Below are 56,212 nucleotides of genomic sequence, written 5' to 3'. Positions count from 1 at the left end.
GTCCCGGCAAGTGCGTCCGGCAGGTCCGTCTTGCGGCGCACTCAGCAGGCAGCAACTCAGTTTGATAAAATGCGACTGTCCTTCACGGAATAGGATCTCCCGACTCAGCACCTGCTTAAAAGGGGCCTTCGATGTCGCGATCTGGGAACAATCACGTATGTCTGTAAATCAACTGAAGAAGTTATTCGGCCTGGTGGCCAGCCGATATCTGCCGGAGCGCCCATTTGCCGGATTACCCGAAGTGAATGTCGAGAGACGGATCACCAATGGTCGCAATCTGTTCGAAGGATACCAGAGAAGAACCGGACTTGAATTTGGCGATCTGGAACGGCAGGTCATGCGCGGTCCGATTTTTCGCCGCGTGCATAACGTCGCCAAATAGAATAAGACTTATGTCGCACGAAAAAAGCTGGTGAACCTTTAGCTCATCATTCGATACTTCATGCCCGAAGAATCCGGGAATATTATCGAATACGGCTCCTACAGCGGCGGCAGTGCAATCTTTATGGCACTGCTCCTCAAGGAATTCCATCCGGGCGCGCAGGTCTACGCGCTGGACACCTTCGGGAGCAGGCCGAAGACCGACAAGGCTGTCGACATGCACGAGAGCGGCAAATTCGGCGATGCGAATGTGGGCCGTATCCGCTCGGCAGCGGATTCGCTTGGGCTCGACAACCTGCACCTCGTGCAAGGCTTGGTCAAAGACACTGCGCAGAGCGGCTACGACGAGGCGGGAAGCTTCGGCCTCGCCCATCTCGATCTTGACATCTATCACCCGCTCAAGTTCGCGCATGAAACCGTTCGCCCCTAGATGGCGGGGGGCGGTTACGTGGTCTGCGACGATGCCACGATGTCCACCTGCCTTGGCGCGACACAAGTTGTGGAGGAAATGATCCGGGACTACGGCCTGCGTTGCGAGCAGATCTACCCGCACTTCGTTTTCCGCGCCGGTCTCCAGCAGGCGGTCTGCCATTCGGACATCGGGCGACGCGGTGGGTCTGAGCTCCTAGATTTCCTCCGATTCTAAGTAGGGTCCGGCCCTTGCGAAGTAGACGGATGAGATTTGGCGACCGCCCTGCCATACTGAAGAGCCAGGCGTCTCCAGCGGATTGCGCTCGAAATGCTGACATCAAAGTGGGCTGCCGCTGCTCGGCAACTCATGCGGCCGTCGATCCCATCGCCAACCCGGTCCCGAAGGTCCTGTGAAAGCGTTCGTGCCATCCATGCTGGACTCCTGACCCAGCAAGGAGCTTGAATCAGAACTGCGTCCGCAAAGGAATCCCCTCCGAGTCAGAACGTCGGGAAAACGCTCTAGCGCCCGGTGTCAGACGGCATACGGTGGCTCATCTCCCGGAGGAGTGCAAGGTGAGCCAGCGCCGTGCCTGCGCGGTGCTGGGCGTGGACTGGACCATGGTGCGCTATGCCAGTCGTCGGCCTGACGATGCGAAGGTGCGTGAGCGTATCCGGGAGTTGGCCAGCCAACGCCGCCGGTTCGGCTACCGGCAGCTCCACTGGCTGCTGTGGCGGTAAGGATGGACCATGAACCACAAGAAGTTCCGGCGGCTGTATCTTGAAGAGCGGCTGCAGGTTCGCCGTCGTGGCGGTCGCAAGTGGGCGCTGGCCGTGCGGGCACCGATGACGATCCCGCAGGGGCCGAACCAGCGCTGGAGCCTTGACTTCGTATCCGATGCCTTCGCCTGCGGTAGGCGCTTCCGCATCTTCGCCGTGGTCGATGACTACAGCCGGGAATGGGTGCGCCTGATCGCCGATACGTCGACCTCAGGCGCGCGCGTCGGCCGAAAACTCGATGCAGCGGCCTTCGAGCGGATGGCGCGGCTCCACACGATCGTCAGCGAAAATCGGAAATCCGGGGGATCGGGCCGGTCGGCTTCCCGAAATCTTTGCCCCAGCACTAATAGCCGCCGAGCCAGTCCCTGCGCTGTTCCCACACCGCCTTCCACATCGGAGCCTGCGGAGCCTCTCGCCTGCGGATGCGGCTGACGAGCCGATGTCCCAAGTGGCGATTCAGGGCAGTAATCCAGAGCAGCGCGATGCCAAGAGGCCGTGCGAGAACGCTGAAGTGATCGCGAATGATCGTAACCTTGCCACGGTAGCTCTGGACCTGTTTTTGGCCGCTAGACACGGCGGAAGCGCCCCCATGATGGATGATGGTCGCATCTGGTGTCACCATCGGACGATAACCGAGCTTTGCCGCTCTTAGGCAAAGGTCGCTTTCCTCTGAATACATGAAATATCGCAGGTCAAACCCGCCAAGTTTACGCCATAGGGCGGTACGCAGGAGGAAGAAGCAGCCAGTTATAATATCGACCTTCTGCACCCGGTCCATCCTCCGCGACACGCTGCGTTCCGGGTTGAACACAGGACTATGCGGAAACAATCGGGACAGCATCGTTGCGGAGCACAGCAAACTCCAAAGTGTCACCCGGTTAAAGCAGGATGTGGCATTAAGCGAGCCGTCCGCGAAGATCGTCCGCCCGCCGACAATACCTGCCTCGGCATTGGCTTCGGCGAAAGCGAGCAGATTCTGAATTGAGCCAGGAAGCGTCTCCGTATCGGAATTGAGCAAAAGGATCCATTCAGCGGTCGCGAACTCCGCCGCGCGGTTATTTGCGGCTGCGAAACCGATATTGTCCGGAGAGCGATGGAGTTCCACCTGAGGGAAGAACACTTCAATTGCGTCCGGCGACCCATCATGCGAGGCGTTGTCCCAGACAATAACCTGCAGCGCGATGTCGGAAGCATTCTCATAGAGGGTTTCTATGGCCTTAAGAGTCATCTCGCGAGTATTGAAGCTTACGATTATCACGGAAATTTCAGCTTGCGGAATCGCCATGAGCCATCATCCTTTCGCAAATTTGCAGTGCTTGAGGATCTCCGTAGTCAGTAGCGGGATCCAAAATCTCGCGCTGTCCCGCTGTTGGGGTAGCCGCACGTGAACTGTTCTGAAGCCATCGGACCTGCTAGTGATTGCTGGTCTGAGGCCCTCGTTCAATGCTTCAGGAAGTAGGTGTTGACGTTGGCATCTCGACGAAAAAACGGAAAGAAGCGCGCCATGGTCTGGACACCCAACCTCATAATCGCCGGGGTCGCGAAATGCGGAACCACCTCCATCCACGACGTTCTGGCGGAACATCCCCGCGTGATTGGCGGAATCGAGAAGGAACCATGGTTTCTGAATGACACACATGACAATTTATGCCCCTCGGTCAATGTTCACACGCATGGACTCGAAGCGTGGGCCCGGCAGTTTCACGATGAGGGTCAAGGCAATTTCGATATATGGATGGATGCCTCCGCGACCTACCAGTATCAGCAAACCGCCAAAGAGGTGATCGCCGATCTCGATCCGCAGCCCAAGGTCATGTTCGTTGTGCGCGACCCTGCACGCCGATTATTCTCCCTTTATCAATACGCGCGATATCACCACCGAGCGATACCCCATATTCATTCCTTTTCGCAGTTCATCGAAAGTGTCCGGGAGCCGGTGGACAGCCGGCTGCTGGATCAGAACCTGATGGTGCATGCGTGGAGCACGTCCCGGTATGACTTGATGCTCGAAGAATGGAGTCAGATCGTGCCGCGCGAACGCCTCTTCGTAACCTCCATAGAAGAGTTCTCGGCTGACCGGAATAGAGTTTTGACACGTCTCTCCCAATGGCTCGGAATTGATCCCGAGGGGTTTAAGGATGCAACCGTTAACCGTTCGAACCCAACGGTTGTGACCCGAAGCAAATTCGTTCGGCAACTCGGCAAGAAGCTGGCGCACGCGCTCCCAGACACTCGCGCTATAAGAAGCCTTAAGACAGCGGTGCGAGAGTTAAATTCGGCACCTGTCGATAAAAGCGAGTTTGAGGAGAATGCCGAACTGATCGCGCAGTTATCGGTCGAGTTTGCCCCCACATGGAACGCTTCCAAGAGATGCGAACTAGTTTGGCTTGGTAAAGCATGGTCGGTGTCGCGCAGTCCGACCAAATTCACGGGTGACCACGAGCGAGAAACGTGCTTGCTAGGCCAAGGCATCAAGATCTCCTTGCCAAGCCCAGTCGCCGTGAACGCAAGCCCCTGGTCCAGAACGATTCTACCTCCCCAATTGGCGCGATCTCAGCTGCAACGGTTTTGGCCTCGCGACGAGGGGCGCATGCCGGGGCGAAGACACTCCAATTGAAACCCCGATGGCGATCAGCATATACATCCATGTCTGAGCCCCGCCAAAAAAAGCAACGACGCTGCCTGCAATGATCATCGCGGCCAAGGCGATAGCCACCGCGACATGCAAGCGCCTGTCAATTTCGTCCGTCAACATGCTGGATCGAGAAACGAGAAGTACTGCGCCTATAGATACCACCAAGAACGCCACTGCCGGAACCAGACCGTGCCTTATCGCGAGATTGAGCCAGTTGTTGTCAACGCTCTCCACCATCCAAGGCAATCGTTCGTAACCGTCATACCCTATTCCGAACCATGGATGCTTTGCCACCGATTCCGAACCATATTTCCAGATCAGGGTCCGATAACGAGCCGTCTGCGGGTCGAGGGAGTAGCGGGAGAGGACATTCACTATGCCCTTGGACGCTATGACGTCTAGCACAAAGAACAACGCGATGCCCACCGGCAGCGCCATGCGCCAGCTTAAGAATGCAATGCTTTTCTGGATCCGGTCGAAAGCCAAGGCACCAAACGAGATGATCAGTATAACCAACGCCGTAGAACTGACGGTCAGGATCGCAGCGAAACTACCGATGACGCCCACAAATCTCGGCCAACCCCGGATGCCCGACGAGAAATAAAGAGGGAAGAAGACAGATAGAAAAAGTCCTGCAAGAATGGGATGGGGAAAAGGCCCAACTGCCCGGATTATACCAATTCTGCTGATCGCGACGTATTCTCGCTCGCCTACTGCAACACCGCTTTCAAATTGCTGGCGGGCACCGAAGACGGATGCAGCGGCACGCCGAACCAGCACGTCCCCGGCCAAGACTTCCAAAACAAGGGTCATCGCAGCTAGGCCGACCCCTGGAGCGACAAGGATGAGAAAGCGCCGTAGGTCCGTCGAGTCACGAATACAGATCCGTCCGACGAGGTAAGGGAGTATCACGTCCAAAGCGCGAGATATGCCGCTAGCAGCGCCATCGGCAGGGCCGTAATACATGATGAAGGCGAAAACCATCCAAGCGCTTCCAGACGCGAACACGTAGTCCAGCAAAACCCAGCGCAGCGGCTCGCGAACCAGGTTAAGCGCGAGGAATGGAAGGACCCCGAAGGCTACAATTCGGTAGGCGTAGAGGGTCTGGCCCGCGATATCGAGCCGCATCTCGTAAGGAGCCATCGCAGCATAGAAAAGAGCGACCGCGGGAAACAGCGCCAGCAGGGTATTGGTCCTACCCGACCCCGTGACGGGGCGCCTACGGGAATTTGCCAACCCTGATTGGGCGGAGATGTCATGCGCCATGGGATGAGGGCTATAATGCGCTTTCAACATGCTGGAAAGGCCAAAGCATTTCCTTCTGTTTGTCTTCTGCAGTTCGAACAAAAGAAACCATTTTCCTACTGGCCTGCCGATGGCTAGATGAGGGTTCCTGTCTTGTTCTAATTCAAGGAGGCCCCATCATGACAGATGTCTTCGACAACGTTGTAGGCACGCTCTCGTCCCCCGCTGGAGATTGCTTCGAGCTTTCCACCTCTGACACCTCGGATCTGCCCCGTGCCACGAAAGCCATCTATATCGGAATCAGCGGAGACATAGTCCTACGGCCAGTTCACGGAGCGACCGACGTCGCCTTCCTCAATGTCCAGGCCGGCACGATTATCCCCATTCGCGTGAACGCCGTGCGGACGACCGGTACGACGGCATCGGCGCTGGTGGGGCTGATCTGATGATCGAACTAGGTAGCAATATTACCGCGCTCTGGAGCCGACCCACTCGCATGCCGGGCTCCATTGTCGAAGATCTGGGGCCATCAACTTTCTGGACCGGATTACCGGCCAGCGGCTTCACCATCACCCCGACGGACCCGGCACGCACGACTGCGAAGCCTGCCTGCCGTCTCGTCGAGGTCCCGAACCAGCGCTTCACGGACGCGCTCGTCGTCAGCGCCATGGCGTTCGCCAATGATAACGGCACGCTCATCGGCGGGGTCGATCGAGTGCGGTTTCATTTCGAAGGCAACGCGATAGATGTCGTCGCTCCCGCGCTGCGCAGTTTCACGCGACGCGATGGCAGCACTTATGTCCTGCCCTGCTATTCTGCCCGGCTGACGAAACCGTCCGGCACGACCGGCGAGGCTCATCTCTACATCGAGGCGATCCCTGCCGATGCGACGATGCAGAGCCGTGTCATCGGCCCCTTCTCCTATTTCATGGAGGATACCGAGCACGACATAGAACTGGAAATTGCCGCATCCGAAGCGGAGGTGGCGGGCGAAAGATACCAAACCCTGCGCGATGCCCTCCTTTACACCAAGGCGCAAAACTCGGTCGCGCCGAAATACACTTTCACCGAGGACGCGACCATCGGCGTGGCCGACCTTGGGGACGTGAACGACATCCAGGCGACCGGTCCGTTTGCCACGATCACTCACGCGCCTGGCGTCACCGTGACGTTCGGAAACACGAGCCTCGACACGAATAACGCCCAATATCGCCCGAAATACAAGAAGCTGCATTTCCGAGGCGGCGGGATCGTGTTCGACTTCCGCAACGTAACCCGCTGGCGGGTCGAGAACGACCAGTTTTACTGGCTGGAAGGTGTGACGATCACCAACAGCGACCCGGCCGGTCCGAACGCGCTGTTTGCCAAGGGGAAGCGCCCAACTGCCGAACTTTTCGAGCGGGGGAACTATTACACCGACGTTCACTGCGAGTGGGCGGACAATGCCTTCGGGGGTGCGCCCAAACTGATTCGCGGGGCCTATGTCGAGGAAGCCCTCAACGACTTCGGCAACAATGCCGAGTGCAGCGTCGGCAACAAGGTGCTGAACGGTGACAACACGGTATGGTGGAACAACCCGTCAGGCCCCGCGATCTCGATCATCTATGACAGTGTTGCTGGCAGCGGTGCGGCGGCGACCGTTGAGAAATCCGGCGGCGGGAATAGCGATGGGGTCTACACCTTCAAGGTGGACGGTTCGACAGTTGGCACGTTCACGGCACTGAACAGCTGGACCGCATTCGAAGGCGACCAGTATTCGGTTTCCAGCCTCGTTGATTACATCAACGGCGACGGGGCCTATGCGGGGACCGGGCTGGCCGACAGCGATCCCGGCTTTTCCGCAACCCTGCTGGACGACTCGCGACAGGCCGCACAGCTTTCCCTGACGGGTGGCAACGGCAAGGCGGTTCCCGCGCAGGACATCACCGACACCGCGCTGGAGCTGTTCGCCGAGTTCGACCTGCATTCGGACTTCCTGCAATGCGGCGACAATGCTGATCTCGAAAACCACATCATCGCTTTCAACGACGTGCGCAACTGGGGCGGCCAGATCATCCATATCGGCGGATTTACCGACCGTTACATGTATGACTCGTTCGTCATAAACAACCTGCTCGACGGAGTGGAGCAGGGCTATATTTCCAATCCGCGCGACCGGATCATGGCGCATTTCGTGTTCGCCCATAACACCTTCAACGATCAGGTGTTCACTCTCGGTGACGGGATATGGGACGGCTACTCGATGATCGCCAACAATTTCGCGGCGGGTCTGGCAGGGGATGCGACCGGAACCGACCTCATCGTCAAGAACAACCATGTCGCCGAGGCGCTGCCCGACAACGGGCGGCCGAACAGCGGCAGCACGATCACCGGGGGAACCGGCGACACGGTTGGCGGGACGAAGGCTGACCTCTTCGTAGACGAGGCCAATCACGACTTTACCCCGGCAGGCGTGCTGGTGACGAACCTGAAAGCGCCTGTGGTAGAGAATGATCGGACTGGAAAAACGCGAGCCCTGAACGCGCCAGTCGGAGCCCTCTGCTGATCACAGGACCTTTCCCGGCCAGTATGGGCGGTCACGGCCTGCGAAGGTGCAGCATCAATGATGAATGTTGCACTGATACCCGGCAAGTTGTGCTAACCGTATCGTGTAAGACGTTGCTTTGCCAGGGTACTGGACGTGCGCGCGGAGGCGTCAATCAAACCGGTTTGCGACAAACATGAAGCAGCTCAAGCGGGTCTAGCATCCAGTCGGTTGCGCGCTGATCATCGAACTCAAATGGATCGAACAAGGTTACGTCAAGCCCAGCACTTCTGAGTACCGCGAGATACGCTTCTTCCGAGAAAAGTCGCAGGTGGTCGTCCTGGCCCAGAAGATCTATCCGTTGCTCAGCCGTAGAATCGAGCGGTAACTCAATCTTGTCCTTCATCTTCAGAGCGATGGGCACCTGAAGAATCGCACTGCCCCCGGGAGCCAGGACGCGAATGATCTCTGAAAGCGCGAGTTCGACATCGGGAACGTGCTCGAGAACATGATTGCAGACGAGAAGATCCACGCTGTCGCTCTCAATCTTCAATGCCGACAGGTCGATCTGCCGCACCCCGCTAAGGTGGCGATAGCGCGCCGGCTCGAAATCATAGGCTCGATAGCCGCCGGGAGCAGCCTGCTTCAGTCGATAGGTGAGCCCTTTCTCCGGAGCGAAATGGGCAATTCGAACTGAAGCGGGAAAGCGGAAGCGTCCCCCCCCGTTTGTGAGCCAAAACCAGATCAGCCGTTCACGACAGCTGGAATGACATATTGGGCATTGATCGGCCATTCGGCGCATCCCGCCCACAACCTGCAGCCGTTCGAGCACCTTGAAGCCGTAGCCGGTGTCGGTGAACCGGCGAATCGCAGCACCGCATACGACGCATCTACGCGGGCCCGCATTCAATACCTTGCGTCCGCCTTCGATGACCGGATACGGGATAAGTCGGCCGATCCGTTTCTTGTTCAGCATTCTACTCATGTCCTTCCTCGGCTCGACTTCTCGCTTTTCGGATTGCGAAAGGTTCAACTTCAGGCCCTGCAATGGCCAACCGGGCGCCGAGACGCGACGCATGAACAGGCGCGGTTCGCATTTGCGCAATAACCATATTCGGCGCCAAAAACAGTCTATGCTTATCGTCGTCCATCTCCACTATCGAGCGCCGGGTACAGCACTGCGATTGGGTGCGCCCTCTGGTGGGCCCGCAGGCTCAAGCCAGTACAAAAGGACCGTACCAAACGGGATCCGATAGAGCAGCGAACGGGTAAGCTCGGCCGGGAGGCTCTTCAGTTTGAGCGCGGGTTCTTCGATAAACGTCCATGTCAGCCAGGCGATCGTCAAAGTGACCGGCATGCAAACAGCAAAAAGAGCTATCGGATTCTCGAAACCATAAAGATTCATAAGCACGGTCAGCACCAATGCATGCGTCAGATAAACACCGTAGGACAGGTCGGCCCGCTGCAGAAATGCCGACCAAGGCATCCTGACAAGACCAAGTCCGATCACGAAATAGGTGATCAGCACCGGTGCAATCAGGTGGCTCCAATCGAGGTAAAAAGTGACGGTGATCGCCGCGAATGAAGCCCAGAGCAGAGCCGGCGACCATCGGACCTTTTCGGCGTAAAGGCTGAGAACCGCGCCCGCTCCGAAATAGCCGAAGAGATACATCAGGGTGCCAAGGCTTCCCTTTCCCTCCGCCTCATCGAAGCCGTATAGAAGCGGATAGGCGAGCAGGGCCGCTGCCCATGCGAGCACGAACAGGAGCCGGTGCCTCAGAATGAGCGCCATGCTCGCGAATGCAATCAGGATGTAACAAAGCCACTCGTATCGCAGCGTCCAAAGGGGGTTGTTGATCGAATTCGTCCCGATGTGGTTCGTCACACCGGGGAGCCGAAGCTGCAACGACGTAGTGACATTGCGCAGATAGGACCAAGTTTCTCCACTGGCGAAATACTCGCGCAGAGAAAGCGAACTGAGCAAGGGTCCGAGGATCAGGGCCGTAGCCAGCACCACGACGAAGAGCAGTGGCATAATGCGCATGAACCGTCGGCTCAGATATTCGAGGACGTTCCCGCTCTTGATGAGGCCTGGCGTCACGAGAAAACCGCTGATCGCAAAAAACACCGCCACCGCGAGCAGCCCCAGATGCGTGTAGCCGTGACTGAACTGGAACAGCAGATCATCCTTCACGGCGTCGATCTGAATGCCGAGCGAGTGATGCAGCGCCACAGCCGAAGCGGCCAACAACCGCACGGTATCGAAGCCGGGGCCGCGATTACCTTGAGAATCCAGAATGTGTCGAAAAGTCGGAGAGCTGGCGATCACAGTCTCTTGATCGACGCTTTCGCGCATCCAGCACGCTCCTTGAAAGCCACCCGCAAACCTAGGGGTACGGGCCGAGAACATGTCCTGCCACTGGCGATGTGCTTTGGCAATGCCGATTGCGTTCGCTGCAGATTTCCCATCCGCACTGCTGCAATGTGTTGCGCTAAAGCCCTTCCGCAACAATGAAGCGGCGCTGAAAATCCTGCCGTCAGCCCCTGTCGACCGAAAAGGGTTGCCCATGTCCGGGCGCACGCTAATTCTACACCTACTCCGCACACGCTAGCCAAACCCCTCATCCTGGAAAGATCGAATGCGCGCCGATCATCCGCAACGCCCAGAATTCGAGGTCTCCATCGCAGCGCACTATGTGCCCGTGCGGATACCCTATTTGGCCGACGTGCTGCGGGCGATTGCGCGTTGGGACCGACCGAAGGTGAAGGTGACCCTCGTTACCAACGATCTGGCGATCGCCGACGAACCGCTAGTGCGCGAATGCGGTGCATTGTTGAACAAGAAGGGGTTCGAACTGACCTTCGATGTTGCCCACGACATGGACCACCCGTGGCACCTTACATGGTGGCACAAACCAGCTCTAAGAAACTTCTTCGCTCGCGATGAGCGACACGAGCGCGATCTGTTCATGTATATCGAAGACGACATAGTCGTAACCCGCCAAAACCTCCACTATTTTGAACGCTTCCTGCCCCTTACCAAGCGGATCGGCTGCCTTCCCGGCTTCCTGCGTTTCGAGAAAGGTCCCGCGGGTGAGCGGATTTCGCCTGATTTCCGCGGGTATCAGTTTATCCCCGATGACCATGTGATCGAGATCGACGGACAAAAGTTCGTCGCACCGCGATTTCCTTACTGGGCCGGCTTCATATTGGACGCGGAATTGAACGCGGAGTATCAGGCCTCCCCCTGGTCCGATCTTGACGAAGCCGCAAGGCTGCCTGAGTCCCGAAATCATTCCTGCCGAGTGCAATCGGCCTGGGCACTGACTTACGATACTGTCCCGGACAAGTTACCTTCCCGCTGCATTGTGCCTGTCGATGATGATCTTACGCCGCTTGAATGTTGTCAGGTCTGGCATTCGGCGAACAATTACTCGGTTTCGAAACAATACAATTTCGGCACTGTCGCCATGGAGGACATCTTCCAGGGTTCTAAGCTCGCTGCTTCGGTAAGACAATCGATCTGGGATGCCTCGGCGCTTCGCCGCCGGGTAACCGACAAGGTTCGCAGGGAAACGCAGCGATTAGCCGGACAGCGTTAGCCAGACAAAAGGCAGTTCAAAGGGATTAGAGTATATGAGCCTAGCGATCATTTGCGGCTGCGGCCACAGTGGCACGACACTTCTTGCTAACATGATGGCCGCTCACCCTAAATGCTACGTACCGCTGCAGGAGACGCGTGTATTCTTTAGACGGACAGCCATTCCAAGACTTTGGTGGTTTCGGATGGTGAGCGTTTTCAAAGGAAAATCTTTCATCGTTGAAAAAACACCACGACATATCAAAGTCATAGATCGTGTAAAACGGATCGCCCCGCGGACCAAGATCATCTTCATGGTTCGTGATGGCCGGGACGTATCGGCGTCGCTTTTCAAGCGCTTTGAAAATGAGGCTGCTTCGGTCGATCGGTGGATCGAAGCAAACGAGGTCGTCTTCGCTTGGGAATCGGACCCCAACGCGATCATGGTCCGTTACGAGGACCTCATCACGCAGCCCGAGACCGAATTGCAGCGCCTCTGTGCTTTCCTTGGCGTAGACTATGCGCCGGAGATGTTGCAATATCACACGAAGAAGCGGTTGTGGTTTGGGACAAAGAAGTTCGAGAAGGGGTCAGATAAGGACGGAGAAGAGCACGACAAGTTGAGGACATGGCAGGTCAACCAGCCAATCTTCGACGGGAGGGGCAAGTGGAGATCGGTGTTCGATCAGGCTCCAAGGAAACTAACCACCGGCAGAGGCAGTGAGCTAATGACTCACTTTGGATACGCGATCGCCGACAATTGACTGGCTTGACTTCGCGCCAGCGGCGACCAAAGCTAGCGCCGAACTGACCTTATAAGTCGGCTTCGAATGCTCCTTACAAGATAACTGAGCTTCCAGCGCTCGGAAGCCTTGTTTGCGTGTACGAACTGACCGTCGGGAGCATCCTCGCGGCCCAAGAAAACGCGGAGCTTCTCCCAGCCATCGCCATTCTCAAGATTTAGTATTAGAAGATCGTCCGGCCGCTTAGAGAAATAGGCGCGGACTTCGGCGTTGTGAGCTAGATAAACTTCGCGATAACGCTGTTCATTTCCCTTGGGAAACGCAGCATCCTCGCCATAAATCAATTGGCGTCGAGCCGATGGTTTGTCACCGAAATGCTTAAGGACTGAAGCAAACCAGCGATCGACGTCGCGCTCCGTGAGAATGAACTTCGCACTTGGAAATGCCTGATCCAGCTCCTTGTAGAGTAGCGGCCACGGCATATCCTCGACGGCGTCGTGACGCCGCGCAAGCTCGAGCCCCATCGAAACGAAGCGGTCGCGCAATTGATGATACGAAAGGCCATCACCGTAATACGAAGCCACATTATAGCCGAGCTGCGTCAGCGCCTGGTTCATTGAGGACGTGCCGGTCTTCTGGAAGCCGATGCAAAAAATCTTTGGCATTTGATCCTCATTCAAGGGAGAGTGATGGAGAGTGTACCGCCTGCGTGACTATCCGCGCGCGGGTCTCCTTGTAAACCAATCGGCTTTCGCTTCCGGCGGCTCGACTGCGCCTACCGGACTAGTCATGGGCAGCTCGCACGAATCTGATCCGCTTCAGCGCGCCCATTATTTCCGCCTTGAGCGGATGTCCGATGAGCATCAATGTGATCAGCCAGGCGCTCCCGGCTACCGGAACGCACCATGCCAGATGCATTAAGCTCGACTGTTCGCTGACCGCGGGGATGGACAGTACAAAATAAGGTGCAGCCGAGCTTGTAACGGCGAGCAGGCTACTGCGCCAAAGAGTCTTCAGCAGATCCGAAGGTCCGATCCTGGCCTCTCGCCAAAGCAGGGTCTGATTGATAGCAAAGTGGATGAGCATGCTCGCAAAGAGTCCCCACAGCACCGTCGGCAGGTCATACTGCAATGTCGCAAGCAAGATAAGAAGCCTCGGCACGGCGCTCGCCAGATTACGCAGGAGTAAAGAATGGACCCGCCCCATGGATGCCAGCAGGGCGGGCGCCATCGCCGTTACGCCATGAATGATCGCGCCGGCGCTGAGAATCTGGGCGAGATAAATCGTTTCCTCCCAACGTTCACCATAGAAAGTCAGGATGATCGGTTTCGCCAGAACAATAAAGACCGCCAGGCCCGGCCAAGTGATACCGGTGAGCAGAGAAATGCCGGTCAGGTAATCCCGCCGGGCTAGGTCCACATTTTCCCTGTTGGACTTGGCGAAAGCGGCGAGCGCTACCGGCACGATGGCGCTTTCGATGCCGGAACGTAGCTTCCGCACGAGCACGGCCGAACGGTTGTAGAAACCGGCTGCAGCCAGACCCAGGAAGCTCCCGATGAGAATTTCGATCAATGCCATCGACGTGCGGTTGATGAGTTCGGCACCAGTGAACCGCGTGCAGAAGGCCCAGACTTCGGGTACCCTGCCCCGGCTCGGCCGGGCAAGAGCCAGGCGTGGATCGACTTTGGAAAGATAGGCAAGTTTAACCGCGATCTCCGCGACGACGCCGAAAGCGAGCGCCTCTGCCCGGAAACCGGCCAGCAGGGCGGAGATCGTCACGGCGGCTTTCGTCAATGCTCCGCTCACTTCGACCCCCGCAACCACGCCGAAACGCATTTGCCGATTAATTATGCCAAAAGCGGGCTGGATCAGCGTGCTGATGAAATAAGCCGGGATCATCAGCGCCAGCAGATATCCCACTTCGGGCTGGTCGAATGCAGTTACAAGTAGCGCTGCAACGCCCGCACTCATGACAAGAACCGTAAGTGCGATGGCCCAACCGACTAATTGTACCGAACGCATCAAGCTCTTATCGACATTCGGAGCCTGGATCACGAACGCCGGTATTTGAGCTAGACGTACCTGATCGAACAGTGTGAAAGTGGCGTAGGCAACTGCGAACGCCCCGATCTCGGTCGGGTACAACCATCGCGCAACAAACACGACGAGGGCGAGTGAGGTTGCGATCGAACCGAACCGGCTCACAGTGGATAAGGCTACCGATTTGCGAGTAGTGCTCATGGTCCGATCTCGCATGTGACCAATGCTGGCGTGGCTATCGGGATCTCGCCGCAGGACCCGTTCACAGGAGAGGCCGCCACCAATCTTCGTTATCGAGATACCACGCAAGAGTCTGGCGCAGCCCGCCGTCGAAGGAGCGCTGCGGCACATAGCCGAGTTCAGCGCGAGCGCAGGACTCGTCGATCGCGTAGCGGCGATCATGTCCGGCCCTGTCATCGACATAGGTTTTCAGGGAAGCACTCCTCTCACCCCGCGCGGGCGGTGCGTCGGGAAATCGGTCGGCCAGCTTGTCGATGCTTTGAAATGCTTGGTCCACCTCGGCGCAGATGGTGTCGATGACGGTGATATTCGGCAGCTCGGCTCCGCCTCCGATATTGTAGGTCTGCCCCGGCCTGCCGCGTGCGAGGCATGCCTCGATCCCGCGGCAATGGTCCTCGACGTGAAGCCAGTCGCGCACGTTCATTCCGTCGCCGTAGATCGGCAGGTCGCGCCCGTGCAGCGCGTTGAGGAGAAAGAGGGGGATGAGCTTTTCGGGATACTGGTACGGACCGTAATTGTTCGAACAGTTCGTCGTGGTCACTTCCAGGCCGAAGGTGTGGTGATAAGCCCGGACGAGGTGGTCGGAGCCTGCCTTGGACGCCGAATAGGGCGAATTGGGCGCGTAGGGCGTGGTTTCGCTGAAAGCCGGGTCTTCGGGACCGAGAGATCCGAACACCTCGTCGGTCGAGATATGGTGGAACCGATGCGCGCGACCGTCGCCCGCCAGCCAAACGCTGCGCGCCGCCTTGAGCAGCGCGTGGGTCCCCAGGATATTGGTGTCTATGAACGCATCTGGCCCGCTGATCGATCGGTCGACGTGACTTTCGGCGGCGAAATGCACGATCGTCGTGATCTCGCGCTTGCGCAGCAGACTCTCGACCAGTTCCTGATCGCGGATGTCGCCTTCGACCAGCTCCGCCTTCGGCGCACCGGCAAGGGTCGAGCGATTCCCGGCATAGGTCAGCGCATCGAGCACGACCACGAAATCCTCGGGATGATGCGCATTCCAGTAATGCACGAAATTGCCGCCGATAAATCCGGCCCCGCCGGTCACGAGCAGATTAGCCAAGGGATGCTTCCTCTTTGAGCATGGCGCGTAGCTGTTCACGCCAATGGACTGCGGGTGCGCCCAACAGGTCTCTGGTGGCGCGGCAATCGAGCAACGAAAAGGCCGGCCGGGCGGCCGGGGTGGGATAGTCGGTCGTGCTGATCGGTCGGATCGCCGGAACGCGCTCGATCAGCCCGGCAGCGAGCGCCTCCTCGCCGATTGCGACCGCGAAATCGTACCAGCTTGCAACACCCGTATCGCAGTGGTGGAAAGTACCGTTCGCACCCTTGGCCACAAGCCCCCAGATGGTCCGAGCAAGACCGGTCGCCCACGTCGGCGAACCAATCTGGTCGGCGACCACGGCAAGCTCGTCCCGCTCCTTCATGAGCCGGATCATCGTGCGCACGAAATTGGCTCCCCCGGCCTCGTAGACCCACGCCGTTCGCACCAGCAGGTCATCCTCCCGCAAGTGGCCCTCTCCCTCCGCCTTGGTCCGCCCGTAAGCCGATAGGGGTGCGCGCGGATCGTCCGGCAGATAGGCACGCGGCGATCGCCCATCGAAGACGAAATCGGTGGAGACATGGACGAGCCTGCCCCCACTCCGTTCCATCGCGCGCGCCATCACGCGCACCGCGTCGGCATTGATCGAGCGGGCAACTTCCTCCTCGTTCTCCGCCTTGTCGACGGCGGTATAGGCGGCCGCGTTGATGATCATTTCCGGGGCCTCGACCGCCAGGCGCGCTTCCAGCATCGGCTCGTCGGCAAGATCGACGTCGTCGACATCGATCGCGCACAGATCGAATTCAGCCGGGGCGGTGCGCTGCAACGCACCGCCAAGCTGCCCGTTGGCACCGGTGATGACAACCCTCATGCGCAGGCCCCGGGACGGTCAAACATAAGCTTCGCCTCCAAACATCAGCTGGCTTTTCGGAATGCCTAGGACCCTTTCCTCGATCAGCCTCCCGCCAGGGAATAGGTCAACGAGTTCGCGTCTTGCAAGAAGCCTCGTCTCGTCGAAATAGGTCGGGCCGTCGGCATTCGAGAGCAGGTGGAACGGGGACACCCGCACGACTTGTCGCCCGATCGAACGCGGCAGCCAGTGAATGAAAGGCAGCCCGAAATGAAGCTCTAGAGGGAAGGCGGGAGAGGGCGTTTGGACTACCCATGCCTTGCCCACGCGCATGACCTCTCGGGCGAGATTCGCCCGCTGGTCCTGCGGGACATGCTCGATCACCGAATTGCAGATCACCACGTCCGCCGACTGGTCTTCCTCGGGAATGCGCTTGCCGTCATAAAGCCGCGCGACGATCCGTGGGTCGTCTTCCTCGCGCCCCATCTTCATGCGGTTGTCGCTGATGTTGTAGCACAGGACCCTGGCGGGTTTCAGGATCTCGTCGACTTCATGCCAGAAGGCGAGCGAACCACCGATGTCGATCACTCTCGCGCCCTGAATTCCTGGGAGGAAGGCGCGGATCTTCTTGGCCCTCTGGCGGCGAAAGCGGCGCTGGGCCGGTCCTATAAGGCGGTTCCATGTCGAAGCCATCTGGAAAAGCTCCCGAACGTCGATCAATCAGTGCGTTCTGACGACGATTGCGCGCCGAGACGAACGAAAGAGGGAGAGGCTGCGCGCGATCCGTCCACGCCGAGCGATGGGCCTCTCACGCGAAGGCCTTTACGTCCGCGAGGCAAACACCCTGTCGATCCTTGCGCGAAAGGACGGGTTCGATGTCGCCCAATGGCCATTCGACCGCGACCTCGGGGTCGTCCCATGCCAATGTATGCTCGCTTTCGGGCGCGTAAGGCGCGGTGCATTTATAGAGAAAGTCGGTTTCGTCCTCGAGCGTGAGGAAGCCGTGGGCGAAGCCTTCCGGCACCCAGAACATTCTTTTGTTCACGCCCGACAGTTCAACGCCGACCCATTGCCCGAAATGCTTCGAAGATCGGCGCAGGTCGACCGCCACATCGAACACCGCGCCGCGCGAGACCCGCACGAGCTTGCCCTGCGCCCCCGGATTCTGGAAGTGCAGCCCGCGTAGGACACCTTTTTGTGAATGGCTGTGGTTGTCTTGCACGAAATCCAGATTAAGGCCCGCTTCGCGACAAACGGCCTCGTTCCACGTTTCCATGAAGAAGCCGCGAGCGTCGCCGAAGACTCGCGGCTCGACGACAAGCGGTCCGGGGATTGGGGTCGGGACGAACTTCATGCAAGCCGCGGCTCGTTCAGCAACTGCATCAGATATTCACCATATCCCGACTTGCGCAGCGGCTGTGCCAGCTCCTCCAGCCGGGCATCGTCGATGAACCCGCGTCGCCAAGCGATCTCCTCGGGGCAAGAGATCTTGAACCCCTGCCGCTCCTCGGTGATGCGGACGTAGGTCGCTGCATCGAGCAGGGAAGCATGCGTACCGGTATCAAGCCAAGCGAAACCGCGGCCCATCAGCTCGACCGACATCGCTCCTTCGTCCAAATAGAGGCGGTTTAGGTCGGTAATCTCAAGCTCGCCGCGCGCTGACGGCTCAAGATCGCGCGCACGATCGACGACAGTCTCGTCGTAAAAATAGAGCCCTGTGACAGCGTAGTTAGACTTGGGCTGCTCGGGCTTTTCCTCAATTGAGATCGCCTTGCCGGCCCGATCGAATTCGACCACTCCGAAGGCTTGCGGATTGGTGACGTGGTAAGCGAACACAGTGGCTCCGTGATTGCGGCTGTTGGCGCTGCCCAGAAGTTCGGGAAGACCGTGTCCGTAGAAGATGTTGTCGCCCAGGATCAGCGCGCTCGGGCCGCCAGCAACGAAATCCGCGCCGATCTGAAAAGCCTGCGCCAGGCCTTCGGGGCGTGGCTGTACCGCATAGCTAAGCGAAACGCCGAAATCAGATCCATCCCCAAGGACACGCTGGAACTGTTCGGCATCTTCCGGCGTCGTGATGATCAAGATGTCACGGATGCCCGCAAGCATAAGGGTGCTTAGCGGATAGTAGATCATGGGCTTGTCGAATACGGGCATAAGCTGCTTCGAAACGCCGCGCGTGAGCGGATAGAGGCGCGTCCCTGAGCCTCCCGCGAGGATGATTCCACGCCTTGTCTTGCTGTTGCGCGCAGCGCTCACTCAAGCAGCCCCCATATCATGCCTTTATGTCGCATACCGCATTGCAGCAAGGACGGTTGGGGTCAATCGCAAACAGCAAGAACACGACCACGAGCGCGCCGCCATCGTCGCGCACGCCCCATCACCCGCGATTCGACAACGAGTGGGCACAAGACGCAAAATTGCTCTGTGCCAAGACCGGGATGGATCGAAACTCGGCCCGGGGCGAATGCAATCACGAGTTGCGCAGGCATGAATTTCCGCCGGAGGACGCGACCCATACCCCGATAGTGCGGCCAGTCGATGAAGGTGGAATTCGTTTGATTAGTTGAACTTGCATAATTCGCGCAGCCTCAAGGGAATGCTCGAGACGCCGCGCCGAAGAGTTCGCGCGAAAGTTTAACGCGGCCTGAGCACACCTTTGGGTTGTCAAGCTTGCTGCATTGCACTAGTGGGAGGGTAGGTTGATGGAATAACACGAGGGCTTTCAGCATGAAAACGACTTCCCGCATTCTGCTTGTCGGCGCTGCCGCCGGTATGGCTCTTGCCCCGATCTCGGCGCATGCCAACACACGCGCTAGCGACAGCGGTGTCGTTTACAGCGCCCCGGTTTCGCAGCCAGGCGAAGGTCGCGCTGCTGAAGGCGAAAACGTCGGTCTTGGGGCTGGCTTCATCGCAGCTATCCTCGCTGCGATCGCGGCTGCGGGCGTCATCATCATCATCGACGACGACGACGACCAGTCGCCCGGCACCTGATCGAAGTCCTTGGGCGTTCCGGCCCGAGGTGGTAACATCAAACGCGCGGCACGAGTGCCGCGCGTTTTTCTGTGGGTCCCGCATGGCTGATCGATCGGAGACCCTCTCGCCGGTGTCGAAATCATCCTTGCCGGTATCGCCGCGCTATGATCCTCTCGCTATGGGCGCAATCGCCGCTATCCTGGTGTTCGCCTTCCTTTTCGGCGGCGGGGGCCTGCGCTACGGGCTCGCAAACCTTGTGGTGCAATTGGCGGCGTTTGCTGCCCTCGCATTGAACCGGACGTCGTTCCTTTCTTTCTGGCAGTCCGCTCCGCTCGCGGTCCGGCTTCTAGTCGGCTTATCGCTGCTTGCTCCTCTGCTGCAGCTCATACCGCTTCCCCCTCTCCTTTGGGGGGGGCTGCCGGGCCGCGATCTCGCCGCACAATCCTTGCAGGCGGCAGGGTATAGCGGATGGATGCCGATGAGCCTGGAGCCCCGACGCACTCTGCTTGCAGCGACGGCGCTCGTCACACCGCTTGCGGTCATCACCGTAGGCTGGCGCCTGCCGCGTCAATGGCTCCTCTCGCTGGGATGGCTGTTTGCGTCTGCCGGGCTCGTGACTTTTGCAGTTGGCGCTTTCCAGGTTTCTCCGCAGGGCAATGTCGGGGGCTTCTACGGTGATCGCTTTAGCCAGGATATTTTGCTCGGCACCTTCGCCAACAGGAACACCACTGGAATCCTGCTTGTCGGTGCGCTCGGTTTCGCAACCGTTCTTCCACCCCCGCGCCCAATCCCCGGATTGCTCGCGTGGCGTTTGGCGCTTTGCATCTTAATCGTTCTAGCGATAATCCTGACGCGCTCACGCAGTTCCCTCCTCCTCACCGCGTTGCCACTCGGTCTCGCTTCTTTGCGCACCCTCCGATTGCTCTTCGCCCGACGGTCCGCCAGCAAGGCTCCCCGCCGGACCAATCCGCTTCTTCTGGGAGCCGCGGGCCTTGGTCTCGCTGCCACTCTGCTGGGCGGGCTGATCGTCTATGCTCCGGGAAGAATCGGGGACACGCTTTCGCGGTTCGACGAAATCGAAAACAATCCTCGCTACTACATCTGGGAAGACAGCGTATACGCCGCGTGGCGTTACTGGCCTATCGGTGCCGGTACCGGCACGTTCGATGAAGTATTCCAGATCGACGAATCACTCGAGAACATGACCCAGCGGCGGGCCGGTCGCGCACATAATGATTATTTGGAGATCGCGGTCGAGTTCGGCTTGCCCGGCCTCATATTGGTCGCCGCCTGGATTGGATTGCTCGCATGGCTGAGCTGGCGCGCACGCACATCGAAATTGCGATGGGGCGCATGGGCCGGGTCATGCTTCCTGTTCGCCATAGCGCTCCAGTCGATCACCGATTACCCGCTTCGCAACCAGGCCATTCTTGCTTTCGCCGGCTTCGCGCTTCTGGTGCTTGTCCGGCTCGGGGCAAGCGAACCGGACGAGCGTCGACAATGATCGGGCGATTAGCATGGTTCACGATGCTTGCGGTATTCGCACTCGTGACGGTCGGCCTGCAAATGGACCGCCAGTCTGCATCCACTGCTCAACTCGCGGCACTGGTGCCTCAACCGTTTCGCCATACCGCGCAGGCGAGGATCGCGGCGGCGAGCATCCAGGGTGCAAGCCCCGAGCAGGCGCTCGAGGAGGCCCAGCGGCTCATTGTGCGTCGCCCCATGCCGGCGCAAAGCATCAGATTGCTCGCGCTGGCCCAGAACAAGGCCGGTGCGCCCGGCGAAGGCCTGATATCGATCCAGCTCGCAGCCAGGCGGGGCTGGCGCGACGTAGCGGCACAAGAGGCGATGGCGCGGCTGGCCCTTTCGGCAGGCGACGGACCGGAGGCGGCCCGCCGATACATGGCCCTGTTCGTGCGTCCGGAATCGAACGACGAAACAATGCGCCAATTGTCTGAGGCCCTGTTCGCACTGCCCGGAGAAGAGGCGCAGGATGCCCTTGCCGCGATCATCGCGGACAGTGAGCGCTGGAATGTATCCTTTCTACGCAGAGGCTTGCAGGTCATGTCGGCTCGCAGGTTCGCAGCCCTGATCGAAGAATCGGCGAGTCTGGGGGCACGCCATGAGTGCGCGGCGCTCATGAACGTAACGCAAAGAGTTGCGCGCGAAGACCCTGCCGCCGCCGAGAGGATTAGAAGGGTGCTCGACAGGCAGTGCCCGTAATTTCGCAGCGTGGTCTGCTCTGTACTGACTGATCGTCGTCAAACCAACGGGAACGCCGCGTCCCTCTTTCGACGCGAGCGTTAGCGATCATCCGCACGATGGAGTACGTTGCCGAATAAAGCGACTACGTGTTTCCGAGTTTCAACACGAAGAAGCCTCTGTGAGAAAACGCTATCAACGGTGCGCTCAAACGGCTCGGATACGAGGGAGTGATGACGGCACATGGCGTTCGGACATCTGCGCGTTGGACGCCCGCAAAAACCCCTCGCGTTGAGGCGCTGATTATGACTCAGCGGTATACGAGAGGAGATTGGTGATGCACCCACGCAGTCTGTTTTCGCTGGCGGAGGTACTGGAGCGGTTGAGCAAGGACGGTGACCCGCTGGAGGCTTTCGCTGAAACCGTCGAGTTTGAACGTTTCCGCCCCCTCCTGATCCGGGGCCTTGGCTACAGCGACGGCGCGAAGGGGTGGCCGGCCGCCGTTTTATGCGGTCGCGATGTTCAAGGTGCTGGTGGTTCAGGCGCAGCTTAACCTTTCGGATGCGCGCATGGATGTCATGATCAGAGATAGCCTGAGCTGGATGCGCTTCTTCGGCTTCGACCTTGGCGCTGCGATGCCGGGCGAGAATACCATCCGCCACTATCGCAACCGGCTCACAGAGAGCGGCACGCTCGAAACATTGATGCAAGCGTTCGAGCAGCAACTGCGCGAGGCGGGATACCTGGCTATGGGGAGCCACATCGTCGATGCCACGCTGGTTCCCGCGCCCAAGCAGTGCAATACCGAGGACGAGAAGGCCGCGATCAAGGCGGGCAAGTCGGTCAGGCAAATCTGGCGGGACAAGCCGAACAGCGCGCACGAGAAAGATGTCGACGTGCGCTGGACACTGAAGATCGGCGGCAAGGTCCACTACCGTCCAGACGGGATGCCGCAGTCGCAGATCGCAACACCCGTGTTCGGCTATGAAAGCCATATCAGTATCGGTCAGCGCTATGGGGCCAATCCGCAAGGCAGCGGTGACATCGGCAGCGGATAGTGACAGCCGCCAGTTGCGCCGGGTGGTGGATACCACCAACACCGCCGACGATGTCTGGACGGACAGCGCCTATCGCAGCAGCAAGAACGAAGCATGGCTGAAGAGCAACATGCTCAAAAGCCGCATCCATGGCCGCAAGACCAAGGGCAGGCCAATGCCCGAGAACATGGCGCGCGCCAACGCTGCAAAGTCCGTGATCCGAGCCCGCCTCGAGCATGTCTTTGCCCACCAGAAGAACCGCTATGGCCTCTTCATCCGGCCCATCGGTAGTGCCCGCGCGCAGGCCAAACTCACGCTGGCCAACCTCGCCTACGACTTCGACCGTCTGATCTTCCACCAGCGGTCCGCAGTTACGGGATCGGTCTGCGCGAAATCCACGGAAAGCACCCAAAAGCCGAGGATAAGGTCCGAAGAGCACCAGCCAGGTCGGCCAAAGCGTCATTGCGCGCGTGTCGGGCAGCAACGAGACAACCTGCGCCGGAAACATCAAGGTCGTTGCGAGCGTACAGATCTCTTCTCAATAAGAGCGGAGAATTTCACTCAGACGCAATCGAGCGAGCGCTCGCACACCAAAACAGCAATTCGATGAGGGCGGCATACAACCGCAACCAGTATTGGGAGGAGCGAGTTTGGATGATAAAGTGATAGTTCGACAAACCGAACATGCTGAAGCGGCGAAACCTTACGGACGTATAACCAACGCGCCTCCCAAAATTCCCCCAAGGGAGGGGACTTTTCGCTATCACTCGCGAACACGCACGAACAGGAATACAGGTTTAGCTACTGTTTTTTTAGAACACAGCAACCATCGGTGAAAGAATGAATGGTGCCCAGAAGAGGACTCGAACCTCCACGGGGTTGCCCCCGCCGCCACCTGAAGACGGTGCGTCTACCAATTCCGCCATCTGGGCACCCATTTCCGGCAGCGCGTGGTTGCTTCCGCCGTCGGTAGGAGCGCGCAGATAGCGAGCGCGCACCCCTTCTGTCAACGCCGAGCTTGTGCCCCGACGCGCGTGCCTGTCGAGCCTTGCTCCCGGGACCGGATTGACGCATGGCGCGTTGCCAGATCATCCCCCCTAAAAGCTTAGGCATCAACGCGATCATGACCATCACCTCCGCCCTATCAGATTCGCTCGTGACCGTCTTCGGCGGGAGCGGCTTCATCGGCAATTACGTCGCCCAGAGCCTGCTCGAGCGCGGCGCGCGGCTGCGCATCGCGAGCCGTCATCCCGAACACAGCCATTCGCTGAAACCGCTGGCCAATCTCGGCCAGCTGCAATTCGCGCGTTGCGACATCACGAACGAGGAATCACTCGCGGCCGCGCTCGAGGGGGCGAGCCACGTAGTCAACCTCGTCGGGGCGTTCGAAGGCGATCTCGAAAAGCTGATGGGCGAAGCGCCAGGCATCATGGCCCGGATCGCCAAGGAGCGCGGGGCGCGCGCTTTCGTCCACATGAGCGCGATCGGTCCGGATGCCAATTCCACCGCCACCTATGCGAGGGCCAAGGCGCTGGGCGAACAGCGTGTGGGCGAAGCCTTTCCCGAGGCGACGATCCTGCGCCCGTCGATCGTGTTCGGTAAGGACGACAATTTTCTCAACATGTTCGGCCAGCTCATCCAGCTGATGCCGATCCTGCCGGTGTTCGCTCCCAAAGCGAAGCTGCAGCTTGTCCATGTCGACGATGTCGCCGAGGCCATCGCCGTCGCGCTCGAACACCCCGAAACCCATGGCGGACACATCTATGAGTTGGGCGGCCCCGAACAGCTCTCCATGATGGAAATAAACCAGCGCATCGCCGCCGCGCAGGGGCGCAAGCGGCGCTTCATTGCGATGTCCGACAGCCTTTCGAGCCTGTTCGCAAGCCTTCCGGGCACGCCGATGAGCAAGGATCAGTGGACCCTGCTCCAGCCCGGCAGCACGGTCAGCGGCGAGCACCGGACCTTCGCCGATCTCGGGATCGAGCCCAAGCCGCTGGGCCTGTTCCTCGACAAGTGGATGGTGCGCTATCGCAAGCAGGGCCGCTTCGGGCTAGACAACGTGCGCAGCGACCAGCAGGCGACCTGATTCATTCTTCCGCCTGCGGGAACATGTCGCGCAGCGGCGGGCTGTAAAGCCGCTTGTTTCCTAGTCTTGCGGCACTCTTGAGCTTGTTGATGCTCTCGATCGAGCGGGCCGAGGGAGCGAGCAGCGCGAATTGGGCGCTGTATACATCCCGGTTCTCGCGCACCCGCCTTTCCATCGCATTCGTCACCTTGAAATCGAAGCGGAAGCAGTGCGCCGAGGCAGGGCACTCGCGCGCCGAAGCCTTGGCCCTGCCCTCGGTCCAGTCGATGACGGGCAGGAACAAAGCCATGTTCATCTGTCCCGAACCCGCCCCGACCAGCGCTTCGGCCCGGGAGAGGTCCATGCGAGCCTCGGTCGGGAAGGCGACGAATTCCATGAAAGGCCCGCCATTGCGCGGGAGGAGCAGCGCCTCGCGCGTGGCGAAGGTCTTGCGCTCCCAGCCCTCGCCCTCGCTTTCGTACAGGGGCACGCGCACGGGAGCGTCAAAGACGTAGTCCGGCACCTTGGCGCGCGTCTGCTTGTCCCATAGCACCCAGCCGTCCTGCGCCCCGTCCCAGCGCAGGTCATGGCCCTTGATGCCGAAAAAGCGCGCCGTCTCGAACTGGCGCAGCGACCAGAGCGCGTGGCCCGCCGCATCCTTGCCGTAAATATCGATAGTTCGCATCCGCCCGCCGACATAGCGTTCGAGCGTGCCCTCGGGCGCCTGGGCGAGCGAGCCCTGCACGGCCCGGACGAGCTGAGCGAAAAGGCGCTTTTCCTGCTCGTTCGCCATCTCGGCGAAGGCGTCCTTTGATATCTGCTGATGGGCGATCAGATCGGCGGCGAGAAACAGCTTGGTTTCGGCAAGCGCCTGGTCCGCCTTGGCGCAGGGAATGCCCGCGGCCATTTCGCGCATCGGCCCCGCGTGCTTCTCGATGATGGCGGACATGTTCGCATAATAGGCCTCGGTTCCCATGTCGGCCGAGGAAGTCCCGGCAATGCCGGGCAGGTCCATCATGTGCCCGATCATCGCGTTGTCGAGCAGGCGGCGATTGGCGAAGTCGAGCGCCATGCAGCGATCATCGATCGCTCGTGCGGCGCTCAGCGCTTTGTAATCGGCGATGATCGCCTTGCCGCGCGCATCGGGTTCGCCTTCGCCGGCCGCCATCGCCGCGCTCCCGGGGCCCGTCAATGCAAGGGCGAGCGCGAGGTGTAAGAATGCGCGGGCGATCCTGCCCATGTGAAAGTCCCTTCCAATCTGCATGGCATCGGAAGGCAGACTAAACGCCCCCGGGCCGCAAATCCTTGTAAGGACACGACAGCGGCGCGGTCAGATCGGGTCAGAGCGTCGCCTGGTAAAGCTTCAGCAAGTCGGCATAGGCCTTTTCCGCTGCGGGCTCGGCATAGGCCGGGCTGTCGGGCACGGTCCAGCCGTGGTCGCCTTCGTAGACTTCGATCTTGGCCGGGACCGCAGCGAGGCCGGCGGCCTTGGCGAAGAGCAGTTTCGCGCTGGGGTCCTTCTCGTGATCGTCCTCGGCAATCGCGATCAGCAGGCGCGCCTCGACGTCGTCCAGCATATTGTGCGGGCTCATCGGATCGTCACCGCGCACCAGCCCGCCACCATGGAAGCTTGCCGCCGCCTTGATCCGGTCCGGCACTGCCGCCGCGCTCCAGATCGTAAAGGGGCCACCCATGCAATAGCCCTGTGTGCCGATACCCTTGGCGGTATCGACCATCGTCTGCCTGTCGAGCCATCCGGCGGCAGCAAGTGCATCGCGCCCGATCGCCTCTGCGGTAAGCTTTTCGCGCCAGGGGCCGACTTTCCCGAAGCCGCTTTCGTCGATGAATTCGGCGAAATCGGCGAACTGCTCACCCGCCACGTCGCGGTAATAGGGATTGAGGACAAGCACAGAATAGCCTTCGCCTGCGAGGCGGCGGGCCATGGTCCGTTTCGCTTCGCGCAGGCCGGCAATATCGGGCCAGAAAATAACGCCGGGATGCTTGCCGCCGTCGGGGTGCACGAAGAACGCATCCATCGTGCCGTCTTCGGTTTCGAAAGTGACGCCGGTTTCCATCAGGCCCGGCCCGTCTCCGCCGTCTTCATTCGCCTCGCCAGGCGCACAGGCCGCCACTGCGGCAGCTCCGGCGAGAGCACCGAAACGCCGCCGGCTGATCGCCTGTTTCGCCCATTCGCCCAGTTTCGCTTCGTCGCACACGCTGGCTTCTCCTTGCTCCCACCACGGCAACCAGTGGCACGCATACGGACAATGGACAACCGTCCGTTCGCGCGGCAAGATGGACCTGAAATGGGAGAGTGATTTCAATGACGATGATGCGATGGGTCGCAGCGCCGGCGGCGCTGCTCGGCGCGTTGACGCTCGGCGGGTGCGACGGGCTTTTCACCGAGGCGAGCGCGGTAGAAAGCGGGATAACCTCTGCCATGCTTGTCGGCGCAAAGGATGATGCAGCGAATTGGATCACCCATGGCCGGACCTATTCGGAACAGCGATTCTCGACCCTCGACATGGTCAATGCAAACAATGTGGGCGATCTCGGTCTCGCCTGGTTCGCCGACATGGACACGGCGCGCGGACAGGAAGCGACTCCGCTGGTGATCGACGGCAAGCTTTATGTCACGAGCGCCTGGAGCAAGGTCTTCGCCTTCGACGCGGCGAGCGGAGAGCCGCTGTGGCAATATGACCCGCAAGTCCCGGGCGAAACGGCGGTCAAGGCCTGCTGCGACGTCGTCAACCGGGGCCTCGCGGCGTGGGGAGACACGCTCTACCTCGGCACGCTCGACGGACGCCTGGTCGCGCTCGACCGCGAGACCGGCGAGGTCGAATGGGAAAAAGTCACGGTCGACCAGTCGAAAAGCTACACCGTCACCGGCGCGCCGCGCGTGATCGACGGCAAGGTCATCATCGGCAATGGCGGTGCGGAATTCGGCGTGCGCGGCTATGTCGCGGCCTATGATGCGCGTGACGGCGAGGAGCTGTGGCGCTTCTACACCGTGCCGGGCCGCGAGGATGGCGAGGATGGCGAGGATGTCCCCGCGTACCTGCAAAAGGCAGCCGAAACTTGGAACATGGACGTGCTCGGCTCGTCCGATGCGATCGGCGGCGGGGGCACGGTGTGGGATTCCATGGCTTATGATCCCGAGCTCGACCTACTTTACATCGGCGTCGGCAATGGCTCGCCCTGGAACCGCGCCTATCGCTCGCCCGGCGAGGACGGGACCGGAGAGGGCGACAACCTCTACCTCTCCAGCATCGTCGCGATCCGACCCGACACCGGCGAATATGTCTGGCACTACCAGACAACGCCCGGAGAGACATGGGACTTCACCGCGACTCAGCACATTATCCTCGCCGACATGGAGATCGACGGCGAGATGCGGCAGGTGCTGATGCAGGCGCCCAAGAACGGTTTCTTCTACGTGATCGACCGTAAGACCGGCGAATTCATCAGCGCCGAGCCCTATGTCTCTCTCAACTGGGCCGAGGGAATCGATCCTGAAACCGGCCGCCCCATCGAAAACCCGGAAACGCGGATCGACAAGACCGGCGAGCCCGCGCTCGTCCTGCCGGGCGCGCTGGGCGGTCATAACTGGCACCCGATGGCCTATCACCCGACCGAAAATCTCGTCTATATCCCGGCGTTCGAGGCGGGGATGATGTATGCACCCGAAGCCGACTGGAAGCCGGACCGGGCGCGCGGTTTCAATGTCGGCTTCGATCTCGGCGCGGGCGACCTGCCTCCGGACATGGGAATCCGCCGACAGGTCGCGGGGACCCTCAAAGGCATGCTCGTCGCATGGGACCCCGTAAAACAGGAGCCGCGCTGGACAGTCGAACATCCGGGGCCCTGGAACGGCGGCCTGCTCGCGACTGCCGGTGGCCTCGTTTTCCAGGGGACGGCGGGCAGCGAATTCAACGCCTATGACGCATCCAACGGCGAGAAGCTGTGGAGCTTCGCTGCCCAGACAGGCGTTGTCGCGCCTCCCATCACCTATAGCCTCGACGGCGAGCAATACGTCGCCGTGCTCGCCGGCTGGGGCGGCGCCTATGCCCTCTCGGTCGACGGCGCGCTGATCGAGCAAAAGGCACCGGTACGCAACATATCGCGCCTGCTCGTGTTCAAGCTCGGCGCGGACGGCGAACTGCCGCCCGAACCCGAACTCGCCGAACTTCCACTGGACCCACCGCCCAGCCGCGCTTCGGCCGAGACCATCGCGCTGGGCGAAGCAAAATACGGCCGCTACTGCGCGGTCTGCCATGCACCCGCGGCGGTCGGATCGACCGTCCTCCCGGACTTGCGCCGCTCAGGCTCGCTCGGCGACCGTCGTGCGTGGAAGGCCGTGGTGCATGACGGCCTGCTCAAGGACAATGGCATGGTCGGCTTCGCGGCTTCGATGAGCGAGGAGGAGATCGAGGCGATCCGGGCCTATGTCATCCATCGGGCGAACGAGGACCGGGACATGGAGCGCGCTCGCGGCAAGCAGGTTGCCCGGCGTTAACCGAACATCAGGTTTCCCAGCAGGCGTCCGGGGATGAGCGTGAAAGACCCCGCGACACAAAGGCCGATATAGAGACCGGTCATGACGCCGCGGTGTCTGGCAACCTGTCCCTTGCGCGCAAGCCATACTCCGATGGGCACATTGACTAGAGTCCACACGGTAAAAATGTGGATGAAGCTGAACCCTGTGCCCGCGATCCCGGCTCCGGGCGAACGGATGAAGGCCGATGCGATCGCTGTTGCAAGCATTAGCACCACCCAGATGCGGCCCAGCAGCTTATGAATGCGATCGCCCTTGCGACGCAGCAGGACAACGGGCCCGAGCACCAGTGCCGGAAGCACGGTCGCCAGGTGAACGATGATCGGCAAGCTCAAGCCGTGCGCCTCGCTCGCCATGGCATCGCGTGATCCGAACCCGCCAGAAAGCGATGAGAGCACTGTCATCCCAACGGTAATCGCAATCGTGATCACCGCAGTGTTGGCGAGCGAGGACATGAAGCTGCGGCGTTCCGTATCGAGCTTGGCGGCGTTGGGCCCGGTCGCGTCCGTTTTAGTCGACGAGGTCATGCTTGTCTCCTCGATTGCTGGGCTAGTATTGGAGGGTCGATGTGTGATCTGGACCGTCTCCCGGAGGCAAAAAAGCGACGATGCGCGGTAAGTCGTGGCAATTCGCGGAACGTCCTGCGGCTGCGCGGATGGTCCGGATGACGCTGGGAAGGACGCAGCGCCTGCTCGCTGAGCTGGGCATCGTGCTGGCGATCGCGTGCCTCGTCGCGCTGATTGGGCCATTCGATCCCCCCGGCACTCCGCTTGGCACCAGGCTCGCTTTCGCGCTGGCTGGTTTCGTGGGAAGCTGGGTCCTAGTTCGCCTGGTTGCGATTGTGGGTGCATCGACTGCCCGCTTATTGGGGCTTGGCCCGGTCTGGGGCTATGCCTTCGCAGTCCCGATCGCCTCCGCCCTGATCGCGTGGGCGTTTCTATGGTCAAGCGGCGGAAGGGATGCTGCTCTCGGGGCGCAGTTCGCGAGCGTCTGGCCGCAGACGATCCTGATCGCAGCCGGGTTCTTCGCGCTATTTTTCGTGATCTACTGGCGAGCGCATGCTTCTGCGAGGGGCGAACAAGGGCAGGACTGCGAGGATAGAAGCAAGACTGCCGAACCTTCCACTGACGGCGCACGCGAGGTCGGCGTCGGGAAGAGCGCCTTGCATGAGCGCCTGCCCGCTCACTTTCCAGCCATTCTCGCGCTGTCGGTAGAGGATCACTACGTGCGCGTGCTGGCTGCGGATCGCAGTGAGATGCTGCTGATGCCGCTGGCGCAAGCAGCCGAGCTGATGCCACCGGGGGCGGGCCAACAGGTCCATCGCAGTTGGTGGGTGGCACGCAGCGCAGTCACCGGGCATCGGCGCGAAGGTCGGGACATTCGGCTCGAGCTCGAAGGCGGCCTCGTGGTCCCCGTCAGCCGCGCCATGGTCAAACCGCTGCGTAATGCTGGCTGGCTCTAGCGCGCAACGGCGAGGGTGCAGGCAGCGGAAACTGCCCTGCCCGGCAGGTCAACGGCCGCCGAGCGCGGCCTCGCATTCGTCCATAAGCTGCGCGATAATCTCGGCGACGGGCTCCTCGCTCTTCACCATGCCCACAGATTGACCCGCCATCAGCGAGCCATTCTCGACATCGCCGTCAATCACCGCGCGGCGCAGGGCGCCCGCCCAGTAATGTTCGACCTCCAATTGCGCTTCGGCCATGGCGATTTCCTCCCGGTCGAGCGTTGCCGCGATCTCTCGCTGCTTGACGGTGAATTCCTCGGTCCCCTTGTTCTTGAGCGCCCGCACCGGGATAACCGGCAGCCGCGGATCGACCTGCACGCTCGCCACTGCGTCGCGCGCCGATGCGCGGAAAAAGGCCTTCTTGAAATCCGGGTGCGCGATACTCTCTGCAGCGCAGGCGAAGCGCGTGCCGAGCTGGACCCCCGCCGCCCCCATTTCGAGATAGCCCGCGATCGCCTGCCCGCGCCCGATACCGCCGGCGACGAAGACGACATGTTCCTCGCCGAGTTCGGGCAGGATTTCCTGGGCCAGCACGCCGGTCGATACAGGGCCGATATGACCGCCCGCTTCCATACCCTCGATCACAAGCGCATCGGCGCCCGAGCGCAGCAGCTTCTTCGCCAAAGCGAGCGTCGGGGCGAAACAGATGACCTTGGCGGGGTTCGCGCCGCCCTTGATCGCCTCGACGCTGCCCTTGGGCGGAATGCCGCCTGCCAGCACCACATGAGTGACAGCATGCTTCTCGCATACCGCGATCAGGTCGAAGAGGTCGGGATGCATGGTGATGAGGTTCACACCGAAGGGCCTGTCCGTCTTTGCCTTCGTGGCGGCAATCTCGGCATCGAGCAGGTCGGGTGTCATCGCCCCGCAGGCGATCACGCCAAAACCTCCTGCATTGGAGATAGCCGAGACGAGATTACGCTCGGACACCCAGCTCATCGCACCGCACAGGATCGCGGTCTCGCAACCGAGGAATTCGGTTCCGCGCCGCATGAGCGCGTTGGTCTTGGGAAAGGTTGTCATGATGTATCCTTCAGCAAAGCGCGCTTAGGCAGGTCCGCCGCGATAAGCAATCCGCACGCGGGCCGCCGCTTTGCCCGCCAGCGAGCGAGCCATATCGGTATTCTCGCCACGGGCGAGCGCGACTCCCATCCTGCGAAAGGGCCGCGTCGCCGGCTTGCCGAAGATCCGCACATCGACACCGTCGTCCACCGCCAGCGCGTCCTCCAACCCCTCGAAGGCGAAATCCGTGCTGTCCCTATCTGCGAGGATAACCGCAGAGGCGGCAGGCCGGGCCGGGATGCTGTCGGGCACGGGCAGTCCAAGAATGGCGCGGGCGTGAAGATCGAATTCGGTCAGGTCCTGCGAAACCAGCGTGACCATGCCGGTATCATGCGGACGCGGCGACAATTCGGAGAAGATCACCTCTTCTCCCCTGACGAAGAACTCGACCCCGTAGAGCCCCCAGCCGCGCCCTTCGCCCTCGAGCGCCAGCACGACCTTCTTCGCCATCGCCTGGGCATCGGCGAGCGCCTTTTTGCTCATCGCAGCTGGCTGCCAGCTTTCGCGGTAGTCGCCGCGCTCCTGGCGGTGGCCAACGGGCGGGCAGAAACTGATCCCGTTCCTGTGCCGCACCGTCAGAAGGGTGATTTCGTAGTCGAAAGCGATGAATTCCTCGATGATCGCCCGGGCCCGATCGCCGCGCATATTGGCACAGGCATAATCCCATGCATCCTGAAGACCCGCCTTGCTCTCGATCCTGGTCTGTCCCTTGCCGGAAGAGGACATGACCGGCTTCATGACGCAGGGAAAGCCGGTATGCGCGGCCGCCGCCTCGACTTCCTCCAGCGTGGTCGCATAGCGATAGCGCGAGGTGGCAAGGCCGAGCTCGCCCGCGGCGAGGTCGCGGATCGCATCCCGGTTCATGGTCAGCTGGGCCGCGCGGGCGGAGGGGACGACGTTGAAGCCCTCACCTTCGAGCGCGGCCAGCATCTCGGTGCGGATCGCCTCGATTTCGGGGACGATGTAATCGGGCCGGTGCTTCTCCACCGCAGCGCGCAGCCTTGCCCCATCGAGCATCGGGAAAAACTCGCACGAGTCCGCCAATTGCATCGCGGGTGCGCCACCATAGGCATCGCAGGCAATCACCCTTGCCCCGAGACGCTTGGCGGAGATGGTGAATTCGCGGCCCAGTTCGCCCGAGCCGAGCAGCAGAATCGTCGCAATATGTGCCATGAAGAAGACGCTTAGCGCCCGCTCGCGGCAACTCCAAACGTATGGTCCGCGATCATCGTTACCGGTTCGCTCGAGCGCATCGGCGAATGGCGATGATCGAGCGCGCGACCGACCTGCATTCCGCCCGCAGCCCGCGCGATGACGAGACCCAGCTCGGCCTGGCGCAGGGTCCGGTCAACCGAATGCTCGACCCTCGCCAGCCCCGCGCTCGCCGCGACATGCGGCATGCGGGCCGACGACGGCAGGGCGAGCGCACCGAAGGTCCGGAGAAGATCCTCTGCCCATTCCTGCGCCTCGCGTAGCGAGGTCTCGGGCAGAATCACGCCGAAGCGTTCCGCATCGAGCTGTCCTAGGGAATCGCCGGGCCGCACCATCGTCTCGAGGAAGCGGGCGAATCCCCAGAGGAATTCGTCCAGAGTGTCTTGCCCGTATTGCATGAAGATCGCCCGCATCCGGTCGATCGCGAAAACGGCCAGCATTGCAGGCTTGCCGTCGCGCGCGTGCCCTGGACAGTCGATGGAACGGGCGAGAGTTGAGGCAAACGCATGGCGATTGGCGAGACCGGTCAGGGGATCGGTCGTCGCGCGCGTATGCAGTTCGCTCTCCAGAGCGCGCAGGTGCTGGACCGAGCGCATGAGCCCGATTGCCCCCCGAATCGCGCCGCTCTCATCATGGAGCGGGCGCAGCGTCAGCCGATACCAGCGCAGTTGGCCACCAAAGGCCCGTCGGTCGGCGGAGGGGCAATCGTCCGTTTCCCGGCAGAGGCCGACGGGAAATTCGAGCGAACTGCCGCCCGCCTGCCCGCCGAGAATGCGGGCCGAGAATTCGTCGAGCGACTGGACATGCTCCGGCCCTGCGAGTTCACAGATATGGGGCATCAACAAAAGCTCGGACGGATCGAATCCGAGATCGGCCGCATTGGCCGAAGCCAGAACGATGAAACCCTTGGAGTCGAGCTTGAGAACGATATCGCCTGCTGCTTCTTCGAGCAGGCCATGCAGACTCCGACCTTCCGCGTCGGTCCACTTTTCTATCATGCCGATTGCCCCCGGCTTGTTGCGACCCGCAACCGTCAGGTTGCGCAATGAATGACTAACGTTTTCAAGCGGGTTCATCCCACTAATCCCGCATTATCTTATTGCCAGTCACCCGCATGGGTGACAGGAGTTAACTAACTGAACTAAAAAACGAATCAGCAAGTGATTTCGTTTACCATAATTTCCCGGAGGGCATAGAAATCCAATAAGTAGGAAACGCTAGTCAGCGCCGTCGAGCTCGATCATGATGCGGATATTGCTCGGCAATGTTCCGAATGCCGCAGCAATGCGTAGGCGACATTCCTGAACCACAGCGGCGCCCGCATCGCGTGTTCCGTGATCGGCAAGCTCATCGCTGGCGACCCCCAGCGCTGCCGCGATCGCGTCGAGACGTTCGGGCAGCGGTTTGGCCTTGCCCTTTTCCCATGCCCATACGGTCGGCTTGCTCACGCCGAGCACTGCTGCGACCTCGGCGAGCGTCAGTCCGCGTTCCCGGCGCAGGCGATTGAGACGCATTCCGAACGGCTCGCCCTGCGCGAAAACATTAGAGCCAGGCATGCCCCTTTCCCGGTTGCGCATTACGTCCGGATCCGCACCACGCAATTGCGCCGCGGCCAGGGCTGCTCGCGGCAGCGCCTCCTCGAAGGCGCACCCGAACAGGCGATCGCTCTGCCATACGATCACGGCATTGACCGCTCCGCTCTCGGGCAATTCGATGGCAAGTGTATCGCCCTCCGCGAGATCGAGGTCCGTTTGCAGCAACAGTCCGGCCGCCGACAGGTTATGGATCGTTACGTTGGCCTCGAGACCGCCGGGCAGCACACCGCTCGTTTCGAGATGCAGCGCCCTGCGCGGCTGGCTTCGCTGTCCCCCGGAAGAGGAAGGATCGGAAGGCCTTGCGGCTTCTTCGAGATGGGCTTTCAGCGCCATGGGTTGCGACTCCTGTGCATGGAGCCACCGGAGTCCGGCGCGCGGGGTTAAGAAGGCGTTAGCGCGAATTCCTAACGCGGTTCGGCGGTGTCGCTCGCCCGACAGGCTGCAGGCGGCCGGGCCCGCCCGTCAGTCGGCATCGAGGCCATAGGCGGTGTGCAGAACGCGCACGGCGAGCTCTGTCTCGTCCTCGTCGATCATGACGCTCACCTTGATTTCGCTGGTCGAGATCGCCTGGATATTGATCCCCCGGTCCGACAGGGCGCGGAACATCGTGCTGGCGACGCCGGCATGGCTCTTCATGCCGACACCGACGACGCTGATCTTGGCGATCTTGCTGTCGGTTATGATGCGGTTGAAACCGATCTCGCCCCGGCGATCCTCGAGCAGCGCCTGCGCCCGGGCGAGGTCGGCCTGGGGCACGGTGAAGGTCACGTCGGTTTCGCCCTTGTCTCGGCCGACATTCTGGATGATCATGTCGACATTGATGCTCGCCTCGGCCAGCGGCTCGAAGATGTTGGCGACGGCTCCCGGCTCGTCCGGCACGCGGGTAAGGATGATCTTGGCCTCGTTCTTGTCATGCGCGATGCCGGTCACAAGCTGGCGTTCCATCAGGCCCTTCTCCACCAATTCGTCCATTTCCCCGTCCGAGACGATCAGCGTGCCCGGCAGGTCGTCCGCGGGCGGCGCGTCGTCTCCGATGAAGCTGGAGAGCACCTGGATGCGCACGCCTTCCTTCATCGCAAGTCCAACGGAGCGGGTCTGGAGCACCTTGGCTCCGACGCTCGCCAGTTCGAGCATTTCTTCGTAGGTCACTGCCTTGAGTTTGCGCGCCTTGGCAACGATGCGAGGATCAGTCGTGTAGACCCCGTCGACATCGGTGTAGATGTCGCAGCGATCAGCGCCCACCGCTGCTGCCACCGCGACCGCGGAGGTGTCCGACCCGCCCCGGCCCATTGTGGTGATCCGCCCTTCCCCGCTGACACCCTGAAAGCCGGGGATGACCGCGATCTCGCCGCTCTCAAGCGCCGCAAGCATTTCGGGGGCGTCCATCGTCTCGACCCGCGCCTTGGCATGCGCGCCGACGGTCTTCACGGGCAACTGCCAGCCGAGCCAGCTTCGCGCCTTGCAGCCCAGCGATTGCAGGGTGAGCGCAAGCAAGCCGCTCGTTACCTGCTCGCCGCTCGACACGACAACGTCATACTCGGCCGGGTCGAAGAGCGAATTGGCCTCGCGGCAGAAATTGACCAGCCGGTCGGTCTCGCCCGCCATCGCGCTCACCACCACCGCCACCGCGTTCGGCTCGCCGCCATGACCCGCCGCCTGCGCCCGCACAATACCAGCGACACGCCGGATACGTTCGGTTCCGGCCATCGACGTGCCGCCGAATTTCATCACCACTCGCGGGCGCTTGGTTGTCTCGGGCGCATCAGCCACGATATGCATGCTCCTGCTGGCAGGTTCGTCGGGGCGCTGTTAAGCAAGGGCCCAAGGAAAGGCAAACGACATGGCGACTAGCGGCGCAACCACCACCATCCGTCCCGAGGAAGCCGAACATTTCGCGCGGCTGGCGCGCGACTGGTGGGATGCGAAAGGCCCGATGGCCTCCCTGCACGAGGTCAATCCGGTTCGACTGCGCTTTATCCGGCAGGCGATCGATTGTCATTGGACGGGCGCGACAGGGAGCGCGAAGCCGCTGGCAGGCAAGGCGGCGCTCGATATCGGCTGCGGGGCGGGACTGGTCTGCGAACCGCTCGCCCGGCTCGGTGCGGATGTCACAGGGGTTGATGCGGCGGCAGAGAATGTCGCTGCGGCCTCGGCCCATGCCGAAGGAGCCGGGCTCGACATCCGATACATGACGGGCGAGATCGCCAGGCTCGACATCGGCAGTTTCGATCTCGTCACCTGCCTGGAAGTGATCGAGCATGTCGCGGACAAGCGCGCCTTCCTGTTCGATGTCACCGAAAGCCTCGCCCCCGGAGGCTTGCTGGTGCTTTCCACCCCTAATCGCACGGCAGCGAGTCGGGTCCTGCTGGTCGGCGCGGCGGAGGCAGTCGGATACGTCCCGCGGGGCACCCATCGCTGGAGCGATTTCGTGACGCCCGAAGAACTGGGCGAGCTGATGGGCGAGGTCGGGCTGGAAGCCACCGAGCGGCGCGGCATCGCCTGGAGCGCCGCGCAGGGCCTCCACCTCTCGGATAACGAGGCGCTCAACTACATTCTCGCCGCGCGGCGCGCGGCCTGAGGCCTTAGCCCGCGCAGGCGGCCGACCGGTCCCCGGCGGCGAGCGCGACGAGTTCGGCCGGGTTGTCGGTAAACACACCGTCAACGCCGGCCCTCACCAGCGCGTCCCAGACCGCATCGTAGCAGCCGATGGTTGCCTCCCCCCCTTCACGCCGTGCGGCAGGGGGCAGGAAAACATTCTCGCGCCGCAGCGTCCAGGGGTGGATTTCAAGACCTGCAGCATGGGCATCGGCGACCAAAGTGCTGGGCGATCCGTCGGCGTTCAGCACATGGCCCATGAAGGGTCCGATCCCGTCGGCATAGCCCGCGACTTCGGCGAGCCCGGACGGCGTCATGATCTCGTCCCAGCGCATGGTCGGCTCGTCATAAGGGCCACCCTGTGACGAGATCAGCAGGATCAGCGGGACATCGACACGTTTGTCGAGGCGTTGCAGTGGGCCGATTTCGAAAATCTGCACGAAGACCCTAGCATCGGCATCGTCGAGGTCGAACTGGCGCAGTTCGCGCACCAGCAGGTCGACGACATCGATGCCTTCCTGTTCGAGCAGCAGCGTCGGATGCTTGAGTTCGGGATAAAGGCCGATCGTCCGCCCTGTCTCGGCCTCCTTGGCGCGCACGAGCTGGACGATTTCGGCGAATGTCGGGATCTGGTAGAGCCCGTCGAAGGTGGTGTTCGCGGGCCGCACCGTCGGCATCCGCTCCTTGACTCTCAGCGTTCGCAGTTCGGCGAGCGTAAAATCCTCCGCGAACCAGCCGGTGACGCGCCGGCCCTCGATATCCTTGGTTCGCCTGCGATCCTCGAATTCGCGGCGGCTGGCGACGTCGGTGGTATCGGACAGTTCGGTCTCGTGCCGGGCGACGAGGACGAGATCCTTGGTGACGACGAGGTCAGGCTCGATATAGTCCGCGCCCTGGTCGATCGCTCGCTCATAGGCGGCGAGCGTATGCTCGGGTCGTTCCCCGGATGCGCCGCGATGGGCGATGATGAGAATGTCCTCCGGCGAAGCCGCGCGGGCGGCGGGCGCGAGCGGCAGGACGGCACAGGCCAGCGCCGCAAGGGCCAGTGTCAGGAAAGGCTTTGCGACCATTCGTTTTCCTTGAAACCAATGAGAATTCCGCCCTCGTGCTCGACCACCGGGCGTTTGATAAGGCTCGGACGCTGCACCAGCAAGGCTACGGCACTGTGACTGTCCTGCGACGCCACCTTGTCGCCTTCGGAGAGCTTGCGGAATGTCGTCCCACGACGATTGACGACAACGTCCAAGCCCTTCGTCGCAATCCAGGCCTTCACTTTCGCAGGATCGACGCCCTCCTTCTTGAAGTCATGGAAGACATGGTCGCGCCCTTCCGCCTCAAGCCATTTGCGCGCCTTCCTGACCGAATCGCAATTGGGGATGCCGTAAAGATGGATGGTCATCTTGGTCTCCTTATCCTTGATGCGCATCGGCGATCGCGACCGCCAGCGCGTCGGCTGCATCCGCCCCGGCGATACCCACGCCCGGCAACAGCACCTTGAGCATGGATTGGACTTGTGCCTTGTCCGCCCCGCCCGTGCCGACCACCGCCTGCTTGACCCGCCGCGCGGCATGTTCGCGCACCGCAAGCCCCGCCGCGCCACAGGCGGCGAGGACCGCGCCGCGCGCCTGGGCGAGCTTCAGGGTCGATTGCGGGTTGCGGTTGAGGAAGATCTCCTCGCAGGCGGCCCGATCCGGGCAATGCTCGGCGATTATCGCCCCAAGCCCTGCGTAAAGCGCGGCGAGCCGATCGGCCATCGGCGCGGCGGTCGAGGTGGGTATCTCGCCATTGGCGACATGCGAGAGTCGCGCCCCCTCGCAGCGGATGACGCCCCAGCCGGTTCGTGAAAGCGAAGGATCGAGACCGAGGATGATCACGCAGCGGCCCTTTTCAAAGCCCGATCCTCAACCCGACACGCCACAGGAGGGCGATCAGGAAAGCGGCCCCGAGCGCGAGCGCCAAGAGCCATTCAAGGCGGCTCACGCCCCGAGCTTTTCCATTACTTCGTCCGAAATCTCGTAATTGCCCCAGACGGTCTGAACGTCGTCGTCGTCGTCGAGCGCGTCGATCAATTTCATCAGCGTGCCCGCATGGCCCTCGTCGAGCTCGACCGTGATATTGGGCTTCCAGGCGAGCTTGACATTCTCGGCCTCGCCGAGCGCCTTTTCGAGATCGCCCGCGACCTGGTGGAGATCGTCCGCCGCCGTCCAGATCGTATGGCCGTCGTCCGAGCTTTCGATATCGAGAGCGCCCGCTTCCATCGCCGCCTCGAGCACCTTTTCCTCGTCGCCAGCAGACGCCGGATATTCGATCAGGCCAAGCCTTTCGAAACCGTGCTGAACCGAACCTTCCGTGCCGAGATTGCCTCCGTTCTTGGCGAAGCAGGTGCGCACATTGGTCGCCGTGCGATTGCGATTGTCGGTCAGCGCCTCGACGATGATAGCGCTGCCACCGGGACCATAGCCTTCGTAGCGCACCTCCTCGTAGCTCTCGTCGTCACCGCCGCTCGCCTTGTCGATCGCGCGCTGGATATTGTCCTTGGGCATGGACTGCGCCTTGGCGTTGTTGACGGCAAGGCGCAGGCGCGGATTCATGTCGGGATCGGGCGCACCCATTTTCGCCGCGACCGTGATCTCGCGGCTGAGCTTCGAGAAAAGGTTGGAACGCTTTTTGTCCTGCGCACCTTTGCGGTGCATGATGTTCTTGAATTTGGAATGGCCTGCCATGGGGACTCGTCGTCAGCGGGTGTTGAATAGTGGAGGCCCATTAGCCGCATGACGGGTGAAATCACAAGTGGGCGAGCCGGTGCCATCCTCGCCGGAGGCTTGCGCGGGCAATGGACGGCGCTGTTCGCCTTCCTGGGACAACCTCGTCTCCCAGATGCCTATGCAGGGGCGAGCGCATCCGCGCTGGTCGCAGCGCGGCTTTTCGTGCTCGACCTTCTCGCCATCAGCGCGTTTGCTACTCTTGTCCTCGCGGCGGGCCTGCTCGGCTTCGAGCCGCCGGAAAATCTCAATTCCCAACTCGACATGAATGCCGCCACGATCGTGCTACTGGTCCTCGTTGCCCCTGTGCTGGAAGAGATCGTCTTTCGCGGGTGGCTCTCGGGCCGCGCGGGGGCACTCGCGGCGCTGCTCGCTACCCTTGCTGGAGCGGCAGGGCTGGCCGCCTTCGGTCCGGACTCGTTAGTCGGGCCTCTCGCCCTGTCGGTTGGCCTGACCCTGGCGGTAGCGGCCGCCGTGTTCCTGCGCGGAAGGGCATCGCTGCCTGTTTTCGAGACGAAATTCCCGTTCTTCTTCTGGACAAGCGCCATTGCTTTCGCGCTGGTCCACCTCGCCAATTATGCCGAAGGCGCGCTTTTCATCCTGCTGCCGCTGCTGGTCCCGCAATTCGTCCTCGGCGTGCTCGCCGGTTATGTGCGGGTCCATTGCGGACTGGCCTGGTCGATCGCGCTCCATGCCGCGCATAACAGCTTCGCAGTGGGCATAGCGCTCCTGCTCGGCCCGGGCGGATGAGCGAACCGGCGAAGCCGGATCAGACCTTCACCGCAGTCCCGCTCGCGCTTACCATCAGCATGGAGCCGGTGTCGCCGATCACTTCGTAATCGAGATCGATCCCGACCACCGCATTGGCCCCCCGACTTGCGGCCTCGGCCTGCAGTTCGGCGATCGCTTCGTCCCGGGCTTGCTGCAGGATGCGTTCATAGCTGCCCGAACGCCCGCCAACTATGTCGCGGATATTGGCGAAGAGATCACGGAAAAGGTTCGCGCCGACGATCACCTCGCCCACTACGATGCCGCAATAGTCCTGGATCGGCCTGCCCTCGACTGTGTGTGTGGTGGTAACGATGACGTCGCGCGCGTCCTTCCATTCGCCTGGCATGTATTCGCTCCCTTTGGTGCACGGTATGCGTGTGTTGTTGGCACAATACAGCAGCGGCCACAAGCTCAGCCGCTCACGACGCTTCCACCGTTGGGAAGGGGCACCTGGCCGCTCTGGTACGAGGGATCCTCGTAGCCGAGGAACAGCAAAGCGGGCGCGACTTGGTTCGGTTCACCCGCGCGGCCTATGCCAAGGCCTTTGCCCCAATCGTCCATCACCCCTCGGGCATGCCGCCGCAGGGGCGGAGAGGAGCCCGGGTCGCCCCCGGCGCAACCGCGTTCACGGGGATGCCGTCATCGATAAGATTTCCGCGGATCGACCGGGATCGTGCGCGCGCGATCTGGGTTTGCGCTCGAGCGCGATTTCGTGGCCGGAAAGGTCCGCTTCCTCCTCGATCGGTTCGACGAAGGCGGCCATGGGTCGTTCGCCTGCTTGTGTGTCATGGGTCAATCCAGCGTGGCATTGCCTCTCGCAGGATCAATGGCGGGCGCGCTGCGCATGGTCCGGCCATGCCCGAAATGCGCATGCAGTCCGACAACTGGAACGATCGCCAGAAAAGCGGGTCGCAGGGCCGGCGCGCCGCCGGCGCTCAACCCATGCCGAGCGCGGCCTTGTAGGTCTCGAGAATCGTTTCCTGTTCGGATCGGTCGTCCGGCTTCATCTTCCGCAGGCGGATGACCTGGCGCATAATCTTGGTGTCGTAGCCGACAGCCTTGGCCTCGGCATAGACATCGCGGATGTCGTCGGCGATGCCCTTCTTCTCTTCCTCGAGGCGCTCGATTCGCTCGATCAGAAGGCGCAGGCGGTCGTCGGTGGCTTCGGCCATGATATCTTTGTCTCCGGTAAGATGAGAATCGGTTCGCCCACCGGATAGGCAAAGCGGATTGGGCGCGGAAGGTCGCTTTCCACAATGGTCGGGAATGCGACGGGGATAATTCGGTCCCTCAAAGGTGTCAGCGGGGCGCGTTGAGCGCGATGGAGCGCTGCATCGCCTCGACCTGCTCGGGGGTCGCCTCGCTTTGCCGGGTCGCCTTCCATTCTTCCATCGGCATGCCGTGGATCACTTCGCGCGCCGCCGCCTTGTCGCCTTCATAGCCGGCCTCGCGAATCCAGTCGGCGAGGCAATTCCGGCAGAAGCCCGCAAGCCCCATCAATTCTATGTTCTGGGCATCGTGGCGATGGCGCAGGTGCCGCACGAGCCTTCGGAAAGCGGCTGCAGCGACCGCGTCGTCAATCTCGTCGAGTGCATCGTGTCGATCGCTCATCGTGGCTTTTCCTTGAGTTGCAAACTTCCTGTGCCATAGGCTCAGCCCATGGCGAAACGCGATGAGGCCAGGATCGACCCGCGCGGTCGCAAGGTCAAGATTCTGGCGACGATCGGCCCGGCAAGCCGGTCGCCCGAAATGCTTCGGCGGCTTTTCCGGGCCGGGGCCGATTGCTTTCGGCTCAACATGAGCCATGGCAGCCACGCCGACCACGCCGAGGCGGTACGGACAATCCGCGCGCTGGAGAAGGAATTCGCCCGCCCCATCGCGATCCTCGCCGACCTGCAGGGACCCAAGCTGCGTGTGGGGGCCTTTGCCGGCGGGGAAGCGGTGATCCGCCACGGAAGCCATTTCACGCTCGATCGTGACGAAACGCCCGGCGATTCGGACAGGGTGTGCCTGCCGCATCCCGAATTGTTCGGCATCCTCCAGCGCGGGCAACGCCTGCTCATTAATGACGGCAAGATCCGGCTTGTCGTGCGCGAGGCCGACGGCGACCGCATCCGGTGTTCGGCGGAAGTCGGCGGGGTGATCTCCGACCGCAAGGGCGTTAACGTGCCGGATGCCGAGGTGCCGATCCCGGCGCTGACCGAGAAGGACCGGCGCGACCTCGCATTCGCAATGGAACAGGGCGCGGACTGGATCGCGCTTTCCTTCGTCCAGCGGCCCGAAGACATCGCCGAGGCGCGCAAGCTGATGGGGCGCGAGGGCGCACTCTGCGCCAAGATCGAGAAACCCCAGGCGGTGAAGCGCCTGTCCGAGATCATCGAGCTTGCCGACGGGATCATGGTGGCGCGCGGCGATCTCGGGGTCGAACTCGAACCGTTCGAAGTTCCCCCTTTGCAAAAGCGCATCGTCAATGCCAGCCGCATCGCGGGCAAGCCGGTGGTCGTCGCCACGCAGATGCTCGAATCGATGATCGAAAGCCCGATGCCGACCCGCGCCGAAGTCTCCGACGTCGCCAATGCGGTCTATGACGGGGCCGATGCGGTCATGCTTTCAGCCGAGAGCGCAGCCGGGGACTGGCCGGAGGAATCGGTCGCTATGATGGACAGGATAGCGGGCCAGGTCGAACGCGACGAAGGCTATACCGAGCGCGTGCGCTTCCTCGAGACGCTACCCGATGAGACGACGTCGGACGCGCTCGCCCATGCCTGCATGACCATTGCCGACACGGTCCCGATCAGCGCGATCACGGTGTTCACCTCCTCCGGAGCGACCGCGCGGCGTGTCGCGCGCGAGCGGCCCGCGACGCCAATGCTCGTGCTCACCCCATCCATGCGCACCGCGCGCAGGCTCGGCCTGCTATGGGGCGCGCATCCGGTCGCCACCCGCGACATCGGCAGTTTCGAGGAAATGATCGGCAAGGGCCGCCGCATGGCGCTGCGCCACGGTTTCGGAACCGCGGGATCGAAGCTGATCGCACTTGCCGGGGTTCCCTTCGGCACTCCGGGGGCCACCAACCTGCTGCATATCGTCACGCTGTCGGGCGAGGAACTGAAGCAGCGCGGTGGCTAGGCTTTCAGGTGCGCATAGCAGATCATCCGCAGTCGGCTGGATCAGCCTCCCGTCAAGCTCCAGCGGTCGGCCCGGATGCGGGATTGATCCAATCTTTGCAATTCGGCAGTCAGGACGGGCGCTAGGAGTTCACGGGCAGCGGTCGCACTGAGGTGGTCGTCGTCGACGAATGCGGGCGCGTCGTCGATCCAAAGTCGGCATCTGTCGCTGCAAACAGGATCGAGAAGGTCGACATAACGTGCTCCATGTCTCTCAGCCACAGATCTCAGGATCTCAATGGTGCGGTTCGTGCGTGCCTGGACCCGCTCCCTTTCCGGTCCGAGCGGTTCCTCACGGCCCTTCCAAATCTGCACGGAGAGCTTTGTCGGCACATTCCAGCCGATCTCGGGAGTCGGACCAAGCACGATGACTTCCCGACCGCTGGCTCGTAGAGCCTGGACAGTCTGATCAAGCGCCTCTTCGAATATCGCAGGATTGCCGACCGGCATCGGCTCAATCGGCTTCATGGGGTCGGCCCATTGAAGGATCACGTCTTCGCCCGCTTCTTCACCGAAACGGGAACCCTCGACGTAGAGAGCCCACCGAGCGGCGAGAATGACGGTAGGGAAGTTGTCGCTGGCGAGCACTTTATTGAACGCGCTCTCGTTGAAGGACAGGCACTTGGAGGACCGGCTGGAATTCACCCGGCCCATTCTCACGATCGGAGCACAGGCGCGGAGTGTCGCAATCGCCACTGTCAGGCCGTTTGCTTCAGCAGCCATCTCGACAGCGGGGACCAGAGCGTCAGCGTGGCTGTCGCCCCACAGCAGCGCATCGGCCCGGCCAGATTCGATCTCGTAGCCGCCGATTCCCGCCCCGATGACACACCATCCCTGACCTGCTCTGCGACCAAGGCAAGGAGGGCGGTAGGGGTTGCGATCTTGCGCGCCCGCTTCGGCTTGGAGCGCCCTTTCGGGGACGCGCTGGGGGAGACCCTTGAGAAGATCGAGTGACACCCCCAGGAGCGAGAGGATTACGATCGCCACTATCGCACCAGATAGGATACTGCGCCTCTGCGCGAAAAGCTTGCGCCGGCGGAAAGGGGTCTCGACATAACGATAGGAAATCCAGGCGAGAGCGACAGAAAGGACAACTGCCGCGCTCGCTTCGAACGCCGATAAGTGGATCGATCCTTTATTCGCTCGAAACAGGGCAAGTGCAGGCCAGTGCCAGAGATACAGCGAATAGGAAATCAGCCCGATAGCTACGATCGGCCGAACCGAAAGCAGAGTGCTGACCATGTTCTTGTTTTGCCCCAGATGGATCAGAAGAGCTGTCCCGAGAACGGGGGGGAGCGCGGCCAGGCCGGGAAACGGGGTGGTCGACGTGTAAGCAAACACCGGCACCACGATCGCAAGAAGCGCGAGGGCCCCAGCCGCTTCCCTTAGGGGAACCGACCGGATGTTCGGCAGGCTCGACACTGCCAGCAGCGCGCCAAGGCCAAGCTCCCAGGCACGAAAGGGCAGCAGATAGAACGCGGCCGTCGGTCGGAATGCGACAGCAGCGATGGATGCTCCGAGGGAGCCGATTGCGAGAACGAGAAGTATGGTCGCCAGCCTTCGCCTCAGCGGCGTGGCGAAGATCACCATCAGCAAAGGAGGATAAAGGATGTAGAATTGCTCTTCTACCGCCAGCGACCAAGTATGCAGAAGCGGCTCAAATTCTGCATCGGGGCTGAAGTAGCCCAATGTTTGCCAAAAGTAGAAGTTGGACGCGAAAAGTGCGGTAGCAACGACGCTGTGCCCCAACCGCTCCATCGCCGTCGGCAACAACGCGAGGGTACTGACAGCGATGGTCAGCGCAACCATGAACGCCAGGGCAGGTAATATCCGCCTTGCCCGCCTTTCATAAAAGGTAAGCAGGCTGAACCTGCCATCGTCGAGTTCACGCTTGATGATCGAGGTGATCAGGAAACCGGAAATGACGAAAAAGACATCAACGCCGACATAGCCCCCGCCGATCATCGGCACGCCGGCGTGAAAGAGCACGACCGGCACGACCGCCACCATTCGCAATCCGTCAATATCTGGGCGGTATTGTTGCATCCTGGGGCGCGCTCCGAAGCTCCCGCCTTCTGGCGACAGGCCCGTTGCTGGTCAAGCTCTATGCCTGCAAACCGCAACCGCCATCACGGGCGGATATCGGGAAGCTCGGGAGCCTGTCGCCGCGCTCCGGACGCGAGCCTCGCCCGCGCTTCCTGCTCGCCGATCAGCGGCAGCAATTCCCCCATGTCCGGCCCGTGATTCATTCCCGTCAGCGCCTGCCTCAGCGGCAGGAACAATGCCTTGCCCTTGCGCCCGGTTTTCTCCTTGAGTGCAGCAGTCAGCGCGCTCCAGGGATCATCGCCCCATTCGAACGTTCGCGCCGCCTCGCCGAGATAGGCGCGGGTCTCTTCGTCGAAATCGGGCTGGTCGATCGGGCCGGTCACCAGCCGCCACCAGTCGCGCGCCTCGCCCACCGTGCTCAGATTGGGACGGACGGCGTGCCAGCCGGCCTCGTCCATGCCTTCGGGCAAGCGCTCGCTCACGGCTGAAAACGGCATCTGGTGGACGATGGCGGTGTTGATGCGCTCCAGTTCGGCATCGTCAAACTTCGCAGGGGCGCGGCCGAAGGTCGACAGGTCGAAGCTGTCAAGCAGAGCCGCGCGCTCGGCGATGGGTTCGACAGGGAGCGATGTGCCGAGCCGGGCCAGCAGTGCGATGATCGCTTCAGGTTCGATACCCCGCTCGCGAAACGCGTCGCAGCCCAGGGAGCCGAGCCGTTTCGAAAGCTTGCCCTCCTTGCCCACCAGCAGGGCCTCGTGAGCGAAATCGGGAAGCCTTTCCGCTGCGCCATGCTGCGCAGCGAAACCTGCAGCATGAAGTGCGGTAAACATCTGGATTTGAACGGCTGTATTGCTCACATGGTCCTCCCCGCGCAGGACCTGGGTCACGCCCATATCGATATCGTCGACCGTGCTCGGCAGCATGTAGAGCCATGAACCGTCGGCGCGGCGGATGACGGGGTCCGAAAGCTGGGCGGGGTCGAATGTCTGGGTCCCGCGCACGCCGTCTTCCCACGCAATCGGTTCATCATGATCAAGACGGAATCGCCAATGCGGGGCGATGCCGTCAGCCTCCTTTGCGGCGCGCTCCTCCTCGGTCAGCGCGAGCGCCGCACGGTCGTAGATCGGGGGCAATCCGCGCCCGAGCTGGATCTTGCGTTTGAGTTCGAGCTCCTGCGCGGTCTCGTAAGCGGGATATATCCGTCCCGCCGCACGCAGGGCGTCGAAGGCAGCCTCATAACGCTCGAGCCGGGCGGATTGGCGTTCCTCCCGGTCCCACACGAGACCGAGCCACTCCAGGTCCTCGCGGATTGCAGCGACAAAGTCCTCCCGGCTGCGCTGGGCATCCGTATCGTCGATCCGGAGGATAAAGTTGCCCCCCTCCTTGCGCGCGATCATCCAGTTGTGGAGCGCGGTGCGGATATTGCCGATATGCAGGCGCCCGGTGGGCGAGGGGGCGAAGCGGGTGGTCCTCATCGGCCACGCGGTAGCCAGAGCCGCCGCGCGCGGCAAGCGCTTGCGTATCGCTTCAGCCGGCGCGCATTTCTGCCGAGACCAGAGCGAGCGCGTCATCCCAGAGCCGTTCGATACGCTCGGGGCGCACCAGGCCTGTCACGCTTTCGAAGAAGCCGTCCCGGTCATGCCCTGCCGCCGATTCGATCATGGCGCCGATCGTGGCCTCATCATAGGTCAGGTGGCAGCAGCAGAAGCGCGAGACATGGACGTTTTCCGGCCAGCACCAGGCAATGGCCTGGGACATCGCCAGTGCCTTTGCAGCGGTTTCCATGCCCCCCAGCCTGATCGCCAGTTCCGGGACGGGATCGCGCTGGACCCTTTCATGCGCGGCGATAAGTCGCAGCGAATAGATGAAGCGGCCGGCAACAGGGCCAAGCGCATCGATCCGCATCGGCTGGGCGAGCTGTGTGATTAGCGATCTTGTCCGGTCGGTGGGACTGCGATGCTGCGTCATGAAACCATCCTCTCATTTGCGTCGAGCTCCTGATGACATTCTTGCGAGTGATTTGCAATCTCAAACTTGACGTGCACTGGGTGGCTTGCACGAAAAACCCCGCAGGAAGCACTCGGCTTCCCGCGGGGTCTTCTTGTCCGTGCAACCAAATGAGCGTGCGGTGCTTACTCCTCGGCAGGAGTCTCCGATCCGCCGCCCATCGCGGCCTTCATCGCTTCCTCGGAAGGAACCGCATCGGCCTCGGGCTCTTCCTCGACGGCGTTCGCTGCGGCGAGGGCTTCCTGCTGCTTTTTCCACTGCGCCTTGAGCGCCGCGTCGCGGCTCGAAGCGGTAATCCGCTTCCGGTTCATAGCAGCGCCCGTGCCGGCCGGGATGAGACGGCCCACGATCACGTTTTCCTTGAGACCGATCAGCGTGTCCTTCTTGCCCTCGACCGAAGCCTGGGTAAGAACGCGCGTCGTCTCCTGGAAGGATGCGGCCGAAATGAAGCTGCGGGTCTGTAGCGAGGCCTTGGTGATGCCCAGCAGGACGGGCTTGCCCTCGGCGGGTTGCTTGCCCTTCGGAAGCCTGGAGTTGATTTCGAGCATCTCGGCCAAGTCGACCTGTTCGCCCGGCAGCAACGTGGTATCGCCACCATCGGTGATCTCGACCTTCTGCAGCATCTGGCGAACGATCACCTCGATGTGCTTGTCGTTGATCTTCACGCCCTGAAGCCGGTAGACCTCCTGGATCTCGTTGACGAGATATTCGGCCAGTGCCTCGACGCCGAGCACTTCGAGGATGTCGTGCGGGTTGGGCGAGCCGGAAATCAGGGTGTCCCCCTTCTTCACGAAATCGCCTTCCTGGACGTCGATCACCTTGGTCTTGGGAATCAGGTATTCCACCGGATCGCCCTCCTCCGGGACGATCGCGATCTTGCGCTTGGCCTTGTATTCGCGGACGAATTCGATCTTGCCCGAAATCTTGGCGATGATCGCGTTGTCCTTGGGCAGACGTGCCTCGAACAGTTCCGCGACCCGCGGCAGACCGCCGGTGATGTCGCGGGTCTTGGCCGCCTCGCGGCTTGCACGGGCGAGGATGTCGCCCGCGTCGACCGTCTGACCGTCCTCGACCGACAGCGTCGTGCCCGGGGCCAGCATGTAACGCTGCGCCTCGGTTTCGTCTTCGGACTGGCCTTCACCAAGCAGGGTGAGGCGCGGACGCAGCTCTTCCTTTTTCTTGCGCCCCGTGGCCCGGTTCTCGGTCACCACGCGCTGGGCGATGCCCGTCGCGTCGTCGGTCTGCTCCTCGAGCGTGGTACCCTCGACGAGGTCCTTGTAGTGCACGACGCCCGAATACTCGGTGATGATCGGCAGGGTGAACGGATCCCATTCCGCCAGCCGGTCGCCTTCCTTGACCTCGGCACCGTCCTCGAAATGCAGCATGGTCCCGTAAGGCACCTTGTGCATTTCGCGTTCGCGGCCTTCGGCATCGATCACGGCGATTTCGCCATTGCGCGCGAGGCTGAGAATGCGGCCCTTCTTGTCGGTGATGGTGGGCATGTCGCGATATTCGATCTTGCCGTCCGAGATCGACTCGAGGTGGCTCGTCTCGTTAAGCTGCGCTGCGCCCCCGATGTGGAAGGTCCGCATGGTGAGCTGCGTGCCAGGCTCGCCGATCGACTGCGCCGCGATGACGCCGACGGCTTCGCCGATATTGACCGGCGTCCCGCGGGCGAGGTCGCGGCCATAGCAGGTCGCGCACACGCCCTGCTCCGCTTCGCAGACCAGTGGTGAGCGGATCTTGGCGGACTGCACTTCGGCGGCCTCGATGTCCTTGACCATCGGCTCGTCGATAAGCGTACCGGCCTTCACGATCACTTCGCCGGTGGCCACATTGACGATATCTTCGGCGACCGTCCGGCCGAGAATGCGCTCGCCGAGCGAAGCGATGACCGAGCCGCCCTGCACGATGGCGCGCATCTCGAGCGCGTTCTCGGTCTTGCAGTCCTGCTCCACGATCGTGCAGTCCTGCGACACATCGACCAGACGACGGGTCAGATAGCCCGAGTTCGCCGTCTTCAGCGCGGTGTCGGCCAGGCCCTTGCGCGCGCCATGGGTCGAGTTGAAGTATTCAAGGACGTTAAGGCCTTCCTTGAAGTTCGAAATGATCGGGTTTTCGATGATCTCGCCCGACGGCTTCGCCATGAGCCCGCGCATCCCGGCGAGCTGCTTCATCTGGGCGGGCGAACCGCGCGCGCCGGAATGGCTCATCATGTAGATCGAATTGATCTCGGCCTCGCGCCCGTCCTCGTCGATCGGGGTCGCCTTGATCCGCTCCATCATGGCCTCGGCGACTTGGTCGCCGCAACGGCTCCAGGCATCGATCAGCTTGTTGTACTTTTCCTTCTGGGTGATGAGACCATCCTGGTACTGTTGCTCGTAATCGGCAACGAGCGCCTTCGTCTCCTCGACCAGCTTCACCTTGGCCTCGGGGATGATCATGTCGTCCTTGCCGAAACTGATTCCAGCCTTGAAGGCGTTGCGGAAACCGAGGCTCATGATCGCGTCGGCGAACAGGACCGTGTCCTTCTGCCCGGTGTGACGATAGACTTGGTCGATCACATCGCCGATCTCGCGCTTGGTGAGCAGGCGGTTGACGATGTCGAAAGGCACCTTGTGGCTCTTCGGCAGGCATTCGCCGATCAGCATGCGGCCCGGCGTCGTGACGAAACGCTTCATCACCACATTGCCGTCCTCATCGGCCTGCGGCACTCGGGCGAGGATGCGGGTATGCAAAGTGACCGACTTGACCTCGAGCGCCTGGTGCACCTCGGCCATGTCGGAGAAACGCGGCAGCTTCTCGATTGTCTCGCCGCCGTCTTCCTCGATATATTCGGGGTGCTTTTCCTGCCGTTCCATGGACAGGTAATAGAGCCCCAGCACCATGTCCTGCGAAGGCACGATGATCGGCTTGCCATTGGCGGGCGAGAGGATGTTGTTGGTGCTCATCATGAGCACGCGCGCTTCGAGCTGGGCCTCCAGCGAAAGCGGCACGTGCACCGCCATCTGGTCGCCGTCGAAATCGGCGTTGAAGGCAGAGCAGACCAGCGGGTGCAGCTGGATCGCCTTGCCCTCGATCAGGACCGGCTCGAACGCCTGGATGCCGAGGCGGTGGAGCGTCGGCGCGCGGTTGAGCAGAACCGGGTGCTCGCGGATCACCTCGTCGAGGATGTCCCAGACCTCCTTGCGCTCCTTCTCGACCCACTTCTTCGCCTGCTTGAGGGTCATCGACAGACCCTTCGCATCGAGGCGGGCGTAGATGAACGGCTTGAACAGTTCGAGCGCCATCTTCTTGGGCAGGCCGCATTGGTGCAGCTTGAGCTCGGGCCCGGTCACGATCACCGAACGGCCCGAATAGTCGACACGCTTGCCGAGCAGGTTCTGGCGGAAGCGGCCCTGCTTGCCCTTGAGCATGTCGCTGAGCGACTTGAGCGGACGCTTGTTCGCACCGGTGATGACCCGGCCGCGGCGACCATTGTCGAACAGCGCGTCGACCGATTCCTGAAGCATGCGCTTCTCGTTGCGCACGATGATGTCGGGCGCGCGCAGTTCGATCAGGCGCTTCAGGCGATTATTGCGATTGATGACGCGGCGATAGAGGTCGTTGAGATCCGACGTCGCGAAGCGGCCACCGTCGAGCGGGACGAGCGGGCGCAGTTCCGGCGGGATGACCGGGATCACCTCTAGGATCATCCATTCGGGGCGATTGCCCGATTCGATGAAGCTTTCGACGACCTTCAAGCGCTTGATGATCTTCTTGGGCTTGAGCGCCGACTTGGTGGTGGCGAGCTCTTCGAGCAGGTCCTCACGCTCCTGTTCGAGGTCGAGGTCCATGAGCATGGTCTTGACCGCCTCGGCACCGATATCGGCGCTGAAGGCGTCCTCGCCATATTCGTCCTGCGCTTCGAGCAGTTCATCCTCGGTCAGCAGCTGGAACTTCTCGAGCGGGGTCAGGCCCGGCTCGATCACGACATAGCTTTCGAAATAAAGCACGCGCTCGAGCTGCTTCAATTGCATGTCGAGCAGCAGTCCGATGCGGCTCGGCAGCGACTTCAGGAACCAGATGTGGGCGACAGGCGCAGCCAGTTCGATATGGCCCATGCGCTCGCGGCGGACCTTGGTGACGGTCACTTCGACGCCGCACTTTTCGCAGACGACGCCCTTGTACTTCATGCGCTTGTACTTGCCGCACAGGCACTCGTAGTCCTTCACCGGACCGAAGATACGCGCGCAGAACAGGCCGTCACGCTCGGGCTTGAACGTGCGGTAATTGATCGTCTCGGGCTTCTTGATCTCGCCGAAGGACCACGAACGGATGCGCTCGGGAGACGCGATGCCGATCTGGATCTGGTCGAAGGTTTCCGGCTTCGCGATCTGGTTGGTGAATTTGGTCAGTTCGTTCATTTTTCAATTCCCTCGAGGGATGAATTCCTGCGGTCGAGTAGGAGGGGCGCGAAGGCCCGCTCCCGCTATTCCGCCGCCTCCAGCATATCGCCGTCGTCGTCTTCCTCGTCGTCCGAAAGGGACTTGAGTTCAACGTTGAGGCCCAGCGAGCGCATTTCCTTGACGAGCACGTTGAAGCTCTCCGGAATGCCGGCCTCGAAGGTGTCGTCGCCCTTGACGATCGCTTCGTAGACCTTGGTGCGGCCGACCACGTCATCGGACTTCACCGTCAGCATTTCCTGCAAGGTGTAGGCCGCACCGTAGGCCTGGAGCGCCCAGACTTCCATCTCGCCGAAGCGCTGGCCGCCGAACTGCGCCTTTCCGCCCAGCGGCTGCTGGGTGACGAGCGAGTAGGGCCCGATCGAACGCGCGTGGATCTTGTCGTCGACGAGGTGGTGGAGCTTGAGCATGTAGATGATGCCCACCGTCACCTTGCGGTCGAAGGCCTCGCCCGTGCGCCCGTCATAGAGCACCGACTGGCCGGAGGAATCGATCCCCGCCTTGACCAGCATGTCCGCCACGTCGGGTTCTCGCGCCCCATCGAAGACCGGGGTCCCCATCGGAACGCCCGCCGTGAGATTGCCCGCAAGCTCTACGATCTGGTCGGTCGATCGGCTCTCGATATCCTCGACGTAAGGATCGCCATAAGCATGCCTGAGCCGGTCGATCACCGCCTCGGGAGGCTTGGCGTTGGCATAATCTTCTTCGGCGTTCGGGTTTTCCGCGCGCCACTTCTCGAGCTCTTCCTTGATCTGCAGGCCGAGTCCGCGCGCTGCGAAGCCGAGATGCGTCTCGAAGATCTGGCCCACATTCATGCGCGAAGGCACGCCGAGCGGGTTGAGCACGAGATCGACCGGCGTCCCGTCCTCGAGGAACGGCATGTCCTCGACCGGCAGGATGCGCGAAATCACGCCCTTGTTCCCGTGACGGCCGGCCATCTTGTCGCCCGGCTGCAGCTTGCGCTTCACCGCGACGAAGACCTTGACCATCTTGAGCACGCCCGGTGCCAGTTCGTCGCCGCGTTCGAGCTTTTCCTTGCGGTCCTCGAACTTGGCATCGATCAGGCCGACGGCTTCGTCGTACTGCGATTTCACCGCTTCGATCTGGGCCTGGCGATTGTCGTCCGCGACAGCGAACTTGAACCACTCGTGCTTCTCGACATCGTGCAGCACCTGCTCGCTGATCTCGATGCCCTTTTTCACGCCCTTCGGCGCTGCCGTAGCCGTCTGGCCGAGCAGCATGTCGCGCAGGCGGTTGTAGGTCGCGCGGTTGAGGATGTTGCGCTCGTCTGCGGCGTCCTTGCGCAGGCGTTCGATTTCCTCGTTCTGGATCGCGCGGGTACGGTCGTCGATCTCGATCCCGTGGCGGTTGAACACCCGGACCTCGACCACCGTACCGGCCACGCCCGGCGGCAGGCGCAGCGAGGTGTCGCGCACGTCGCTCGCCTTTTCGCCGAAGATCGCGCGCAGGAGCTTCTCCTCCGGCGTCATCGGGGACTCGCCCTTAGGCGTGATCTTGCCGACCAGGATATCGCCCGGATGCACTTCGGCGCCGATATAGACGATGCCCGCCTCGTCGAGGTTGCGCAGGGCTTCCTCGCCGACATTCGGGATGTCGCGGGTGATGTCTTCCGGCCCGAGCTTGGTATCGCGGGCCATGACCTCGAATTCCTCGATATGGATCGAGGTGAACACGTCGTCCTTCACGATGCGTTCGGAGATCAGGATCGAGTCCTCGTAGTTGTAGCCGTTCCACGGCATGAACGCGACGAGGCTGTTCTTGCCCAGCGCCAACTCGCCCAGATCGGTCGAGGGACCATCGGCGATGATGTCGCCCGGCTCGATCACCTCGCCCACCTTCACCAGCGGGCGCTGGTTGATACAGGTGTTCTGGTTCGAACGCTGGAACTTCTGCAGCGTATAGATGTCGACGCCCGACTGGCCGGGTTCGACATCGCCGATCGCGCGGATGACGATGCGGGTCGCGTCGACCTGGTCGACGATCCCGCCGCGCTTGGCCGCGATCGCCGCGCCGCTGTCACGCGCCACGGTTTCTTCCATGCCGGTGCCGACCCACGGCGCCTCGGCCTTGACCAGCGGCACCGCCTGGCGCTGCATGTTCGAGCCCATCAGCGCGCGGTTCGCGTCGTCGTTCTCGAGGAAGGGGATCAGCGAGGCCGCGACCGAGACGAGCTGCTTGGGCGAGACGTCCATCAGCGTGATCTGGTCGTTGGGCGCCATCAGGTTGTCGCCGGCATGACGTGCGGACACGAGCTCCTCGACGAAGCTGCCTTCCTCGTTGAGCTCGGCCGATGCCTGCGCGACGGTGTGCTTCTGCTCTTCCATCGCGGAAAGATAGATCACCTCGCTCGTCACCTTGCCGTCTTCGACCTTGCGGTAGGGGGTCTCTATGAAGCCGTATTTGTTGACGCGGCTGAAGCTCGCGAGCGAGTTGATGAGGCCGATATTCGGGCCTTCCGGGGTTTCGATCGGGCAGATGCGACCGTAATGCGTCGGATGTACGTCACGGACCTCGAAGCCCGCGCGCTCACGGGTGAGACCGCCCGGACCGAGCGCGGAGACGCGGCGCTTGTGGGTGACTTCGGAGAGCGGGTTGGTCTGGTCCATGAACTGCGAAAGCTGCGAGCTTCCGAAGAACTCTCGCACCGCCGCGACGGCGGGCTTGGCATTGATGAGGTCGTTCGGCATCACCGTGCTGACATCGACGCTGCTCATGCGCTCCTTCACCGCGCGCTCCATGCGCAGCAGGCCGACGCGGTACTGGTTATCGAGCAGCTGGCCGACCGAACGCACGCGGCGCTAGCCCAGATTATCGATATCGTCGACTTCGCCCTTGCCGTCCTTGAGCCCGACCAGCTCCTTGACCACGGCGAGGATGTCTTCCTTGCGCAGGGTCGTCACCGTATCCTCGGCATCGAGGCCGAGGCGCATGTTGAGCTTCACGCGGCCGACGGCCGACAGGTCATAGCGTTCGGAATCGAAGAACAGGCCTTCGAACAGGGCTTCGGCGGTTTCCTTGGTCGGCGGTTCGCCGGGGCGCATGACCTTGTAGATCGCTTCAAGTCCCTCGTCGCGGTTCTCCGCCTTGTCGACCTTGAGCGTGTTACGGATCCACGGGCCGGTATTGATCTCGTCGATGTCGAGCAGTTCGACCGTGTCGATGCCGGCATTGTCGAAGGTTTCGATATGCTCGGCGGTAAGCTCGTCACCCGCTTCGATGTAGATGCGACCCGTCGATTCGTCGATCATGTCGCGCGCGGCATAGCGACCGACGACCTCGTCGGTCGGGAGAAGCAGTTCGCTGAGCCCGTCCTTCGCCGCCTTGTTGGCCGCGCGCGGCGAGATCTTCTGACCGGCGGCGAAAATTTCCTCGCCCGTCGCGGCATTGACCAGCGAGAAAGCCGGCTTCGCCCCGCGCCACTGTTCGGCGACGAACGGGATCTTCCAGCCGTCCTTGGCTCGCTCCCAACTTACCGTTTCGTAGAAATGGTGGAGGATTTCCTCGCTGTCGAGGCCGAGCGCGTAGAGCAGCGCGGTGACCGGCAGCTTGCGCTTCCTGTCGATGCGGACATTGACGATGTCCTTGGCGTCGAATTCGAAATCGAGCCACGAACCGCGATAGGGAATGACCCGCGCGGCGAACAGCAGCTTGCCCGAAGAGTGAGTCTTGCCGCGGTCATGGTCGAACAGCACGCCGGGCGAACGGTGCATCTGCGAGAC

General features: G+C 61.7%; 49 protein-coding genes, 1 tRNA gene and 2 pseudogenes. 19 read left to right on the top strand and 33 right to left on the bottom strand.

From position 1 onward, the window contains the following. The first annotated feature begins 157 nt into the window (after positions 1-157). The 3 genes and pseudogenes from RIB52_RS00260 to RIB52_RS00250 all read left to right on the top strand — a co-directional run. Positions 158-382 carry a hypothetical protein gene (locus tag RIB52_RS00260; RefSeq protein ID WP_350171717.1) on the top strand — a complete coding sequence of 75 codons (225 nt, stop codon included), beginning with the start codon at positions 158-160 and terminating at the stop codon, positions 380-382. Between the two features lie 60 nt (positions 383-442). Further along, positions 443-811, top strand: coding sequence for a TylF/MycF/NovP-related O-methyltransferase (locus RIB52_RS00255; RefSeq protein WP_350171715.1), 369 nt, complete (start codon positions 443-445; stop codon positions 809-811). A gap of 500 nt (positions 812-1,311) precedes the next feature. Next, positions 1,312-1,860 (top strand): annotated as a pseudogene (locus RIB52_RS00250) (IS3 family transposase); the annotation flags it as partial. Positions 1,861-1,912: 52 nt separating this feature from the next. Here RIB52_RS00250 and RIB52_RS00245 read toward each other — a convergent pair. Beyond that, entirely contained in the window at positions 1,913-2,854 is a 942-nt protein-coding gene (locus tag RIB52_RS00245) for a glycosyltransferase family 2 protein (protein WP_350171713.1), read from the bottom strand. Between the two features lie 219 nt (positions 2,855-3,073). Between RIB52_RS00245 and RIB52_RS00240 the strand changes: the two genes are divergently transcribed. After that, a complete protein-coding gene (locus tag RIB52_RS00240) occupies positions 3,074-4,186 on the top strand; it encodes a sulfotransferase domain-containing protein (protein WP_350171711.1) in 1,113 nt (370 codons plus the stop codon). On the opposite strand, the gene RIB52_RS00235 is transcribed toward RIB52_RS00240, so the two are convergent. Further along, on the bottom strand, positions 4,100-5,470 hold the full coding sequence (locus RIB52_RS00235; RefSeq protein ID WP_350171709.1) for an O-antigen ligase family protein: 1,371 nt from the start codon (positions 5,468-5,470) through the stop codon (positions 4,100-4,102). The two genes, RIB52_RS00240 and RIB52_RS00235, sit on opposite strands and share 87 nt — an antisense overlap. Before the next feature lie 158 nt (positions 5,471-5,628). Here RIB52_RS00235 and RIB52_RS00230 point away from each other — a divergent pair, with 158 nt between their 5' ends. Both RIB52_RS00230 and RIB52_RS00225 read left to right on the top strand, forming a co-directional pair. Next, the gene (locus tag RIB52_RS00230) at positions 5,629-5,895 is read left to right on the top strand and encodes a spike base protein, RCAP_Rcc01079 family (protein WP_350171707.1); all 267 of its coding nucleotides are present in this window, start codon (positions 5,629-5,631) and stop codon (positions 5,893-5,895) included. Further along, a complete protein-coding gene (locus RIB52_RS00225) occupies positions 5,895-7,994 on the top strand; it encodes a hypothetical protein (protein WP_350171705.1) in 2,100 nt (699 codons plus the stop codon). The genes RIB52_RS00230 and RIB52_RS00225 overlap by 1 nt, the downstream gene beginning before the upstream one ends. A 154-nt stretch (positions 7,995-8,148) precedes the next feature. On the opposite strand, the gene RIB52_RS00220 is transcribed toward RIB52_RS00225, so the two are convergent. After that, positions 8,149-8,949, bottom strand: a complete 801-nt coding sequence (locus RIB52_RS00220) for a class I SAM-dependent methyltransferase (protein WP_350171703.1) — start codon at positions 8,947-8,949, stop codon at positions 8,149-8,151. Positions 8,950-9,129: 180 nt separating this feature from the next. Further along, complete coding sequence (locus RIB52_RS00215; RefSeq protein ID WP_350171701.1) at positions 9,130-10,329, bottom strand: acyltransferase family protein; 1,200 nt, start codon at positions 10,327-10,329, stop codon at positions 9,130-9,132. Between the two features lie 283 nt (positions 10,330-10,612). On the opposite strand from RIB52_RS00215, the gene RIB52_RS00210 reads away from it, so the two are divergent. Beyond that, positions 10,613-11,575 carry a hypothetical protein gene (locus RIB52_RS00210; RefSeq protein WP_350171699.1) on the top strand — a complete coding sequence of 321 codons (963 nt, stop codon included), beginning with the start codon at positions 10,613-10,615 and terminating at the stop codon, positions 11,573-11,575. 34 nt (positions 11,576-11,609) lie between these two features. Further along, entirely contained in the window at positions 11,610-12,317 is a 708-nt protein-coding gene (locus RIB52_RS00205; RefSeq protein ID WP_350171697.1) for a sulfotransferase family protein, read from the top strand. Positions 12,318-12,349: 32 nt separating this feature from the next. Here RIB52_RS00205 and RIB52_RS00200 read toward each other — a convergent pair whose 3' ends face one another. The 7 genes from RIB52_RS00200 to rfbA all read right to left on the bottom strand — a co-directional run bounded on the left by RIB52_RS00200 (position 12,350) and on the right by rfbA (position 18,730). Beyond that, a complete protein-coding gene (locus RIB52_RS00200) occupies positions 12,350-12,961 on the bottom strand; it encodes a sulfotransferase family protein (RefSeq protein WP_350171695.1) in 612 nt (203 codons plus the stop codon). Positions 12,962-13,079: 118 nt separating this feature from the next. Next, on the bottom strand, positions 13,080-14,537 hold the full coding sequence (locus tag RIB52_RS00195; RefSeq protein WP_350171693.1) for an oligosaccharide flippase family protein: 1,458 nt from the start codon (positions 14,535-14,537) through the stop codon (positions 13,080-13,082). A 61-nt stretch (positions 14,538-14,598) separates the two neighbouring features. Next, complete coding sequence (gene rfbB / locus RIB52_RS00190; RefSeq protein ID WP_350171691.1) at positions 14,599-15,645, bottom strand: dTDP-glucose 4,6-dehydratase; 1,047 nt, start codon at positions 15,643-15,645, stop codon at positions 14,599-14,601. Next, positions 15,638-16,495, bottom strand: a complete 858-nt coding sequence (gene rfbD / locus RIB52_RS00185; protein ID WP_350171689.1) for a dTDP-4-dehydrorhamnose reductase — start codon at positions 16,493-16,495, stop codon at positions 15,638-15,640. Before rfbD ends, rfbB begins: the two co-directional genes overlap by 8 nt. Before the next feature lie 18 nt (positions 16,496-16,513). After that, a complete protein-coding gene (locus RIB52_RS00180; RefSeq protein WP_350171687.1) occupies positions 16,514-17,167 on the bottom strand; it encodes a class I SAM-dependent methyltransferase in 654 nt (217 codons plus the stop codon). 115 nt (positions 17,168-17,282) lie between these two features. Further along, on the bottom strand, positions 17,283-17,828 hold the full coding sequence (gene rfbC, locus RIB52_RS00175; protein ID WP_350171685.1) for a dTDP-4-dehydrorhamnose 3,5-epimerase: 546 nt from the start codon (positions 17,826-17,828) through the stop codon (positions 17,283-17,285). Then, entirely contained in the window at positions 17,825-18,730 is a 906-nt protein-coding gene (gene rfbA, locus RIB52_RS00170) for a glucose-1-phosphate thymidylyltransferase RfbA (RefSeq protein WP_350171683.1), read from the bottom strand. The genes rfbC and rfbA overlap by 4 nt, the downstream gene beginning before the upstream one ends. A 471-nt stretch (positions 18,731-19,201) precedes the next feature. Here rfbA and RIB52_RS00165 point away from each other — a divergent pair, with 471 nt between their 5' ends. From RIB52_RS00165 to RIB52_RS00145, 5 genes are all read left to right on the top strand, one after another. Continuing rightward, positions 19,202-19,465 (top strand): hypothetical protein, encoded by a 264-nt coding sequence (locus tag RIB52_RS00165; protein WP_350171681.1) that lies wholly within the window; start codon positions 19,202-19,204, stop codon positions 19,463-19,465. 82 nt (positions 19,466-19,547) lie between these two features. Further along, positions 19,548-20,951, top strand: a complete 1,404-nt coding sequence (locus RIB52_RS00160; protein ID WP_350171679.1) for an O-antigen ligase family protein — start codon at positions 19,548-19,550, stop codon at positions 20,949-20,951. 23 nt (positions 20,952-20,974) lie between these two features. Continuing rightward, positions 20,975-21,670 carry a hypothetical protein gene (locus tag RIB52_RS00155; RefSeq protein WP_350171677.1) on the top strand — a complete coding sequence of 232 codons (696 nt, stop codon included), beginning with the start codon at positions 20,975-20,977 and terminating at the stop codon, positions 21,668-21,670. A gap of 497 nt (positions 21,671-22,167) precedes the next feature. Then, a complete protein-coding gene (locus tag RIB52_RS00150) occupies positions 22,168-22,707 on the top strand; it encodes a transposase (protein WP_350171675.1) in 540 nt (179 codons plus the stop codon). Further along, on the top strand, positions 22,634-23,296 hold the full coding sequence (locus tag RIB52_RS00145) for a transposase (RefSeq protein WP_350171673.1): 663 nt from the start codon (positions 22,634-22,636) through the stop codon (positions 23,294-23,296). The genes RIB52_RS00150 and RIB52_RS00145 overlap by 74 nt, the downstream gene beginning before the upstream one ends. 235 nt (positions 23,297-23,531) lie before the next feature. On the opposite strand, the gene RIB52_RS00140 is transcribed toward RIB52_RS00145, so the two are convergent. Then, positions 23,532-23,618, bottom strand: a tRNA-Leu gene (locus tag RIB52_RS00140). A 191-nt stretch (positions 23,619-23,809) separates the two neighbouring features. Here RIB52_RS00140 and RIB52_RS00135 point away from each other — a divergent pair. Then, positions 23,810-24,772 carry a complex I NDUFA9 subunit family protein gene (locus RIB52_RS00135; protein ID WP_350171671.1) on the top strand — a complete coding sequence of 321 codons (963 nt, stop codon included), beginning with the start codon at positions 23,810-23,812 and terminating at the stop codon, positions 24,770-24,772. 1 nt (position 24,773) lies between these two features. On the opposite strand, the gene RIB52_RS00130 is transcribed toward RIB52_RS00135, so the two are convergent. After that, complete coding sequence (locus RIB52_RS00130; RefSeq protein WP_350171669.1) at positions 24,774-25,919, bottom strand: hypothetical protein; 1,146 nt, start codon at positions 25,917-25,919, stop codon at positions 24,774-24,776. A gap of 172 nt (positions 25,920-26,091) precedes the next feature. After that, the gene (locus RIB52_RS00125) at positions 26,092-26,967 is read right to left on the bottom strand and encodes a dienelactone hydrolase family protein (RefSeq protein ID WP_350171667.1); all 876 of its coding nucleotides are present in this window, start codon (positions 26,965-26,967) and stop codon (positions 26,092-26,094) included. 113 nt (positions 26,968-27,080) lie between these two features. Here RIB52_RS00125 and RIB52_RS00120 point away from each other — a divergent pair, with 113 nt between their 5' ends. After that, positions 27,081-29,267, top strand: coding sequence for a PQQ-dependent dehydrogenase, methanol/ethanol family (locus tag RIB52_RS00120; protein WP_350171665.1), 2,187 nt, complete (start codon positions 27,081-27,083; stop codon positions 29,265-29,267). Here the strand turns inward: RIB52_RS00120 and RIB52_RS00115 are convergent. Beyond that, the gene (locus RIB52_RS00115) at positions 29,264-29,833 is read right to left on the bottom strand and encodes a DUF2306 domain-containing protein (RefSeq protein ID WP_350171663.1); all 570 of its coding nucleotides are present in this window, start codon (positions 29,831-29,833) and stop codon (positions 29,264-29,266) included. The two genes, RIB52_RS00120 and RIB52_RS00115, sit on opposite strands and share 4 nt — an antisense overlap. 137 nt (positions 29,834-29,970) lie before the next feature. On the opposite strand from RIB52_RS00115, the gene RIB52_RS00110 reads away from it, so the two are divergent. Next, a complete protein-coding gene (locus tag RIB52_RS00110) occupies positions 29,971-30,768 on the top strand; it encodes a LytTR family DNA-binding domain-containing protein (protein WP_350171661.1) in 798 nt (265 codons plus the stop codon). 48 nt (positions 30,769-30,816) lie between these two features. On the opposite strand, the gene RIB52_RS00105 is transcribed toward RIB52_RS00110, so the two are convergent. The 5 genes from RIB52_RS00105 to RIB52_RS00085 all read right to left on the bottom strand — a co-directional run bounded on the left by RIB52_RS00105 (position 30,817) and on the right by RIB52_RS00085 (position 36,407). Then, the gene (locus RIB52_RS00105) at positions 30,817-31,833 is read right to left on the bottom strand and encodes an NAD(P)H-dependent flavin oxidoreductase (protein ID WP_350171659.1); all 1,017 of its coding nucleotides are present in this window, start codon (positions 31,831-31,833) and stop codon (positions 30,817-30,819) included. Between the two features lie 24 nt (positions 31,834-31,857). Beyond that, complete coding sequence (gene purT / locus RIB52_RS00100; RefSeq protein ID WP_350171657.1) at positions 31,858-33,045, bottom strand: formate-dependent phosphoribosylglycinamide formyltransferase; 1,188 nt, start codon at positions 33,043-33,045, stop codon at positions 31,858-31,860. A gap of 11 nt (positions 33,046-33,056) precedes the next feature. Further along, positions 33,057-34,160 carry a sensor domain-containing diguanylate cyclase gene (locus RIB52_RS00095; RefSeq protein WP_350171655.1) on the bottom strand — a complete coding sequence of 368 codons (1,104 nt, stop codon included), beginning with the start codon at positions 34,158-34,160 and terminating at the stop codon, positions 33,057-33,059. A gap of 141 nt (positions 34,161-34,301) precedes the next feature. Next, positions 34,302-35,012 carry a helix-turn-helix domain-containing protein gene (locus RIB52_RS00090; RefSeq protein ID WP_350171653.1) on the bottom strand — a complete coding sequence of 237 codons (711 nt, stop codon included), beginning with the start codon at positions 35,010-35,012 and terminating at the stop codon, positions 34,302-34,304. A 129-nt stretch (positions 35,013-35,141) separates the two neighbouring features. Further along, positions 35,142-36,407: an aspartate kinase gene (locus RIB52_RS00085; protein WP_350172004.1), complete on the bottom strand. Its 1,266-nt coding sequence runs from the start codon at positions 36,405-36,407 to the stop codon at positions 35,142-35,144. A gap of 112 nt (positions 36,408-36,519) precedes the next feature. On the opposite strand from RIB52_RS00085, the gene ubiG reads away from it, so the two are divergent. After that, on the top strand, positions 36,520-37,257 hold the full coding sequence (ubiG, locus tag RIB52_RS00080; protein WP_350171651.1) for a bifunctional 2-polyprenyl-6-hydroxyphenol methylase/3-demethylubiquinol 3-O-methyltransferase UbiG: 738 nt from the start codon (positions 36,520-36,522) through the stop codon (positions 37,255-37,257). A gap of 4 nt (positions 37,258-37,261) precedes the next feature. On the opposite strand, the gene RIB52_RS00075 is transcribed toward ubiG, so the two are convergent. The 4 genes from RIB52_RS00075 to RIB52_RS00060 form a co-directional block, all read right to left on the bottom strand. Further along, a complete protein-coding gene (locus RIB52_RS00075) occupies positions 37,262-38,344 on the bottom strand; it encodes a glycerophosphodiester phosphodiesterase family protein (protein ID WP_350171649.1) in 1,083 nt (360 codons plus the stop codon). Further along, positions 38,323-38,673, bottom strand: a complete 351-nt coding sequence (locus tag RIB52_RS00070) for an arsenate reductase (RefSeq protein WP_350171647.1) — start codon at positions 38,671-38,673, stop codon at positions 38,323-38,325. Before RIB52_RS00070 ends, RIB52_RS00075 begins: the two co-directional genes overlap by 22 nt. Before the next feature lie 10 nt (positions 38,674-38,683). Beyond that, positions 38,684-39,148: a crossover junction endodeoxyribonuclease RuvC gene (gene ruvC / locus RIB52_RS00065; protein ID WP_350171645.1), complete on the bottom strand. Its 465-nt coding sequence runs from the start codon at positions 39,146-39,148 to the stop codon at positions 38,684-38,686. Between the two features lie 102 nt (positions 39,149-39,250). Then, positions 39,251-39,997 carry a YebC/PmpR family DNA-binding transcriptional regulator gene (locus RIB52_RS00060; protein ID WP_350171643.1) on the bottom strand — a complete coding sequence of 249 codons (747 nt, stop codon included), beginning with the start codon at positions 39,995-39,997 and terminating at the stop codon, positions 39,251-39,253. 48 nt (positions 39,998-40,045) lie between these two features. On the opposite strand from RIB52_RS00060, the gene RIB52_RS00055 reads away from it, so the two are divergent. Then, on the top strand, positions 40,046-40,786 hold the full coding sequence (locus RIB52_RS00055; RefSeq protein WP_350171641.1) for a CPBP family glutamic-type intramembrane protease: 741 nt from the start codon (positions 40,046-40,048) through the stop codon (positions 40,784-40,786). A 19-nt stretch (positions 40,787-40,805) separates the two neighbouring features. Here the strand turns inward: RIB52_RS00055 and RIB52_RS00050 are convergent, their stop codons facing one another. The 4 genes from RIB52_RS00050 to RIB52_RS00035 all read right to left on the bottom strand — a co-directional run bounded on the left by RIB52_RS00050 (position 40,806) and on the right by RIB52_RS00035 (position 42,418). Further along, positions 40,806-41,153 (bottom strand): heavy metal-binding domain-containing protein, encoded by a 348-nt coding sequence (locus RIB52_RS00050; protein ID WP_350171639.1) that lies wholly within the window; start codon positions 41,151-41,153, stop codon positions 40,806-40,808. 279 nt (positions 41,154-41,432) lie between these two features. Then, positions 41,433-41,570, bottom strand: coding sequence for a hypothetical protein (locus RIB52_RS00045; RefSeq protein WP_350171637.1), 138 nt, complete (start codon positions 41,568-41,570; stop codon positions 41,433-41,435). Between the two features lie 172 nt (positions 41,571-41,742). Next, positions 41,743-41,979, bottom strand: a complete 237-nt coding sequence (locus tag RIB52_RS00040) for a DUF2312 domain-containing protein (RefSeq protein WP_350171635.1) — start codon at positions 41,977-41,979, stop codon at positions 41,743-41,745. Positions 41,980-42,106: 127 nt separating this feature from the next. Further along, complete coding sequence (locus tag RIB52_RS00035) at positions 42,107-42,418, bottom strand: DUF1244 domain-containing protein (RefSeq protein ID WP_350171633.1); 312 nt, start codon at positions 42,416-42,418, stop codon at positions 42,107-42,109. Positions 42,419-42,466: 48 nt separating this feature from the next. Here RIB52_RS00035 and pyk point away from each other — a divergent pair, with 48 nt between their 5' ends. Further along, entirely contained in the window at positions 42,467-43,936 is a 1,470-nt protein-coding gene (gene pyk / locus RIB52_RS00030; RefSeq protein ID WP_350171631.1) for a pyruvate kinase, read from the top strand. A gap of 41 nt (positions 43,937-43,977) precedes the next feature. Here the strand turns inward: pyk and RIB52_RS00025 are convergent, their stop codons facing one another. The 5 genes and pseudogenes from RIB52_RS00025 to rpoB form a co-directional block, all read right to left on the bottom strand. Next, positions 43,978-46,020 carry an acyltransferase family protein gene (locus RIB52_RS00025; RefSeq protein WP_350171629.1) on the bottom strand — a complete coding sequence of 681 codons (2,043 nt, stop codon included), beginning with the start codon at positions 46,018-46,020 and terminating at the stop codon, positions 43,978-43,980. An 83-nt stretch (positions 46,021-46,103) separates the two neighbouring features. Continuing rightward, entirely contained in the window at positions 46,104-47,495 is a 1,392-nt protein-coding gene (gltX, locus tag RIB52_RS00020) for a glutamate--tRNA ligase (protein WP_350171627.1), read from the bottom strand. Between the two features lie 52 nt (positions 47,496-47,547). Continuing rightward, positions 47,548-47,988: a DNA-directed RNA polymerase subunit beta' gene (locus RIB52_RS00015; RefSeq protein ID WP_350171625.1), complete on the bottom strand. Its 441-nt coding sequence runs from the start codon at positions 47,986-47,988 to the stop codon at positions 47,548-47,550. A gap of 164 nt (positions 47,989-48,152) precedes the next feature. Next, positions 48,153-52,433, bottom strand: coding sequence for a DNA-directed RNA polymerase subunit beta' (rpoC, locus tag RIB52_RS00010; RefSeq protein ID WP_350171623.1), 4,281 nt, complete (start codon positions 52,431-52,433; stop codon positions 48,153-48,155). A gap of 65 nt (positions 52,434-52,498) precedes the next feature. Further along, positions 52,499-56,212: pseudogene (rpoB, locus tag RIB52_RS00005) on the bottom strand (DNA-directed RNA polymerase subunit beta); the annotation flags it as partial.

Origin of the sequence: Erythrobacter sp. (assembly GCF_040217515.1) — a bacterium.
Taxonomy (GTDB): domain Bacteria; phylum Pseudomonadota; class Alphaproteobacteria; order Sphingomonadales; family Sphingomonadaceae; genus Erythrobacter.
Note: the sequence above shows the minus strand (reverse complement) of the source record. Positions and strands in the feature narration are given on the sequence as shown.

What these genes read in the sequence shown, in the direction of transcription:
- RIB52_RS00260 (WP_350171717.1), top strand. Translation starts at nt 158, where the DNA reads ATGTCTGTAAATCAACTGAAGAAGTTATTCGGCCTGGTGGCCAGCCGA.
- RIB52_RS00255 (WP_350171715.1), top strand. Translation starts at nt 443, where the DNA reads ATGCCCGAAGAATCCGGGAATATTATCGAATACGGCTCCTACAGCGGC.
- RIB52_RS00245 (WP_350171713.1), bottom strand. Translation starts at nt 2,854, where the DNA reads ATGGCGATTCCGCAAGCTGAAATTTCCGTGATAATCGTAAGCTTCAAT.
- RIB52_RS00240 (WP_350171711.1), top strand. Translation starts at nt 3,074, where the DNA reads ATGGTCTGGACACCCAACCTCATAATCGCCGGGGTCGCGAAATGCGGA.
- RIB52_RS00235 (WP_350171709.1), bottom strand. Translation starts at nt 5,470, where the DNA reads ATGGCGCATGACATCTCCGCCCAATCAGGGTTGGCAAATTCCCGTAGG.
- RIB52_RS00230 (WP_350171707.1), top strand. Translation starts at nt 5,629, where the DNA reads ATGACAGATGTCTTCGACAACGTTGTAGGCACGCTCTCGTCCCCCGCT.
- RIB52_RS00225 (WP_350171705.1), top strand. Translation starts at nt 5,895, where the DNA reads ATGATCGAACTAGGTAGCAATATTACCGCGCTCTGGAGCCGACCCACT.
- RIB52_RS00220 (WP_350171703.1), bottom strand. Translation starts at nt 8,949, where the DNA reads ATGCTGAACAAGAAACGGATCGGCCGACTTATCCCGTATCCGGTCATC.
- RIB52_RS00215 (WP_350171701.1), bottom strand. Translation starts at nt 10,329, where the DNA reads ATGCGCGAAAGCGTCGATCAAGAGACTGTGATCGCCAGCTCTCCGACT.
- RIB52_RS00210 (WP_350171699.1), top strand. Translation starts at nt 10,613, where the DNA reads ATGCGCGCCGATCATCCGCAACGCCCAGAATTCGAGGTCTCCATCGCA.
- RIB52_RS00205 (WP_350171697.1), top strand. Translation starts at nt 11,610, where the DNA reads ATGAGCCTAGCGATCATTTGCGGCTGCGGCCACAGTGGCACGACACTT.
- RIB52_RS00200 (WP_350171695.1), bottom strand. Translation starts at nt 12,961, where the DNA reads ATGCCAAAGATTTTTTGCATCGGCTTCCAGAAGACCGGCACGTCCTCA.
- RIB52_RS00195 (WP_350171693.1), bottom strand. Translation starts at nt 14,537, where the DNA reads ATGAGCACTACTCGCAAATCGGTAGCCTTATCCACTGTGAGCCGGTTC.
- rfbD (WP_350171689.1), bottom strand. Translation starts at nt 16,495, where the DNA reads ATGAGGGTTGTCATCACCGGTGCCAACGGGCAGCTTGGCGGTGCGTTG.
- RIB52_RS00180 (WP_350171687.1), bottom strand. Translation starts at nt 17,167, where the DNA reads ATGGCTTCGACATGGAACCGCCTTATAGGACCGGCCCAGCGCCGCTTT.
- rfbC (WP_350171685.1), bottom strand. Translation starts at nt 17,828, where the DNA reads ATGAAGTTCGTCCCGACCCCAATCCCCGGACCGCTTGTCGTCGAGCCG.
- RIB52_RS00165 (WP_350171681.1), top strand. Translation starts at nt 19,202, where the DNA reads ATGAAAACGACTTCCCGCATTCTGCTTGTCGGCGCTGCCGCCGGTATG.
- RIB52_RS00160 (WP_350171679.1), top strand. Translation starts at nt 19,548, where the DNA reads ATGGCTGATCGATCGGAGACCCTCTCGCCGGTGTCGAAATCATCCTTG.
- RIB52_RS00155 (WP_350171677.1), top strand. Translation starts at nt 20,975, where the DNA reads ATGCTTGCGGTATTCGCACTCGTGACGGTCGGCCTGCAAATGGACCGC.
- RIB52_RS00150 (WP_350171675.1), top strand. Translation starts at nt 22,168, where the DNA reads ATGTTCAAGGTGCTGGTGGTTCAGGCGCAGCTTAACCTTTCGGATGCG.
- RIB52_RS00145 (WP_350171673.1), top strand. Translation starts at nt 22,634, where the DNA reads ATGAAAGCCATATCAGTATCGGTCAGCGCTATGGGGCCAATCCGCAAG.
- RIB52_RS00135 (WP_350171671.1), top strand. Translation starts at nt 23,810, where the DNA reads ATGACCATCACCTCCGCCCTATCAGATTCGCTCGTGACCGTCTTCGGC.
- RIB52_RS00130 (WP_350171669.1), bottom strand. Translation starts at nt 25,919, where the DNA reads ATGGCGGCCGGCGAAGGCGAACCCGATGCGCGCGGCAAGGCGATCATC.
- RIB52_RS00120 (WP_350171665.1), top strand. Translation starts at nt 27,081, where the DNA reads ATGATGCGATGGGTCGCAGCGCCGGCGGCGCTGCTCGGCGCGTTGACG.
- RIB52_RS00115 (WP_350171663.1), bottom strand. Translation starts at nt 29,833, where the DNA reads ATGACCTCGTCGACTAAAACGGACGCGACCGGGCCCAACGCCGCCAAG.
- RIB52_RS00110 (WP_350171661.1), top strand. Translation starts at nt 29,971, where the DNA reads ATGACGCTGGGAAGGACGCAGCGCCTGCTCGCTGAGCTGGGCATCGTG.
- RIB52_RS00105 (WP_350171659.1), bottom strand. Translation starts at nt 31,833, where the DNA reads ATGACAACCTTTCCCAAGACCAACGCGCTCATGCGGCGCGGAACCGAA.
- purT (WP_350171657.1), bottom strand. Translation starts at nt 33,045, where the DNA reads ATGGCACATATTGCGACGATTCTGCTGCTCGGCTCGGGCGAACTGGGC.
- RIB52_RS00095 (WP_350171655.1), bottom strand. Translation starts at nt 34,160, where the DNA reads ATGAACCCGCTTGAAAACGTTAGTCATTCATTGCGCAACCTGACGGTT.
- RIB52_RS00090 (WP_350171653.1), bottom strand. Translation starts at nt 35,012, where the DNA reads ATGGCGCTGAAAGCCCATCTCGAAGAAGCCGCAAGGCCTTCCGATCCT.
- RIB52_RS00085 (WP_350172004.1), bottom strand. Translation starts at nt 36,407, where the DNA reads ATGAAATTCGGCGGCACGTCGATGGCCGGAACCGAACGTATCCGGCGT.
- ubiG (WP_350171651.1), top strand. Translation starts at nt 36,520, where the DNA reads ATGGCGACTAGCGGCGCAACCACCACCATCCGTCCCGAGGAAGCCGAA.
- RIB52_RS00075 (WP_350171649.1), bottom strand. Translation starts at nt 38,344, where the DNA reads ATGGTCGCAAAGCCTTTCCTGACACTGGCCCTTGCGGCGCTGGCCTGT.
- RIB52_RS00070 (WP_350171647.1), bottom strand. Translation starts at nt 38,673, where the DNA reads ATGACCATCCATCTTTACGGCATCCCCAATTGCGATTCGGTCAGGAAG.
- RIB52_RS00060 (WP_350171643.1), bottom strand. Translation starts at nt 39,997, where the DNA reads ATGGCAGGCCATTCCAAATTCAAGAACATCATGCACCGCAAAGGTGCG.
- RIB52_RS00055 (WP_350171641.1), top strand. Translation starts at nt 40,046, where the DNA reads ATGACGGGTGAAATCACAAGTGGGCGAGCCGGTGCCATCCTCGCCGGA.
- RIB52_RS00050 (WP_350171639.1), bottom strand. Translation starts at nt 41,153, where the DNA reads ATGCCAGGCGAATGGAAGGACGCGCGCGACGTCATCGTTACCACCACA.
- RIB52_RS00045 (WP_350171637.1), bottom strand. Translation starts at nt 41,570, where the DNA reads ATGGCCGCCTTCGTCGAACCGATCGAGGAGGAAGCGGACCTTTCCGGC.
- RIB52_RS00040 (WP_350171635.1), bottom strand. Translation starts at nt 41,979, where the DNA reads ATGGCCGAAGCCACCGACGACCGCCTGCGCCTTCTGATCGAGCGAATC.
- RIB52_RS00035 (WP_350171633.1), bottom strand. Translation starts at nt 42,418, where the DNA reads ATGAGCGATCGACACGATGCACTCGACGAGATTGACGACGCGGTCGCT.
- pyk (WP_350171631.1), top strand. Translation starts at nt 42,467, where the DNA reads ATGGCGAAACGCGATGAGGCCAGGATCGACCCGCGCGGTCGCAAGGTC.
- RIB52_RS00025 (WP_350171629.1), bottom strand. Translation starts at nt 46,020, where the DNA reads ATGCAACAATACCGCCCAGATATTGACGGATTGCGAATGGTGGCGGTC.
- gltX (WP_350171627.1), bottom strand. Translation starts at nt 47,495, where the DNA reads ATGAGGACCACCCGCTTCGCCCCCTCGCCCACCGGGCGCCTGCATATC.
- RIB52_RS00015 (WP_350171625.1), bottom strand. Translation starts at nt 47,988, where the DNA reads ATGACGCAGCATCGCAGTCCCACCGACCGGACAAGATCGCTAATCACA.
- rpoC (WP_350171623.1), bottom strand. Translation starts at nt 52,433, where the DNA reads ATGAACGAACTGACCAAATTCACCAACCAGATCGCGAAGCCGGAAACC.